The organism is Stagnihabitans lacustris, from assembly GCF_025950525.1.
In the GTDB taxonomy this organism is placed as follows: domain Bacteria; phylum Pseudomonadota; class Alphaproteobacteria; order Rhodobacterales; family Rhodobacteraceae; genus Stagnihabitans.
Map to the genome: position 1 here is coordinate 620,289 of NZ_JAPDGS010000001.1, position 55,749 is coordinate 676,037.

The 55,749-nt window shown below is 65.9% G+C and carries 53 protein-coding genes and 1 tRNA gene (1 of these 54 cut by a window edge); 30 read left to right on the top strand and 24 right to left on the bottom strand.

The annotated features are described in order from the left end of the window. Positions 1-288: 288 nt before the first annotated feature. The 5 genes from NX862_RS02960 to ssb all read right to left on the bottom strand — a co-directional run bounded on the left by NX862_RS02960 (position 289) and on the right by ssb (position 3,504). Entirely contained in the window at positions 289-639 is a 351-nt protein-coding gene (locus tag NX862_RS02960) for a HesB/IscA family protein (protein ID WP_264492378.1), read from the bottom strand. 31 nt (positions 640-670) lie between these two features. Then, positions 671-1,381 carry a DUF3307 domain-containing protein gene (locus NX862_RS02965; protein WP_264492379.1) on the bottom strand — a complete coding sequence of 237 codons (711 nt, stop codon included), beginning with the start codon at positions 1,379-1,381 and terminating at the stop codon, positions 671-673. After that, entirely contained in the window at positions 1,378-2,070 is a 693-nt protein-coding gene (locus NX862_RS02970) for a sigma-70 RNA polymerase sigma factor region 4 domain-containing protein (protein ID WP_264492380.1), read from the bottom strand. The genes NX862_RS02965 and NX862_RS02970 overlap by 4 nt, the downstream gene beginning before the upstream one ends. 202 nt (positions 2,071-2,272) lie before the next feature. After that, positions 2,273-2,635: an SUF system Fe-S cluster assembly protein gene (locus tag NX862_RS02975; protein WP_264492381.1), complete on the bottom strand. Its 363-nt coding sequence runs from the start codon at positions 2,633-2,635 to the stop codon at positions 2,273-2,275. Between the two features lie 275 nt (positions 2,636-2,910). After that, positions 2,911-3,504: a single-stranded DNA-binding protein gene (gene ssb, locus NX862_RS02980; protein WP_264492382.1), complete on the bottom strand. Its 594-nt coding sequence runs from the start codon at positions 3,502-3,504 to the stop codon at positions 2,911-2,913. A 236-nt stretch (positions 3,505-3,740) separates the two neighbouring features. Between ssb and NX862_RS02985 the strand changes: the two genes are divergently transcribed. Then, positions 3,741-4,349 (top strand): lytic transglycosylase domain-containing protein, encoded by a 609-nt coding sequence (locus NX862_RS02985; protein ID WP_264492383.1) that lies wholly within the window; start codon positions 3,741-3,743, stop codon positions 4,347-4,349. 141 nt (positions 4,350-4,490) lie between these two features. On the opposite strand, the gene NX862_RS02990 is transcribed toward NX862_RS02985, so the two are convergent. The 6 genes from NX862_RS02990 to NX862_RS03015 all read right to left on the bottom strand — a co-directional run bounded on the left by NX862_RS02990 (position 4,491) and on the right by NX862_RS03015 (position 12,756). Next, positions 4,491-6,572, bottom strand: coding sequence for a dipeptide ABC transporter ATP-binding protein (locus NX862_RS02990; RefSeq protein ID WP_264492384.1), 2,082 nt, complete (start codon positions 6,570-6,572; stop codon positions 4,491-4,493). Between the two features lie 149 nt (positions 6,573-6,721). Then, on the bottom strand, positions 6,722-7,882 hold the full coding sequence (locus NX862_RS02995; protein WP_264492385.1) for an ABC transporter permease: 1,161 nt from the start codon (positions 7,880-7,882) through the stop codon (positions 6,722-6,724). 1 nt (position 7,883) lies between these two features. Next, a complete protein-coding gene (locus NX862_RS03000; RefSeq protein ID WP_264492386.1) occupies positions 7,884-8,969 on the bottom strand; it encodes an ABC transporter permease in 1,086 nt (361 codons plus the stop codon). A 107-nt stretch (positions 8,970-9,076) separates the two neighbouring features. Next, positions 9,077-10,705: an ABC transporter substrate-binding protein gene (locus NX862_RS03005; protein WP_264492387.1), complete on the bottom strand. Its 1,629-nt coding sequence runs from the start codon at positions 10,703-10,705 to the stop codon at positions 9,077-9,079. Positions 10,706-11,006: 301 nt separating this feature from the next. Continuing rightward, on the bottom strand, positions 11,007-11,786 hold the full coding sequence (locus NX862_RS03010) for an AraC family transcriptional regulator (protein WP_264492388.1): 780 nt from the start codon (positions 11,784-11,786) through the stop codon (positions 11,007-11,009). Positions 11,787-11,901: 115 nt separating this feature from the next. Further along, complete coding sequence (locus NX862_RS03015; protein WP_264492389.1) at positions 11,902-12,756, bottom strand: tRNA (adenosine(37)-N6)-dimethylallyltransferase; 855 nt, start codon at positions 12,754-12,756, stop codon at positions 11,902-11,904. Positions 12,757-12,857: 101 nt separating this feature from the next. On the opposite strand from NX862_RS03015, the gene pyrH reads away from it, so the two are divergent. The 13 genes from pyrH to NX862_RS03080 all read left to right on the top strand — a co-directional run bounded on the left by pyrH (position 12,858) and on the right by NX862_RS03080 (position 25,373). Further along, positions 12,858-13,586, top strand: coding sequence for a UMP kinase (pyrH, locus tag NX862_RS03020; RefSeq protein WP_264492390.1), 729 nt, complete (start codon positions 12,858-12,860; stop codon positions 13,584-13,586). Between the two features lie 104 nt (positions 13,587-13,690). Continuing rightward, positions 13,691-14,257 (top strand): ribosome recycling factor, encoded by a 567-nt coding sequence (gene frr, locus NX862_RS03025; protein ID WP_264492391.1) that lies wholly within the window; start codon positions 13,691-13,693, stop codon positions 14,255-14,257. Between the two features lie 4 nt (positions 14,258-14,261). Then, on the top strand, positions 14,262-14,993 hold the full coding sequence (gene uppS, locus NX862_RS03030; RefSeq protein ID WP_264492392.1) for a polyprenyl diphosphate synthase: 732 nt from the start codon (positions 14,262-14,264) through the stop codon (positions 14,991-14,993). Continuing rightward, positions 14,990-15,760 carry a phosphatidate cytidylyltransferase gene (locus NX862_RS03035; protein WP_264492393.1) on the top strand — a complete coding sequence of 257 codons (771 nt, stop codon included), beginning with the start codon at positions 14,990-14,992 and terminating at the stop codon, positions 15,758-15,760. Before uppS ends, NX862_RS03035 begins: the two co-directional genes overlap by 4 nt. Before the next feature lies 1 nt (position 15,761). Beyond that, positions 15,762-16,931 (top strand): 1-deoxy-D-xylulose-5-phosphate reductoisomerase, encoded by a 1,170-nt coding sequence (gene dxr, locus NX862_RS03040; RefSeq protein WP_264492394.1) that lies wholly within the window; start codon positions 15,762-15,764, stop codon positions 16,929-16,931. Then, the gene (rseP, locus tag NX862_RS03045) at positions 16,928-18,211 is read left to right on the top strand and encodes an RIP metalloprotease RseP (RefSeq protein ID WP_264492395.1); all 1,284 of its coding nucleotides are present in this window, start codon (positions 16,928-16,930) and stop codon (positions 18,209-18,211) included. Before dxr ends, rseP begins: the two co-directional genes overlap by 4 nt. A gap of 101 nt (positions 18,212-18,312) precedes the next feature. Continuing rightward, entirely contained in the window at positions 18,313-20,673 is a 2,361-nt protein-coding gene (bamA, locus tag NX862_RS03050; RefSeq protein ID WP_264492396.1) for an outer membrane protein assembly factor BamA, read from the top strand. Continuing rightward, positions 20,673-21,290, top strand: a complete 618-nt coding sequence (locus NX862_RS03055; RefSeq protein ID WP_264492397.1) for an OmpH family outer membrane protein — start codon at positions 20,673-20,675, stop codon at positions 21,288-21,290. The genes bamA and NX862_RS03055 overlap by 1 nt, the downstream gene beginning before the upstream one ends. 145 nt (positions 21,291-21,435) lie before the next feature. Continuing rightward, positions 21,436-21,891 (top strand): 3-hydroxyacyl-ACP dehydratase FabZ, encoded by a 456-nt coding sequence (gene fabZ, locus NX862_RS03060; protein WP_264492398.1) that lies wholly within the window; start codon positions 21,436-21,438, stop codon positions 21,889-21,891. Continuing rightward, positions 21,891-22,673, top strand: coding sequence for an acyl-ACP--UDP-N-acetylglucosamine O-acyltransferase (lpxA, locus tag NX862_RS03065; protein WP_264492399.1), 783 nt, complete (start codon positions 21,891-21,893; stop codon positions 22,671-22,673). Before fabZ ends, lpxA begins: the two co-directional genes overlap by 1 nt. Further along, entirely contained in the window at positions 22,670-23,452 is a 783-nt protein-coding gene (locus NX862_RS03070; RefSeq protein ID WP_264492400.1) for an LpxI family protein, read from the top strand. Before lpxA ends, NX862_RS03070 begins: the two co-directional genes overlap by 4 nt. Beyond that, a complete protein-coding gene (lpxB, locus tag NX862_RS03075) occupies positions 23,440-24,558 on the top strand; it encodes a lipid-A-disaccharide synthase (protein ID WP_264492401.1) in 1,119 nt (372 codons plus the stop codon). The genes NX862_RS03070 and lpxB overlap by 13 nt, the downstream gene beginning before the upstream one ends. 239 nt (positions 24,559-24,797) lie before the next feature. Beyond that, positions 24,798-25,373 carry a VPLPA-CTERM sorting domain-containing protein gene (locus tag NX862_RS03080; protein WP_264492402.1) on the top strand — a complete coding sequence of 192 codons (576 nt, stop codon included), beginning with the start codon at positions 24,798-24,800 and terminating at the stop codon, positions 25,371-25,373. Between the two features lie 53 nt (positions 25,374-25,426). Here the strand turns inward: NX862_RS03080 and NX862_RS03085 are convergent, their stop codons facing one another. The 4 genes from NX862_RS03085 to NX862_RS03115 all read right to left on the bottom strand — a co-directional run bounded on the left by NX862_RS03085 (position 25,427) and on the right by NX862_RS03115 (position 31,715). Continuing rightward, the gene (locus tag NX862_RS03085; RefSeq protein WP_264492403.1) at positions 25,427-27,070 is read right to left on the bottom strand and encodes a glycoside hydrolase family 3 protein; all 1,644 of its coding nucleotides are present in this window, start codon (positions 27,068-27,070) and stop codon (positions 25,427-25,429) included. Positions 27,071-27,127: 57 nt separating this feature from the next. Next, on the bottom strand, positions 27,128-30,232 hold the full coding sequence (locus NX862_RS19370; RefSeq protein ID WP_319800860.1) for a matrixin family metalloprotease: 3,105 nt from the start codon (positions 30,230-30,232) through the stop codon (positions 27,128-27,130). Between the two features lie 64 nt (positions 30,233-30,296). Beyond that, entirely contained in the window at positions 30,297-31,529 is a 1,233-nt protein-coding gene (locus NX862_RS03110) for a glycosyltransferase family protein (RefSeq protein WP_264492404.1), read from the bottom strand. A gap of 112 nt (positions 31,530-31,641) precedes the next feature. Beyond that, positions 31,642-31,715 (bottom strand) — tRNA-Cys (locus tag NX862_RS03115). Positions 31,716-32,142: 427 nt separating this feature from the next. On the opposite strand from NX862_RS03115, the gene NX862_RS03120 reads away from it, so the two are divergent. The 7 genes from NX862_RS03120 (at position 32,143) to NX862_RS03150 (ending at position 39,304) form a co-directional block, all read left to right on the top strand. Next, positions 32,143-32,523: a winged helix-turn-helix domain-containing protein gene (locus NX862_RS03120; protein ID WP_264492405.1), complete on the top strand. Its 381-nt coding sequence runs from the start codon at positions 32,143-32,145 to the stop codon at positions 32,521-32,523. Between the two features lie 167 nt (positions 32,524-32,690). Beyond that, on the top strand, positions 32,691-33,452 hold the full coding sequence (modA, locus tag NX862_RS03125) for a molybdate ABC transporter substrate-binding protein (RefSeq protein WP_413694526.1): 762 nt from the start codon (positions 32,691-32,693) through the stop codon (positions 33,450-33,452). 53 nt (positions 33,453-33,505) lie between these two features. Continuing rightward, positions 33,506-34,198, top strand: a complete 693-nt coding sequence (gene modB, locus NX862_RS03130) for a molybdate ABC transporter permease subunit (RefSeq protein ID WP_264492406.1) — start codon at positions 33,506-33,508, stop codon at positions 34,196-34,198. Continuing rightward, positions 34,198-35,232: a molybdenum ABC transporter ATP-binding protein gene (modC, locus tag NX862_RS03135; RefSeq protein WP_264492407.1), complete on the top strand. Its 1,035-nt coding sequence runs from the start codon at positions 34,198-34,200 to the stop codon at positions 35,230-35,232. Before modB ends, modC begins: the two co-directional genes overlap by 1 nt. Before the next feature lie 78 nt (positions 35,233-35,310). After that, positions 35,311-35,961, top strand: a complete 651-nt coding sequence (locus NX862_RS03140; RefSeq protein WP_264492408.1) for a TetR family transcriptional regulator — start codon at positions 35,311-35,313, stop codon at positions 35,959-35,961. Between the two features lie 57 nt (positions 35,962-36,018). After that, positions 36,019-36,882 carry a choline/ethanolamine kinase family protein gene (locus NX862_RS03145; RefSeq protein WP_264492409.1) on the top strand — a complete coding sequence of 288 codons (864 nt, stop codon included), beginning with the start codon at positions 36,019-36,021 and terminating at the stop codon, positions 36,880-36,882. Between the two features lie 7 nt (positions 36,883-36,889). Next, positions 36,890-39,304 carry a GcvT family protein gene (locus NX862_RS03150; RefSeq protein ID WP_264492410.1) on the top strand — a complete coding sequence of 805 codons (2,415 nt, stop codon included), beginning with the start codon at positions 36,890-36,892 and terminating at the stop codon, positions 39,302-39,304. A 225-nt stretch (positions 39,305-39,529) separates the two neighbouring features. Here the strand turns inward: NX862_RS03150 and NX862_RS03155 are convergent, their stop codons facing one another. The 4 genes from NX862_RS03155 to NX862_RS03170 are packed head-to-tail and all read right to left on the bottom strand — an operon-like array spanning position 39,530 to position 42,866. Then, entirely contained in the window at positions 39,530-40,201 is a 672-nt protein-coding gene (locus NX862_RS03155; RefSeq protein WP_264492411.1) for a glycosyltransferase family 2 protein, read from the bottom strand. Next, positions 40,192-40,755, bottom strand: a complete 564-nt coding sequence (locus NX862_RS03160) for a DedA family protein (RefSeq protein WP_264492412.1) — start codon at positions 40,753-40,755, stop codon at positions 40,192-40,194. The genes NX862_RS03155 and NX862_RS03160 overlap by 10 nt, the downstream gene beginning before the upstream one ends. Further along, a complete protein-coding gene (locus tag NX862_RS03165) occupies positions 40,752-41,870 on the bottom strand; it encodes a glycosyltransferase (protein ID WP_264492413.1) in 1,119 nt (372 codons plus the stop codon). The genes NX862_RS03160 and NX862_RS03165 overlap by 4 nt, the downstream gene beginning before the upstream one ends. Positions 41,871-41,924: 54 nt before the next feature. Then, positions 41,925-42,866 carry a UDP-2,3-diacylglucosamine diphosphatase gene (locus NX862_RS03170; protein ID WP_264492414.1) on the bottom strand — a complete coding sequence of 314 codons (942 nt, stop codon included), beginning with the start codon at positions 42,864-42,866 and terminating at the stop codon, positions 41,925-41,927. A gap of 200 nt (positions 42,867-43,066) precedes the next feature. Between NX862_RS03170 and ccmA the strand changes: the two genes are divergently transcribed. The 5 genes from ccmA (at position 43,067) to NX862_RS03195 (ending at position 46,162) form a co-directional block, all read left to right on the top strand. After that, positions 43,067-43,684 carry a heme ABC exporter ATP-binding protein CcmA gene (ccmA, locus tag NX862_RS03175; RefSeq protein WP_264492415.1) on the top strand — a complete coding sequence of 206 codons (618 nt, stop codon included), beginning with the start codon at positions 43,067-43,069 and terminating at the stop codon, positions 43,682-43,684. A 115-nt stretch (positions 43,685-43,799) separates the two neighbouring features. After that, on the top strand, positions 43,800-44,456 hold the full coding sequence (ccmB, locus tag NX862_RS03180) for a heme exporter protein CcmB (protein ID WP_264492416.1): 657 nt from the start codon (positions 43,800-43,802) through the stop codon (positions 44,454-44,456). Between the two features lie 292 nt (positions 44,457-44,748). Further along, a complete protein-coding gene (gene ccmC / locus NX862_RS03185; protein WP_264492417.1) occupies positions 44,749-45,477 on the top strand; it encodes a heme ABC transporter permease CcmC in 729 nt (242 codons plus the stop codon). Next, a complete protein-coding gene (gene ccmD, locus NX862_RS03190) occupies positions 45,474-45,623 on the top strand; it encodes a heme exporter protein CcmD (protein ID WP_264492418.1) in 150 nt (49 codons plus the stop codon). Before ccmC ends, ccmD begins: the two co-directional genes overlap by 4 nt. Further along, positions 45,623-46,162, top strand: coding sequence for a DsbE family thiol:disulfide interchange protein (locus tag NX862_RS03195; protein ID WP_264492419.1), 540 nt, complete (start codon positions 45,623-45,625; stop codon positions 46,160-46,162). The genes ccmD and NX862_RS03195 overlap by 1 nt, the downstream gene beginning before the upstream one ends. A gap of 30 nt (positions 46,163-46,192) precedes the next feature. On the opposite strand, the gene NX862_RS03200 is transcribed toward NX862_RS03195, so the two are convergent. Then, positions 46,193-47,746 carry a calcium-binding protein gene (locus tag NX862_RS03200; protein ID WP_264492420.1) on the bottom strand — a complete coding sequence of 518 codons (1,554 nt, stop codon included), beginning with the start codon at positions 47,744-47,746 and terminating at the stop codon, positions 46,193-46,195. Between the two features lie 99 nt (positions 47,747-47,845). On the opposite strand from NX862_RS03200, the gene NX862_RS03205 reads away from it, so the two are divergent. Next, positions 47,846-48,469 carry a hypothetical protein gene (locus NX862_RS03205; protein WP_264492421.1) on the top strand — a complete coding sequence of 208 codons (624 nt, stop codon included), beginning with the start codon at positions 47,846-47,848 and terminating at the stop codon, positions 48,467-48,469. A gap of 55 nt (positions 48,470-48,524) precedes the next feature. Here the strand turns inward: NX862_RS03205 and NX862_RS03210 are convergent, their stop codons facing one another. The 3 genes from NX862_RS03210 to NX862_RS03220 are packed head-to-tail and all read right to left on the bottom strand — an operon-like array spanning position 48,525 to position 50,750. Continuing rightward, positions 48,525-49,517: a methyltetrahydrofolate cobalamin methyltransferase gene (locus NX862_RS03210; RefSeq protein WP_264492422.1), complete on the bottom strand. Its 993-nt coding sequence runs from the start codon at positions 49,515-49,517 to the stop codon at positions 48,525-48,527. A 7-nt stretch (positions 49,518-49,524) separates the two neighbouring features. Continuing rightward, positions 49,525-50,439, bottom strand: coding sequence for a methylenetetrahydrofolate reductase (locus NX862_RS03215; RefSeq protein WP_264492423.1), 915 nt, complete (start codon positions 50,437-50,439; stop codon positions 49,525-49,527). An 8-nt stretch (positions 50,440-50,447) separates the two neighbouring features. After that, a complete protein-coding gene (locus NX862_RS03220) occupies positions 50,448-50,750 on the bottom strand; it encodes a virulence factor (RefSeq protein ID WP_264492424.1) in 303 nt (100 codons plus the stop codon). A 212-nt stretch (positions 50,751-50,962) separates the two neighbouring features. Between NX862_RS03220 and NX862_RS03225 the strand changes: the two genes are divergently transcribed. Beyond that, complete coding sequence (locus tag NX862_RS03225) at positions 50,963-52,093, top strand: Ppx/GppA phosphatase family protein (RefSeq protein WP_264492425.1); 1,131 nt, start codon at positions 50,963-50,965, stop codon at positions 52,091-52,093. Beyond that, positions 52,090-52,893, top strand: a complete 804-nt coding sequence (locus NX862_RS03230) for an RlmE family RNA methyltransferase (protein ID WP_264492426.1) — start codon at positions 52,090-52,092, stop codon at positions 52,891-52,893. Before NX862_RS03225 ends, NX862_RS03230 begins: the two co-directional genes overlap by 4 nt. A 418-nt stretch (positions 52,894-53,311) precedes the next feature. On the opposite strand, the gene mepK is transcribed toward NX862_RS03230, so the two are convergent. Then, positions 53,312-53,881 carry a peptidoglycan L,D-endopeptidase MepK gene (gene mepK, locus NX862_RS03235; protein ID WP_264492427.1) on the bottom strand — a complete coding sequence of 190 codons (570 nt, stop codon included), beginning with the start codon at positions 53,879-53,881 and terminating at the stop codon, positions 53,312-53,314. 440 nt (positions 53,882-54,321) lie between these two features. Here mepK and NX862_RS03240 point away from each other — a divergent pair, with 440 nt between their 5' ends. Then, a protein-coding gene (locus NX862_RS03240) for a L,D-transpeptidase family protein (protein ID WP_264492428.1) crosses the window boundary here: on the top strand, positions 54,322-55,749 show its 5' portion. 174 nt of this gene lie beyond the right edge of the window; 1,428 of the gene's 1,602 nt are visible here — the first part of the coding sequence; it begins with the start codon at positions 54,322-54,324; its stop codon lies beyond the right edge, outside the window.

Here is a 55,749-nt window from a genome sequence, read left to right on the forward strand (position 1 = left end):
CACTTGCGGCAAGCCCCGGGAGGGTTTCACACCCTCCCCGATCCCTTGGGACAAGCCCCGGGAGGGTTTCACACCCTCCCCGATCCCTTGGGACAAGCCCCGGGAGGGTTTCACACCCTCCCGGACCCTCCCGTGGAATATTTGGGTCAATGTGAAAGGGGAAGGGCGCGCGCAGGATCTGCGGCCGCCGCTTTTGGAGAGGATGAAAGGAAGGGGGGGGCCGAGCCGGTGGGGGCGCAAGCCTTAAAGGCGAGAGATCACCTTGTGCCTGAAAGGCGCGCCTTTGGGTCAGGCGTCGCGGAACTTGACCGAGGTGCCGCAGCCGCAGGTCTCGGTCACGTTCGGGTTGCGGAACTTGAAACCTGATTCCAGCAGGCCGATTTCATAGTCGATCTCGGTGCCGATCAGGAACATCTGGGCCAGGGGCGCGATCAACAGGCGCGCGCCCTCGTCCTCGACCACCTCGTCGTGAGGTTGGGCCTCGGCCACGAAATCCATCGTGTATTCCATCCCCGCACAGCCGCCCTTTTTCACGCCCAGCCGCAGGCCGCGGGCGTTCTGTTCCGCCATCAGCCGCGTGATGGCGGATTTGGCGGCGGGGGTCAGGGAGACGGCGGCCTTGCCGGGGATCGAGAACATCGGGATGGTCCTTCGCGCTTGTCCTTGCAATCTAAGGCGTCAGGTCGGGGATTCCAAGCGGTGCGAGGCCATTCAACTGAATTTGCGTCAGGGCGGCGGCAAAAATCGCCCAGGCCACCGAAGCCAGCGTCCCGATGATTACATATTCGCTGATCTTGCGGTCGTCCTTGGTGTCGGAAAACCGCAGAACCGACTTGGCCGCGATCAGAAAGCCGATCCCCGCCGCCTGGCCCGTCAGGATCAGCACCATGATCAAGCCGCGCTCCAGTTGGCCGATCAGCCAGCCGCCGCGTTTCAGTCCCTCGGGCGCCTGATCGGCCCAGGGCTCCATGAGAAGCCCGACCATGTAACCGCCGCCCCGCGTGGCCAGCACCATCCCCGCAGCCAGCGCCATCAGGGGCGGAACCAGAGGATAGGCGGCCCACAGGCCCTGCGCCACCAGATCGGGCCGCCACAGCGCCAGCGTCAGGAGTGTCGCCCCATGCGCCGCCTGGTCGACCAGAAAGGCCTGGACGCCGCGGGGCGCGAAACTCTTGGCCAAGTCGATGCCCAGATGCACCGCCACCAGCGCCAAAAGCCAGGCCGAGGCGCTGCCCGTGGCCGCCATCGCCGTCAGCCCCACGATGACGCCATGCAGCGCCAGGGTCAGGGGCCGCCGCTTGGCCTCGGCCATAGCCTTGGTTTGCAACAGGAAATCGGCAAGCACATGGGCGAGGTAAAGGGCGGCGAAGGTTTCGGTCATGCTTTGTCCTTGCGCATTGCGGCCTCCCACAGGGTCAGGCTGTCGATCACGGCGCCCGCCTCGGCCGCCTTCAGTCGCAGCGACACGGCCTGGGGCGAGACGCCGAGGCGGGCCGCAATCTCGGTCTGGCGCAGGCCTTGCAGCGCCAGGTCCATGGCCTCGGCCTGGGCCGGGCTCCAGCGCCGGGCGATGACCTCCCAAAGCCGGATCAAGGCCTGGTCACGATGCGCGATCGTGGCGGGCAGGTCGGGGGCGGCCAGGGCGAGGAGCCCGGTCATGGCGTCCAGCGCCCGGCCCGAGGCGGTCAGCGCCGACCCCCGCGCCTGGGAGAGGTCCCCGCCCTTGCCCCAGTCCTCCACCGCGCCAAGGCCGATGGCGATGCGGCTTTGCAGGCCCCCGGCTGCGGTCAGGCAGGCCAAGAGGCGCAGCGCCATGCGGGGGGCTTGGTCGGGGGCGAGGGCGCATTGCCAGCCATCGCCGCGAAAGAGCGTAAAGCGCGGGGCAGGTGTGGGTTCGGCCCGGGTCGCCATGGGGTGGGGCGTGGCGGTTTCGGTTGTGTCCGAGGGGGGGGCGATCAGGGCTTGGGCGATCAGGGTTTGGGCGATCAGGCCAAGCGCCGCCTCGGTCGCGCCGGGTGGGGCTTCGGTCGACCCGATCAGGTCTCCGGTCAGGATGGCTGCCTCTTGCATGGATCAAGTCTTAAGGCTTGATTCTGTTCAAATCAAGCCTTTTTGCCTGTTTCCTAAGAAATCAAGCCTTTAAACTTGATTTTTGCAAGATCAAGCCCCTTGGCTTGTTTCCGAAGCCCGAAGCCCGAAGCCCGAAGCCCGAAGCCCGAAGCCCGAAGCCCGAAGCCCGAAGCCCGAAGCCCGAAGCCCGGCCTCGGGGGCGCTACATGAACCCCAGTTCCAGCCGCGCTTCGTCCGACATCATTTCCATCCCCCAGGGCGGATCAAAGACCATGGAGACCTTGACGTCCTTGACCCCCGGCGTTGCCTCGACGGCGTTTTCGACCCAGCCGGGCATTTCGCCCGCCACGGGGCAGCCCGGCGCGGTCAGGGTCATGGCGATGGAGACCGCATTTTCGGTGTCGATCTCGACCGTGTAGACCAGGCCCAGATCATAGATATTCACCGGAATTTCAGGGTCATAGACCGTGCGGCACGCATCGACCACCGCGTCATACAAGGGATGATCGGTCGTCGAAGGGCGGATCAGGGGGGTGCCCTCAAGCGTTTCTGGCTGTTCGGTCATGGCGCGCTTCCAAGAGATGTTGAGAGTTTATATAGGGAATCTTGCGCCCAAGGTCCAGAGGCGCCTTCCACCAAGGCCGCCCGCTCCGTTCGGGCCCCGGCGCGCGGACCTCGCAGTCGGCAGGGCGCCCTTGGCCGCGCGGGCGGAAAGGGCCCAGTCGGCAGCCCCCCCCCTTGAGCCCCCCTCAAGCGTTCCCCCTGAAACGTTCCCCCTCCGGGAATGGCAAAATGCCCCGGATCATCTCCGGGGCATCCATCAGCCCAGTCGGGCCAGCATCAGAAGGGGATCTCGTCGTCGATATCGGACCGACCACCCGAGCCGCCACCCGAACCACCACCCGAGGACCGGCCGCCCTCTGCGCCGCCATAGCCGCCCTGGCCATAACCGCCACCCTGATAGCCGCCGCGGCCACCACCCGAAGACCCGCCACCCGAGCCCGCAGCAGAGCCGCCACCCGACCCGCCCTGATCCTCATAGCCGCCACGGTCGTCATAGCTCGCCCCGCCGCCGCCATCGCCGCGACCGCCCAAAAGCGTCAGCTCGCCGCGGAACCGCGCCACCACGACTTCCGTCGTGTAACGGTCGGCCCCGGATTGGTCCTGCCACTTGCGGGTTTCAAGCGCGCCCTCGATATAAACGGTCGAGCCCTTGCGCAAATATTGCTCCGCGATCTTGGCCAGGTTCTCGTTGAAGATCGCGACCGAATGCCATTCGGTCTTTTCCTTGCGCTCGCCCGATTGCTTGTCGCGCCAGGTTTCCGAGGTCGCAATCCGCAGGTTCACCACCTTGCCGCCATTCGAGAAGGTGCGCACCTCCGGGTCCCGCCCGAGATTGCCCACCAGGATCACCTTGTTGACCGATCCGGCCATGACATACTCCCTGTTTGCCCCCCTGCGGGACGATGGCCCAAGCTATGCCGCAGCCCGCGCCAAAGCGCAACCAAAGCCCTTGGGTGCCTGCGCCTAAACCTGTGCGCCGAGTTGCGCCGTTTTGGCGAAGTCTTGCCCCCCAAGGTGGGGCGCAAGGGCCCGGGGCTTGTCTGGCCGCGCAAAACCCCTATCTTGCAGGGCGCAGATGGACGGGACTGGATGATGAGGGCAGGCGGATGACCGGACCACGGAACGGCGCGCGCGGGGCGGCACTCTTTGTCGTGCTGGGTTTGGCCATGACCGCGCAATCCCATGCCGAGGGCCTGGTTCTGGGCGGCTCACGCGACCGTTCGGCGGTGTTCCGCAGCCAGGTTGCGCTTTTGGATGGCCGCTTGTCGCAGCAATATTCCGCCTCTGACCGGTTGAAGCCGGGGGCCGAAAAGGACAAGGACGCCACCAAGGTCGTCTATTCCGGCCGCTACCGGGGCGAATACCTGGATGTCGCCCGCGCCGCCGCCCGCAAACATGGCGTGCCCGAGGACCTGTTCTTGCGCCTTGTGCAGCGGGAAAGCGGCTGGAACCCGGGGGTTGTGTCCTCCAAGGGCGCCATTGGTCTTGCGCAGTTGATGCCCGGCACCGCCGATCTTCTGGCCGTCGATCCCAACGATCCGGCCGACAACCTGGACGGCGGCGCGCGCTATCTGGCGATGATGTATAGCCGTTTCGGGTCGTGGAAACTGGCACTGGCGGCCTATAACGCCGGGCCAGGCGCGGTCGAGGATGCCGGCAACGCGGTGCCCGACTATGAGGAAACCAAGGCCTATGTCGCGGCGATTCTCGGCTGAGACTGTCGGTTCCAAGGGCGCGGCGGCGGAGAGTCCGAGAGGGGCGCGCCCCTCTCGGCCAGGGGGTGCGGGGGGCGGGAGCCCCCCGCTTCCCGGAGTCCGAAGCCTGACATCAGCCCAAGTCGCACCGGGCTGAAAGCCTTATTCCGCCGCCGATTTGATCACCGGCTCCATCCCCGCCAGCACGTCGGCCGACAGGTGGCACTTGATCTGATGGCCGCCCTCCAGCGTCCGCATCGGCGGCATCTCGCGGTCACAAAGCCCGCCCGGAACTTGGCTTTTCCACCGGCAGCGCGTCTGGAACGGACAGCCGGGCGGCGGGTTGACGGCCGAGGGGATGTCGCCTTCCAGCACGATGCGCTTGCGGATCACCTTGGTGTCGGCGATGGGCACGGCGGACAGCAGGGCCTCGGTATAGGGATGATAGGGCGGCTGAAAGACCTGATCGGTCGTGCCAGTTTCGACCACATGGCCCAGATACATCACCAGCACCCGGTCCGACAGATAGCGCACGATCGACAGGTCATGGCTGATGAACAGCAGCGTCGTCTTGTTCTCGCGCTGGATGTCCATCAGAAGGTCGGTAACAGCCGCCTGAACCGAGACGTCCAAAGCGGACACGGGTTCATCCGCCACCACGACCTTCGCCCCCCCGGCAAAGGCGCGCGCGATGCCGACCCGCTGTTTCTGCCCGCCCGACAGCTGGCGCGGCATCCGGTCGGCAAAGGCGCGGGGCAGCTTCACCAGGTCCAGAAGCTCCAGCATCCGGTCTTCGCGCGCTTGGTCACTTGTGCCATAACGAAAGACCTCCAAAGCGCGGATCACCTGACGGCCCACGGTCATCGACGGGTTCAGCGTGTCAAAGGGGTTTTGAAACACCATCTGCACGGAACTGACCGTGTCGATGTTGCGCTTTTGAATCGGCGTCGACTGGATGTTTTCGTCAAACAGCATGATCGAACCGGAGGTCGCGGTTTCCAGTCCCATCAGCACCTTGGCGAAGGTCGATTTGCCGCAGCCCGATTCGCCGACGATGGCGAGGGTCTCACCCTCACGGGCCTCGAAACTTAGCGTCTCGTTGGCCTTGACGACCTTTTTCGCGCCGCCGCCAAAGGCCCCGGAAGAGAGGGCGTAGTATTTCTTCAGCTCCTCCATCTTCAGCACAACCTTGCCGATGGGGGATTTGGGCTTGGCGATGCGAGCGGCTGGCGGGGCGTTCCAGTCGATTTCCTTCCACTTCAGGCAGCGCGAGGCGTGGCGGTCGTCGCCCGGGATGGCATCCATGAGGATGGCCCCCGCATTGCAGCGCCCCGCTTCGAAATAGTCGCAGCGCGGGCCGAAGTTGCAGCCCTCGGGCCGTTCATGCGGCAGGGGGAAGTTGCCGGGGATCGAGATCAGGGGTCGCGCGTTTTTATCCGCGCCGGGCAGGGGGATCGACCGAAACAGCGCCTGGGTATAGGGATGGCGCATCTTGTCGAAGACCTGCACGACGTCGCCGGTTTCCACCGCCTCGCCGGAATACATCACGCACAGCCGGTCGCAGACATCCATGATCAGGCCAAGGTTGTGGCTGATGAACAGCATGGAGGTGCCGTATTTCTCGCCCAGTGCCTTGACCAGATCGACGATCCCGGCCTCGACCGTGACATCAAGTGCCGTGGTCGGCTCGTCCAGGATCAGAAGCGCAGGTTTGGACATCAGCGCCATGGCGATGACGATGCGCTGTTGCTGGCCGCCCGAAAGCTGATGCGGATAGGCGTTCAGGATGCGGTCGGGGTCGGGAAGGCGCACATCGGTGACGATCTGGCGGGCCAGCGCCCAGGCCTCATCCTTGGCCATGTTCTGATGGATCATCGGCACTTCGGCCAGCTGCGCGCCGATCTTCATGGCGGGGTTCAGGCTTGCCATCGGCTCTTGATAGATCATGGCGATTTCGCTGCCGCGGATCTGGCGGAGGTCCTCATCGTCCATGGTCACAAGGTCGCGGCCCTTGAACTTGATCGAGCCCGCGACGATGCGGCCGTTTTTCCCCAGGTCGCGCATGACGGCCAGCGCCACGGTCGATTTGCCGCAACCCGATTCCCCCACGAGGCCCATCGATTCCCCCGCCATGACCTTGGCCGAAAAATCCATGACCGCCGGGATTTCGCGCAGGCGGGTGAAGAAGGAGATCGAGAGGTTCTCGATTTCGAGGATGGGTTGGCTTGGGTCCCAAGTGGTCATCGGTGGCTCCTGATGGCTGCGGGCGGACCCGGGGGGTTCACACCCCCGGACCCGTTGCTAAAACCGGGGGTTTCACACCCCCGGACCCCCGTGGGATATTTATGAAAAGATGAAAGAGGGGTGGGGCGCCTGGGGTGGAGCGCGCTCTTTCAATCCTTCAGGCTTTCTTCGCGGAGGCCGTCGGCCAGGAGGTTCAGGCCGAGGACGAGGGACATCAGGGCCAACGCGGGGACCACGGCCGGGTGCGGGACCATCGACAGGATCTTGCGGCCGGCGTTGATCGTGGAGCCCCAGTCGGGGGATTCCGGCGAGACGCCCAGGCCGAAGAAGCCGAGCGTGCCGAGGAGGATGGTCGTATAGCCGATGCGCAGGCAGAAATCGACGATCAGCGGGCCGCGGGCGTTGGGCAGGATCTCCCACATCATGATGTAGGAGGGGGTTTCGCCCCTTGTCTGGCCTGCGGCCACGTAGTCACGCGATTTGATGTCCATGACGATGCCGCGCACGATGCGGAAGACCGTCGGTGCGTTGACGAAGACCACCGACACGAAGACGTTCAGAAGGTTCGGCTCCATCCCCCAGACGCCCAGCGGGTCCATGTTGAAGGCCAGGCCCGAATAGGCCCAAAGGCCGAAGACCAGGGTGACGCCGACGTAAAGGTTCCGGCGCGGCGGGTTCGTGCGGTAGCGGCCATTCAACAGCACGGCAAAGAAGATCACCGGGAAGATGAACAGGACGGCCGCCAGATAGACCGGGATGCCGGTGTTGCGGATCTCGGGCGTGACGAGGAGGTAAAACAGCAAGATGACCGGGAAGGCCAGCACGAGGTTGGCCGCAAAGGACAGGCCGGTGTCGAGTTTGCCGCCGAAGTAACCGGCGGGCAGGCCCAGCGTGATGCCCACGAGGAAGGCAAAGGTCGTGGCTGCGGGCGCGATGATCAGCACCTGACGCGCACCGGCCACCATGCGGGAAAACACATCGCGCGCCAGGTGGTCGCCGCCCAACAGGAACCAGCCATAGGGCGAGCCTTCGGGCGTGGGGGCTCCGGGCAGGGGGTTTTTGGCATTGCCGAACTGCGCCAGCGGGTCCAGCGTCTGAATCATCGGCGCAAAGAACGCGGTAAAGACCCAGAACATCACGATGGCAAAGCCCATCATCCCCACAGGGCTGTCAAACAGCTTGCCGTAAAGGCCCAGGCGGCGCTTGAAGCGGATCGAGGCCACGAAGGTCACGGCCAAAGCCGCCCAGACCGGCCAGAATTGCTTGATGATCAGGCCGATGATCATGGGCCAGGAAAGCATGTCGGGCATGTCAGCTCAGCCTTATGCGGGGGTTGAGGAAGACATAGCCGATGTCGGAAATCAGCTGCGTCACGAGAACGACAAAGACGGCGACAACGGAGCAGCCGAGGAGCATCTCGATGTCGTTGTTGCCGGCGGCGGTGACGAGGGTCCAGCCGAAGCCCTTGTAGTTGAACAGGGTTTCGGCAACCACGACCCCGTTCAACAGCCAGGGGAACTGCAGCATGATGACGGTGAACGGGGCGATCAGCGCGTTCCGCAGCGCGTGTTTCATGACCACGTCGCGAAAGCGCACGCCCTTCAGCCGCGCGGTGCGGATGTATTGCTGGGTCATGACCTCGGTCATCGACGCACGGGTCATGCGGGCGATGTAGCCGATGCCATACAAGGCGATGGTCATGACGGGCAGGGTGAAGTTCCAGAAGGTGATGTCGTCCATCGCAGAGGTCGCGGTGCCCTGGAACAGGATCTTGCCCTCGATCACGCCCCATTGGTTCAACAAAGGCGACAGGCCGGTCATCGGCGAGGCCAGCAAAGCCACCAGGATCACGCCCGAGACATATTCCGGCGTCGCGGTCGAGGCGATGGAAAACGTCGACAGCACGCGGTCGGTGCGCGAGCCCTCTCGCATCCCGGCCAGCACGCCGATCACCAGCGAGACCGGCACCATGACCAGCATGACCGCCAGCATCAGCCAGCCGGTTGCGGCCAGTTTGCCGCCAAGCTCGCTTAGCACCGGTTGTTTGAAGACGGTGGATTGGCCCCAATACCCTTGGAAGACGCCGCAATAGGTCGCGGCAAGCGCCGGGTCGTCGCCTTGGGCGATGCAGCGGCCGCGGGTCACGGCCTTTTCATCGGTATAGGTCCAGCCCGGCACCACGCCCAGCCACTGCGCATAGCGGCCAAAGACCGATCCGCCATGGCCGTTCTGTTCGATCCAGGCCGCCACTGACTCGTCGGTCATGCGCACCGATCCTTCGGAGCGCGCCAGCTTTTCCAGGTTGGGCGGCAGGTTGGTCAGGTAAAAGACGACGAAGGTCAGGACCAGCGCCGTCAGCGCCATGACCCCAAGTCGCCGGAGGACGAATATCAGCATCCTGCTCTCCTCATGCCGGGTTCACCAGCCATGACGGTTCCTCCGGCAGTCACCGGATAGAAAAAGGGCGGGGATGCGCAAGGCCCCCCGCCCCGATGACGTCGAACTTATGCCAGCGACCACTTGAAGTGGTGATGCTCGAAGGCCGGGTGCATGTCATAGCCCACGACATTCGACTTCTGGTGGTGATAGAGCGAACGCCAGTAGGGCTGGATGATATAGCCCTCGTCCTGCAGGATCTTTTCCATCACGGCCATGACTTCGCGGCGCGCATCGGCATCGGCCAAGGACTTGGCCTTGACCATGGCGGCGTCGAAATCGGCATTGGCCATGCCCGTCTCGTTCCAGGACCCGGTCGAGGTATAGGCATAGTCCATGTTCTGCACGGCCAGCGGGCGGTGGTTCCAGGTGGTCGAGGAGAAGGGATACTTCTGCCAGTCGTTCCAGAAAGTCGAGCCCGGCATGACGGTCCGCTTGACGTTCACGCCTGCGTCGCGCAGCTGGGCGGCCACCGCGTCGGTCGTGTCCAGCTCGAAGCCGCCATCCAGCGAGATCAGCTCGAATTCGGCATCGGTCAGGTTGAACTTGGCCAGCACATCCTTGACGCCGGCCTTGTCAAAAGTCTGGGCCGGCAGTTGCGCATATTCCGGGTGGATCGGGCCGGCATGGTGGTTTTCCGCCGTGGTGCCCAGGCCCTTGTAACCCAGGTCCAGGACGACTTTCGGATCAACCGCGCGCTGCAGGGCCGAACGGACTTCCCTTTCCTTGTAAAGCTCGGAGCCCGAGTTGAAGCGGCAAACGATGGTCGACATCGTCACGGCCTCGACCTTGGTCCAGCCCAGGCCGTCCATCTGCGCGATGAAGTCGCCGGTGGTTTCATAGTTGGCGTCGATTTCCTCGGACCCGGCCAAAGAGACCATGGCCGAAGGATCGGTGCCGAAGTCGATATAGTGGATCTCGTCCAGCGGCGCGGTGCCACCCCACCAGGTGTGGTTCGGCGCGCGGACCAAGGTGGCCTTTTGGCCGACGGCGATTTCGCCCGGCACATAGGGGCCGGTGCCGATGGGCGCAACCGAGGGATCATCGCCGTCCTTGAACGACTTGTGCACGATGGCCGCCGGATAGTCCGAGACCGCCGCGATGATCGCGATGTCCGAGGCGTTCATCTTCAGCGTGATGGTGTAATCGTCGACCTTGACGATAGAGTCGGCGCGCAGGGTCTTGGTCGCTTCGTCCACCAGGCCCGGGAAGCGCGAGGCCATGGCATTGCCCTCGACATTGCCATCCGCCCAACGGGTGAAGTTGAAAATCACGTCATCGGCGGTGAAGGCATCGCCGTTGTTCCAGGTGACGCCCTGACGCACTTTCAGCGTGTATTCGGTGGCGTCGGCATTGGCTTCCCAGGATTCCAGCAAGCGGCCTTCGAAAGAGCCATCGGGGTTATACTGGACCAGATATTCCAGCCAGCCGCGATAGATGTTGGCGATCTGCGGCCAGTCGGCCAGGCGCGGGTCCTTTTGCGCCTTCACTTCCATGCCGACGCGCATGATGCCGCCGACCTTGGCGTCTTGGGCCACGGCCGGGGCAGACAGGCCCAGCAGACCATAGGCGGCGGTTGCGGTCACGCCCAAGGCGGTGACGCGGGTCATGAACTCGCGGCGGTCCAGCTTGCCGGCGCGGACTTCGTCCAGATGCATGGCGGCTGCGGGATGCAGGCCCATCGTGGTATCTTTCATCAAACTCTCCCTGTCAGGCCCGGGCCTTTGGCGACCCGGTGCTTGGTTCTGGCCTTGGTTTTGGCGAGGACCCTTCCATGGGGTCCCTTGCAACCGTATTCGGCCCCTTTTTCGACGCGGCGTCAACGGTTGGTTTCGCCGCATGGGGGCTCATTTGCGACATCGGTTGGACGCCTTGCCGCTGCATGAGCAAATGCCGCACCGCAGCAGGGGCGGCTTTTGATCAAAGCTTGGCGGTTCAGGGGCTTGTGGGCCGTCCTGGGGCGACCAACGGGCCTCCGTTACAACGGAGGCGAATCGTTCACTGGCTGCGGCGGAAGGCGGTGGGCGAAGCCCCCGTCAGGTGCTGAAACGCGCGGGTGAAATAGGCGGCCGAGTGAAAGCCCAGGCTCTCGCCGATCTGGTTCACCGGCAGTTTCGTTTCCGCCAACATGCGCCGCGCCTCAAAGATGCGGCGGTCTTGCAGCAGGTCGATGGCGCTGCGCCCGCAGGTCTGGCGACAGCAGCGCGTCAGATGGGTGGCCGTCACGCCCAGTTCGGCCGCAAGGTCGCCGACCCCCGCCCCGGTGCGAAAGCGTTCCTCCATCAGCTTGGTGAATCGGCTGACAAGCTTCTTGGCGGCATCGGGTTTCAGCGTCTCGCCCGATTTGGCGGCTTGGCGTTCGATCCAGACGGCCAAAAGCCCCAGATGCGCCCGCGCCGCCTTGTCATGGCCGGGGGTGTCGGTGTCCAACTCGCGCTGGATGGCGTCCAGCGTCACGTTCAGCTCTTGCTGGGCGTGAACCTCGCGGATGCGCAGATGCAGCGGATCGGCGGGAAGGTCCAGGTCCTCTTTCCCGAAAAACACCGCCGTGCCAAAGACTTGGCCGCCGACCTCAAAGCCGTGCATGACGCCTGCGGGGATATAGATGCCATTGTGGGCGGTATAGCCGCGGGTCTGGCCTGCGATGGTGATGCGGCCCTGGCCCTTGGTGAACCACAGGAAACAAGCCTCTGACAGGGACCGCATCGCCTCGACCCGCCAGCGGCCGCCGGCGGCAAGTCTGGGAATGGCGACAAGGCGGAAAGTGGGGGTGGTCATGATGGCTCGCATTCTCGTGAGCCCTACCGATAGCAAGGCATGGCCGCAGTCCCAAGCGAAAAAAGTGGCGAAAGAAGGGCGCGGGTGCAACCAGAGGCGGAATGACGCCCAGACGTCACCCGGGGGTCACAGGTTGCCAGTCGCCCATGCGGGCCCGAAACCAGGTGCGCTGACGCTTGGCATATTGGCGCGAGGCCAGGGTGGCGGCCTCTTGCGCCTGGGGCAAGGTCATCCGGCCCTGCAGATGCGCCACCAGTTCGGGCGCGCCGATCGCCCGCGCCCAGGGAGCCAGGGGCTCCCAATGGGACAGGGCCAAACGCGCCTCTTCCAGCGCGCCTTCCTCCAACATGACGGAAAAGCGCCGGGCAATGCGGGCGTCCAACCAGGGGACCGAGGGGCGAAACACCAGCGCCTCGGCGGCCCCCACCGGCACCAAAGGCGCCGGTGTCTGGGCCTGCCACCAGGCCAGACCGCGCCCCGTGGCGGTCAGAACCTCCCATCCGCGCTGCACCCGCATCGGGTTCTTCAGGTCGGTTTTCGCCGCGGTCTCGGGGTCAAGCCCCGCCACCATCGCCGCGAAATCCCCAAGCCGCAAAGCATCGCCCTGCGCGCGCACCTCGGGCGGCACGGGGGGCACCTCAGCCAGCCCCTCCGTCAGCGCCATGAAATACAGGCCCGTCCCGCCGACGATCACCACCGGCTGATCCAGCAGGCCCGCCACATCCCGCAGCCAATCGCCCACCGAATAGGCCACGCGGCCCACATGGCCATAAAGCGCATGGGGCGCGCGCGCCTCTTCGGCCACCGAGGGCCGCGCCGTCAGCACCCGCCATTGCGCGTAAACCTGCAAGGCATCGGCATTGACCACCACCCGCCCATCGCGCGCCGCCAGCTCCAGCGCCAGGGCTGACTTGCCGCTGGCCGTCGGCCCCGCGATCAGAACCGGCCTTTCGCGCGAAATCTCTTTCATACTGACCCAAATATCTCCGGGGGTGTGGGGGCTGGCCCCCACACGGTTGATCCTGCCGCGGTTTTGGCCCATTTTGCGGCGAAATCCAATGAGGGGCCGCCATGACCGATACCGACCACAAGATCACCTACAACCGCGTCATGCTGAAAATCTCGGGCGAGGCCCTGATGGGCGACCAGGGCTATGGCCTGCACCCCCCCACCGTGCAACGCATCGCCGAAGAGGTGCGTTCGGTCCGCGACCTGGGTGTCGAGATCTGCATGGTGATCGGCGGCGGCAATATCTTTCGCGGGTTGCAGGGCAGCGCCCAGGGGATGGAGCGCACGACGGCCGATTACATGGGGATGCTGGCCACGGTGATGAACGCGCTGGCCATGCAAGCCGCGCTCGAATCGCTTGGCGTGTTCACCCGGGTCATCAGCGCCATCCCGATGGATCAGGTCTGCGAGCCCTATATCCGCCGCCGCGCCGTCCGCCACCTGGAGAAAAAGCGCGTCTGCATCTTTGCCGCGGGCACCGGCAACCCCTATTTCACCACCGATACCGCGGCGACGCTGCGCGCCAACGAGATGGCCTGTCAGGCGGTCTTCAAGGGCACCAAGGTGGATGGCGTCTACAACAAGGACCCCAAGAAACACGCCGATGCCGTGCGTTATGACACGGTCTCTTATGACGAATGTCTGGAAAAGAACCTTGGCGTGATGGATGCCACCGCCATCGCCCTGGCCCGCGACAACAAGTTGCCCATCGTGGTCTTTTCGCTGGACGAGCCCGGCGGGTTCCGCGCGATCCTTTCGGGCCGCGGCACTTATACCAAGGTCGGCGGCTAAGCCCCCTGCACATTTCCTGCAAGCGCCCCCGCTATACCTGCGGGGCGCTTTCCCCTATAGAACGGAAAACGCCCCCGGCAGAGGGGCAAACGCATGAGGACACCATGGCCCAGGACGATCTGGATATCGACACCGTTGCGCTGCAGCGCCGGATGGATGGCGCGCTGAATGCGCTGAAAAACGAATTTGCCTCGCTGCGCACGGGCCGCGCCTCGGCCTCGATGGTCGATCCGATCCAGGTCGATGCTTACGGCCAGATGACGCCGATCAACCAGTTGGGCACCGTCAACGTGCCCGAACCGCGGATGGTCGTGATCAACGTCTGGGACAAAGGCATGATCTCCAAGGTGGAGAAGGCGATCCGCGAGAGCGGGCTTGGCATCAACCCCGTCACCGATGGCCCGCTGATCCGCCTGCCGATCCCGGAGCTGAACGAACAGCGCCGCAAAGAGCTGACCAAGGTCGCCAGCCAATATTCCGAACATGCCAAGGTCGCCGTCCGCAACGTGCGCCGCGATGGCATGGACCAGATCAAGAAGGCCAAAGCCGCCGGCATGGGCGAGGATGACCAGAAGATGTGGCAGGACGAGGTTCAGGAGATGACCGACAAATGCATCCTGGTCATCGACAAGATGCTGGAAACGAAATCCGCCGAGATCATGCAGGTCTGAGCCCGTGACCGCAGCCTCAGCCCTTGGGGGGCGCCCCGCCGAACATGTCGCCATCATCATGGATGGCAATGGCCGCTGGGCCACGAACAAGGGGTGGCCGCGGCTTGTCGGCCACCGCAAGGGCGCCGAGCGCGTCAAAGAGATCGTCCGCTGCGCCCCCGACCTGGGGATCAAGTGGCTGACGATCTATGCCTTTTCCACAGAAAACTGGAAGCGGTCGACCGAAGAGGTCCTTGGCCTGATGTCGCTGTTTGCCCGCTATATCGAGGATCAGGCCGACCGCCTTGCCGCTGAATCTGTGCGGATGCGGTTCATCGGGGATCGGTCGAAACTGGACAACCGGTTGCAAAAACTGATGGCGGGGATCGAGGCGCGGACCTCGGTTTACTCGCGCCTGAACCTGACCATCGCGATCAATTACGGCGGCCGCGATGAACTGCGCCGCGCGGTGGCGGGGATTGCGGCCGATGTGGCGGCGGGGCATCTGGCGCCCAGCGATGTGAGCGAGCAGCTGATCTCGTCGCGCTTGGACACCGCCGCCTTGCCCGACCCCGATCTGGTGATCCGCACCAGTGGCGAGACGCGGACGTCGAATTTCCTGCCCTGGGCTGCGGCCTATGCCGAATATGAATTCACCCCGACGCTGTGGCCCGATTTCTCGCCCGAGGAACTGGCCCGCATCGTCTCGCGCTTTGGCAACCGCGAAAGGCGCTTTGGCGGGGTGGTTTCGGCATGAGGTCAAACCGCTGGGCTGACCTGGGCGTCAGGCTGGCTTCGGGCCTTGTGCTGGCGGGGCTTGGGGTCCTGTCGGTCTGGGCGGGGGGGCTGACCTTTGTCCTGATGACCACGGCGATCTTTGCGCTGATGGCCTGGGAGCTGGCGGCCTTGACCGATGCGGACCATGCGCCCTCGCGGCTGTTGGTGGCGGGACTGGGGGCAGGGGGCATCCTTGCGGCGCAATGGGGGCTTTGGCCGGCGCTTTTGGCGGCGCCCTTGGCCCTGGCCCTGACCCCGCGCCGCGATGGCAGGCTTTTGGGGCTTTATGCCGCGGTGATGCTGTTTGCAGCGCATCATTTCATCGAGCTGGATCAGCGCGGCGCGATCCTGGTGGCTTGGATCGTGCTGGTCGTCGTGGTGTCCGACATCATGGGCTATTTTGCCGGTCGCCTGCTGGGGGGGCCAAAGTTCTGGCCCAAGGCCAGCCCGAAAAAGACCTGGTCGGGCACGGTGGCGGGCTGGGTCGGCGCGGCCTTGGTCGGGCTGGGGCTGGTCATCACCGGCCATGGAACGCCCGCGCTTGTGCTGCTGTCGCCGCTGGTGGCCTTTGCCGGCCAGTTGGGCGACATCGCCGAAAGCCTGTTGAAGCGGCGGGCGGGGGTCAAGGACGCGTCCAACCTGATCCCCGGACATGGCGGCGTGCTGGACCGCTTTGACGCGCTGATCGGCGCGGTTCTGGCGGTTTGGGTCTGGGGGCTGGTCCTGCCCCTGCCGATCGGAGGCTGACATGCGCAAGGTCTCGGTTCTGGGCGCCACGGGGTCGATCGGGGAAAGCACCTTTGATCTGCTGAAGGATGCCGATGTCGCGGTCGTGGCCCTGACCGGCGGCCGCAATGTCGCGCGATTGGCCGCTCAGGCCCGCGCGCTGCGGGCAGAGGTTGCGGTGATCGCCGATGAGGCCTTGTTGCCCGACCTGCGTGCCGCGCTGACCGGCACGGGCACCGAGGCCGCAGCGGGCACCCAAGCGGTGATCGAGGCCGCAAGCCGCCCGGCCGATTGGGTCATGTCGGCCATCGTGGGGGCCGCGGGTCTGGCGCCGGGGATGGCGGCTTTGGCCACGGGGGCGACGCTGGCCTTGGCCAACAAGGAAAGCCTGGTGACGGCGGGCCCCCTGATCCTGTCCCATGCCGCCCAGCATCAGGCGCGCATCCTGCCTGTCGACAGCGAACATTCCGCCATCTTTCAGGCGCTGGCCCATGAGGATCTGTCCACCGTCACCCGCATCCTGCTGACCGCCTCGGGCGGGGGGCTGCGGGATTGGCCTTTGGAACGGCTGGCCCGCGCGACGCTACAGGACGCCTGCACCCATCCCAACTGGGCCATGGGCCAGCGCATCACCATCGACAGCGCCTCCATGTTCAACAAGGCGCTGGAGGTGATCGAGGCGCGGGAATTCTTTGGCGTCACCCCCGATCAGATCGAGGTCGTGATCCATCCCCAGTCCATCATCCATTCCGCGGTGGAGTTTCAGGACGGCGCCATCATGGCCCATATGGGCACGCCCGACATGCGCCATGCCATCGGTTACGCGCTGAACTGGCCCCACCGCGCAGCCCTGCCGGTGAAGCGGCTGGACTTTGCGACGCTGGGCGGGCTGACCTTTGCGGCGCCCGATCTGACCCGCTATCCGGCGCTGCGTCTGGCCCGTGAGGTCATGGCGGCGGGCGGGCTTGCGGGCGCGGTCTTCAACGCGGCCAAGGAAAGCGCGCTGGATCATTTCATCGCGGGGACCCTGGGTTTCCTGCAGATGGCGGACCTGGTGCAGGCGACCTTGACCGCGCTGTCCCGCGAAAGTGATTTTCACCAAAGCCCCAAGGGGCTTGCACAGGTGCTGGCGATGGACCATCTCGCCCGCAAGACCGCGCATCAGATCGCGGCGGAATGGGGGCGGGCATGATCGGCATATTGTGGTTTCTTCTGGCCATCGTCATCATCGTGACGGTGCATGAATATGGCCATTACATCGTGGGCCGCTGGTCGGGCATCAAGGCCGAGGTCTTTTCCATCGGATTCGGGCCCAAGCTGTTTTCGCGGGTCGACCGGCATGGCACGCGCTGGCAGGTGGCCGCGATCCCGCTGGGCGGTTACGTCAAGTTCAAGGGCGACGCCGATGCGGCCTCGGCGCCCGGCGATGTCTCGGGACTCTCAGATGCCGAGCGCCGCCAGACCATGCAGGGTGCCCCTTTGTGGGCGCGGTCCGCCACAGTCCTGGCCGGGCCCTTCGCCAATTTCCTGCTGTTCTTCGTGATCTTTGTCAGCGTCATCTTCGCGCAGGGGCTGGCCACCGACGAGGTCCGCATCGGCAAGACCACGGAATTGGGCGCGATTTTTCAGGCCGGCGACCGCATCGTTTCGGTCGATGGCCAAGAGACCCCGGATTTCGCCGCTTTTTACGAGGTCGCAGGCACGCTGACCGGCAAGGCCCAGGTCGCCTATCAGGTCGAACGCGCGGGCCAGACGCTAAGCCTGACTGGCCCCAACCCCCTGCCGCCTTTGGTCGGTGAAGTCATGCTGAAATCGGCCGCGATGGAGGCCGAGATGCAGCCCGGCGACATCATCTTGCGCGCCGCAGGCCAGGACATCGCCAGTTTCGACCAGCTGCCCGATATCGTGAAGGCCAGCGATGGCAAGCCGGTCGAACTGACCATCCGCCGCGCCGATCAGACCTTTGATCTGACCATGACCCCGCGCCGCATGGACCTGCCCAAGGCCGAGGGTGGGTTCGAGACCCGCTGGCTGATCGGCCTGTCGCCCGGCGCGCTGTTTGAACCCGAGACGCGGACCCCGGGCCTGTGGGAGGCCTCGACCCTGGCCGTCACGCAGGGAATCACCGTGATCCGGGTGAACCTGGAGGGCATGGTGGCCATGGTGGCGGGCAAGATATCGACCTGCAACCTGTCCTCGCCCGTGGGCATGGCGGGGGCCGTGGCGGCCGCGGCCGAGGTGGGGTTCGACCGCTTCATCCAGACCGTCGCGGTCTTTTCGCTGGCCATCGGGCTGCTCAATCTGTTCCCGATCCCGGTGCTGGACGGCGGTCATCTGGTTTTCCATGTTTATGAAGCCCTTACCGGCAAGCCGCCCTCGGACCGTGTCATGCAGGTCCTGATGACGGCGGGGATGGCGCTTTTGCTGGGCGTGATGCTCTTTGCGCTGTCGAACGATCTTTACCGCTGCTAGGCACTTATCCACAGGCAAAGCTGGCCTTCCAGCGCCCTCATTTTGACAAGCCCCGGGGAAGGGGCTAGTCAGACAGGAATTGGTTGGGGCGGAATGCGATGATGACGCGGAATATCGGTGTGACGGGGCGCTTGGGCGCGGCGGTTGCGGTTGTGGCTCTGTTGGGGCTGACGATCCCGGATTATCCGGTCTTTGCGCAGACGGCCGAGGATCTGGGCCTGTCGATGGGCCTGCCCGATCAGCAGGCCGCCCCCCCGGTGGCCGAAGTGCCGCAGGGCTTCACGGTGCAAAGCCTGGCGATCAGCGGCAATCAGCTGGTGGATGGCGCCACGATCACCGCATTTCTGGCGCTTCCCAAGGGCGAGGTCAGTCAGGGCCAGCTGAACGACGCCTGGCAGCGCATCTTTGCCTCGGGCCTGTTCCGGTCGGTGCAGTTGGTGCCGCAGGGGTCCACCCTGCGCGTCGATGTCATCGAAAACCCGATGATCGGCGAGGTCGATTTCCAGGGCAACAAGCTGGTCAAGGACGAAGAGATCCTGACCGTGGTAAAACTGGCCGGCCGTCGCATCCTGTCGGTCGCCCAGGCCGAGGCCGATGCGGCCGCCATCACCGACCTGTATCAGTCCAAGGGCCGCACCGCCGCCCGCGTCACCCCCAAGGTGATCCGCCGCAGCGGCAATGTCGTCGACCTGGTCTTTGAAATCGTCGAAGGCGACGTGAACGAGATCGCCGAGATCTCTTTCGTCGGCAACCAGGCCTTTTCGGATTACCGCCTGCGCCAGATCCTGAACACCAAACAGGCCGGCATCCTGCGCCGCCTGATCCAGCGCGACACCTATAACGAAGACCGGCTGGAGCTGGACAAGCAGCTTCTGGCCGACTTTTACCTGTCGCGCGGCTATATGGATTTCCGCATCCTGGACGCCTCGGCCAGCTATGCCCGCGAACGGGATCGGACCTTCCTGTCCTTTACCATTCAGGAAGGCCAGGCGTTCAAGATCGGCGCTGTCACCGTCACCTCGGAAATCGAGGGGCTTGCGGCCGCCGATTTCGACCGCGCCCGCAAGCCGCGTGGCGGCACGGCCTATTCGCCCAACACGGTGCAAAACACCGTCGAGGCGATGGAGACCATTGCCCTGCAAAACGGGCTGAACTTCGTCACCGTCGATCCCCGCATCACCCGCAACGACGCGGCCGGGACGGTCGATGTCAACTTCGTCCTGATCAAGGGTGAGCGCGCCTTTGTCGAACGCATCGACATCGAGGGCAACACGACCACGCTGGACCAGGTGATCCGCCGCCAGTTCCGCACCGTCGAGGGCGACCCCTTGAACCGCCGCGACATCGCGCAGGCGGCCGAACGCATCCGGGCGCTGGGGTTCTTCTCCGGTGTGGCCGTGACCCAACAGCCGGGCCGCGCGCCCGACACCGCTGTCGTCAAGGTCGAGGTCGCCGAAGAGCCGACCGGGTCGCTGACCCTTGGGGCGGCCTATGGGCGGTCGTCCGGTTTTGGCCTGAACGTGGGCTTTGCCGAGCGCAACTTCCTGGGCCGTGGCCAGGGGCTGACGATCAACATCCAGTCCGGCGCCGACAATGTCGACAGCCGCATCGACTTTACCGAACCGGCGCTTTTGGGGCGTGATCTGTCGCTGGGGCTTTCGGCGTCCTATAACACCACCGAACATGCGACCAACGCGAATTACGACACGGCCATTGCGTCCTTCTCGCCCAGCCTGACCTTCCCGATTGCCTCGACCACAAGGCTGCGGCTGAACTATCGCATCGCGAACGAGACGATCGACAACATCGACGGCGCCTCGTCGATCCTGAAGGCCGAAGAGGGCGGGCGTTGGGCCTCGTCCTTGGGCTACAGCCTGATCTGGGACACCCGCGGCACCGGTCTGAACCCCAAGGGCGGCACCCTGGTGCAGTTCGGCCAGGACTTCACCGGCATCGGCGGCGATGGCCAGTCGATCACGACCAACCTGCGTGCGCTGACGGAAACCAAGGTCTTCAACGACGACGTGACCTTGCGCGCCACGTTTGAGGGCGGGGTGGTCTCTTCGCTGGGCGACACGGGCAGCCGGGTCATCGACCGCTTCTCCGGCAGCGGCAAGATCCGTGGCTTCGAGGTTCGGGGCCTGGGTCCGGTGCAAAGCGGCGAGGCTTTGGGCGGCAACCTCTTTGCCGTGGCGAAACTGGACAGCGAATTCCCCCTGGGCCTGCCCGAGGAATATGGCATCACCGGCGGCGCCTTTGTCGATGTGGGCTCGGTCTGGGGTCTGGATGATACGGGCGGCGGCACGGTGGACGACAGCTTCAAGCTGCGGTCCGTTCTGGGCCTGTCGCTGTTGTGGGACACGCCGATCGGGCCTTTGCGCTTTGACTTCACCAAGGCGCTGAAGAAAGAGGACTCCGACAAGGAGCAGAACTTCGACTTCTCGATCACGACGAAGTTCTGATGCGCCTGGGGCTCCGCAGCCTGGTGGCGATTGTTGCGGGGCTGCTGGCCTGGGGCACGGTGGCCCCGGCCCAGACTGAACCGACCCAGACTGGCCCATCCCAGACTGGCCCATCCCCGGCGGCTCCGCTTCCCGCGCCGCAGATCGCCACCCTGGATCAGGACCGGCTTTACACCGAAAGCCGCTTTGGCCGCGCGCTGGAGGCCAAGGCCCAGGCCGCAAGCCAGGCTCTGGCCACCGAAAACCGCCGGATCGAGGCGGAGTTGTCGACCGAAGAGGCCGAGTTGACCCAGCGCCGCCAGGGCCTGACGCCGCAGGCGTTTGAACCCTTGGCCAAGGCCTTTGACGCCAAGGTCGAGAAGGTCCGCGCCGATCAGGCCGCCAAGGTCGAGGCGCTGAAGACCGAGCGGGACGCCGACCGCAAGGCGTTTTTCCAGGCTGCGGTTCCGATCCTGGCAGAGCTGATGGGCCAGATCGGCGCCTATGCGATCCTGAACAAAGAGGCGGTGATCCTGTCCTTTGACTCGATCGACCTGACCGACCGCGCCATCGCGGCGCTGGACGCGCGCCTGGGCGACGGCACCGGCCCGCGTGAGGCTGTGCCCCCCGCGCCCTGACCTCCTCTCCACGCCCATACCCCCGGCCACGCGGTCGAACCAAAGCGCCGGGCGGCTCTGTCTCCGCTTGCGTAGCCCGGGTCTCCCCCGGCTTGTCCTGTCTCTTTTCGCCTGATAGTCAGGGGAAAAGACGCAGGGGGACCCTATGACCGACGCCGTGACCAGTGCAGACCTTGACCTGATCAAGCGGATCATCCCGCACCGCTATCCGTTTTTGCTGATCGACAAGGTCCGTGACGTGGTGATCAACGAATCCTGCGTCGGCATCAAATGCGTCACCAATTCAGAGCCGCATTTCCAGGGCCATTTCCCGGATATGCCCATCATGCCCGGCGTCATGATCATCGAGGCGATGGCCCAGACCTCGGGCGTGCTGGTCGGTCTGTCCATGGATCTGGTCGACAAGCAGGCCAAGGTCTTCTTCATGGGCGTCGACGGCGTGAAATTCCGCCGCAAGGTTGTGCCCGGCGATGTGCTGGAACTGCATGTCAAAGCTTTGCGCGGCGGTGGCAAGGTCTGGAAATTCGAGGGCAAGGCCATGGTCGATGGCGAGATGGCCACCGAGGCCACCTTTACCGCCATGTTCGAGATCCCGAAGTAATGGCGGTCGTCGTTCACCCCTCTTCGGTGATCGAACCGGGCGCCCAGCTTGGGGAAAACGTCACCATCGGCCCGTTTTGCCTGGTCGGCCCCGAGGTCACTTTGGGCGACGGGGTTGACCTGAAGTCCCATGCCGTTGTGTCGGGTTGGACCGAGGTTGGCGCCGGATCGGTGATCTTTCCCCATGCCACGGTCGGCGGCGTGCCGCAGGATCTGAAATACAAGGGCGAGCGCACGCGGCTGATCGTCGGCGCGCGCAACCGCATCCGCGAGGGCGCCACGCTGAACCTTGGCACCGAGGGCGGCGGCGGGCTGACGCAGGTTGGCGATGACAACCTTTTCATGGCGGGCTCTCATGTCGGGCATGACGCCATCCTGGGCAACCGCATCGTGGTGGCCAATTGCGCCGCCATCGCGGGCCATTGCCAGATCGGCGATGACGTGATCATCGGCGGTCTGTCGGGCATCCACCAATGGGTCCGCATCGGGCGCGGCGCGATCATCGGCGCGGTGACGATGGTGACGAACGACGTGATCCCCTATGGCCTGGTGCAGGCCCAACGCGGAGAGCTGGACGGGCTGAACCTTGTGGGCCTGAAACGCCGCGGCCTGGACCGCGCCGCCATCCATGCCCTGCGTCATGCGTTCGAGGAACTGGCCAAGGGCGAGGGCTCTTTTGCCGACCGCGCCCGCCGGTTGGTGGACTCGCAGACCCCTGAAGTGGCCGAGATCGCGGCCTTTATCCTGCAGTCCTCGGACCGCAGCTTTTTGACGCCGAAATGACCCTGGCCCTGATCGCGGGGCAGGGCGGCTTGCCTGGCGCCCTGCTGGCCGCTTTGCCCGAACGTCCCTATCTGTGCGCGCTGGACGGCTTTGCCCCGGCGATGGTGCCGGATGTGACCTTTCGGCTGGAACGGTTGATCCCCTTTCTGCGCCACCTGACCGACCGCGGCATCACCCGGGTTTGCCTGGCGGGCGCTGTGACGCGGCCCCGTCTTGACCCGTCCCTGTTCGATCCTGCCACCGCCATGCTGGTGCCGCAGCTTCTCGCGGCGTTTCAGGGCGGCGATGACGGGACCTTGCGCTTTATCCTTGGCCTGTTCGAGGATCACGGGCTGCAGGTTCAGGGCATTGCCGATCTGGCCCCCGACCTGCTGCCCGGCCCCGGCCTGTTGGCGGGCACATTGCCCATGGACGCCGCGCGGGACGCCACCCGCGCCGCAGCCATCATTGCCGCGATGGGGGCGGTCGATCTGGGTCAGGCCTGCGTCGTGTCGCAGGGCCTGTGTCTGGGGGTCGAGGCCTTGCCCGGCACCGATGCGCTGTTGGCGCAGGTGGCGGAATGGGCGCCGCAAAGCGCCAAGGGGCTGCTGTATAAGGCCGTCAAGCCCGGTCAGGACCGCCGCGTCGATCTGCCCACAGTGGGCCTGACCACGCTGCAGGGTGTGGCCAAGGCGGGGCTTGCGGGTCTGGTGATCGAGGCCCATGGCGTGATCCTTCTGGACCGGACCAAGGCTCTGGCCTTTGCCGCGGAAAAGGGCCTGTATCTATGGGCGCGCTAAGCTTTTTCCTGATCGCCGGAGAGCCCTCGGGCGACAAACTGGGCGCGGCGCTGATGGCGGGGCTGAAACAGCTGTCGCCCGGTGTGACCTTTCAGGGCATCGGCGGGCCCTTGATGCAGGCAGAGGGCATGACCTCGCTTTTCCCGATGGAAGAGCTGTCGGTGATGGGGCTCGCCGAGGTTCTGCCGAAGTATTTCCACCTGAAACGCCGCATCGCGCAGGCGGCCCAGGCCTGTATCGCCGCCAAACCTGCGGCGCTGATCACCATCGACAGCCCGGATTTCTGCTTGCGGGTTGCGGCGCAGGTGAAACCGGCCGGGCTGCGCACGATCCATTACGTCGCCCCCTCGGTCTGGGCCTGGCGCCCGGGGCGTGCGCGCAAGATGGCGGCCCATGTCGATCATGTCATGGCGCTGTTGCCCTTTGAGCCGCCCTATATGACCGCCGCCGGCATGACCTGCGACTTCGTGGGCCATCCGGTCGTGGCCGAACCCCTCGCCAGCCCCGCCGACCTCGCCACTCTGCCCAAGCAAAGCCCGCTGGTTCTGTGCCTGCCGGGGTCTCGGCGCAGCGAGGTCCTGCGCCTTGCCCCCCGCTTCGGTGAGACGCTGACCGCGCTGTCCAAGTCCCACCCCGGCCTGACCGCCGTCTTGCCGACCCTGACCCATCTGCGCCCCCTGGTCGAAGAGATGACCCAGGATTGGCCGGTCCAGCCGCTGATCACCACCGATCCGGCCCAGAAGCGTGCGGCCTTTGCCCAGGCCGATGTGGCGCTGGCGGCCTCTGGCACCGTCAGTCTGGAGCTTGCGGCCAATCAATGCCCCATGGTCATCGCCTATGACTTGCACCCGCTGACGCTGTGGCTGATGCGGCGCATGGCGTTGACCGATACGTTCACGCTGGTGAACCTGGTGTCCGACACCCGCGCGATCCCGGAATATATCGGCGAGGACTTCCGCCCCGGCCCGGTGGCCAAGGCGCTGTCCCAGGCGCTTGGCGACCCCGCCGCCCAACAGGCCGCCATGCGCCTGACCATGCACCGTCTTGGCCAAGGCGCAGAGCCCCCGGGCCTGCGCGCCGCACGTTCGGTTCTGGCACATCTTTAGCGCGATTGGCGAAGTGATTCGCTGCCCCTTGGGCTGTGCCACACATGCGCCGCAAAGCCGTCACAGGTCCGAACAGATCGTCGGTTCCGAAAACACCCCATGCCCTGCAGTTCCGGCTTCATTGTTTCCGAAAACACGCGATAAACTTTACCGAAGCTCAAAAGGGCTTGATCGGGCTTGCGAATTTTTCCCAACCTCGGGGCATGAAGGCATGAAACGTGCCCCACCCAGGAGATGCCATGTTCAAGATGTTCAAAATTTTCGGCGCCATTGCGCTGTCGTTCAGCACCATGACGGCGGTCAATGCCGCGACGATCAGCTTCGATTCCGTGCCGACAAACACGACCTATATCAATGACGGTCTGTTGCTGTCGTCGAACGATGGCTACAGCAAGGGCGGTTGCGGCAATATAACGCCCGGCTCCAACGGATGCCTTGGCGACAACGGTTATGATGGTCGGTTGGTTTTCACTTTTGTCACCCCGGGAACCGTGACGCAGGCGGTGATCAATGCCTTCCAGGTGATCATGTGCGAAGGCTGCTCCGGCCGGCCCACCACCGGCAAGGTCTATGATCCGACTGGCGCGTTGTTGGTCACGATCAACATGAACACTGCCGCTGGGGTCAGCCGCTCGTTTGGCTATTCGGGCGGCAATATCGGCAGCCTGGTCTTTGACCTGGGCTTTGACGCCGTGCAGTCGATCAGCTTTGACACCCCCGCCGCGCCCGTGCCCACCGTTCCGGTGCCGGCCGCTGGCCTGATGCTGGTGTCGGCCCTGGCGGGCCTGGTCGCCGCGCGTCGCCGCAAGTCCTGATCAGAACAAGAGGGCGACCGAAAGGTCGCCCTCGGGCTATTGCAGACCCGGCGTCAGAACCGCGCATCCCCCAAGCCGCAGAACGGATCGACCGGCGTCCCCCGGCCCCACGTCGCCCGGCCCATCAGACAGTCGACCACCGCGCTTTGCATCGAGGGCATCGTGGCCCAGGCGTTGATATAGCAAGGCACCCGGGGCGCGTCATACAGGTAATAGGGCCAGCCAAACGAGATCATGACGGTCGGAATGTCATGCCAGCGCCGCGCCATGGCCTCGCCGAAATGGCCGGTCAGGCGCAGCCAGTCCAGATGGATGCGCCCGCGGGTCAGAAGCGTTTCCTCGCCAAACAGATACAGCATCAGGTCCCAGTCCTCGGGGATCACCTTCATGCCGGGGGTGAACAGCGTCACATCAAAGCCCTCGGCGCGCAGCATGTCGGGCAGGTCGAAGGGCAGGGGGACGGGGACAAAGGGCACGACCACCCCGCCTGACACCACCAGAACGCGGCGATGGCGCGCCACCGACAGGGGCAGGGTCGCCGCCACATCCTTGACCAGATGCGGCGCGCGGGCGGTGACACTGCGGGCGAACTCGGCCGCCTCGGGCCGTTTCAGCGCGGCGCGGTCCACGCGGAAGGGCGCGGAGTTGTGCAGCCCCGCCCAGGCCTTCAGCCCCAAGACCCGTGTCAGCGCCGCGTCCAGCCGTTCGGGCGAGATCCGGCCATCCGCCACCGCAGCCGAAATCAGCGCCACATCGGCGGCGGCATCGGGGGAAAACAGGATGATGTCGCAGCCGTTCTCGATCACCTGCGGCAGCATTTCGGACCGCGTCCCCCAGGCGCCAAAGCCCGCCATCGGCGTTGCATCCGACACGATGACGCCGTTGAACCCCAGTTCCCCGCGCAACAGGTCGATGTTCAAGGCCCGGCTGACCGAGGCGGGGCGATAAGCCTCGACCCCTGCGCCGCCATAGGCCGGAAGGGCGATATGGGCCGACATGACCGACATCACGCCCGCCTCGATCGCCGCGCCGTAAAGCCTGCCAAAGGTAGCCCGCCACTCTGCCATCGACAGCGGGTTGACCGTCGTCACAAGATGCTGGTCGCGGTCGTCAAAGCCCTCTCCGGGCCAGTGTTTCACGGTCGCCGCCACGCCAAGGGCCTGGAACTCGGCGATCTGGGCCAGGGCCTGCGCCTGCACCGTGTCGATATCCGCGCCAAAGCCGCGTGTCGCGACAATCGCGCTGCGCCAGGCCTTATTCAGGTCAACGACGGGGGTAAAGCTCCAGTTGATGCCGATGGCGCGGGCCTCGGCGCCCATGATCCGCGAAATCCCCCGGCTGGCTGCCAGGTCATCGACCGCGGCCAGTGCAATCGGGTTCGGGACCTCGGTGCCCACGGCCAGGCTCATGCGCGAGCCCTCCAGGTCGGCCGAGACCAGCAGCGGCACATTGGCCTGGGCCTGGGCCGCCTCGATAAAAGTCGCCTCATAGTCCAGGTCGGGCGTATAGCTGCGGGTGATGCCGGCGGGCTTCAGGCTTGCCAGGCGGGCCAATGCCTCGGGGTCTTGGCCCATCGAGTGAAAGACAAACAATTGCCCCACCTTTTCGGCGGGGGTCAGGCGGGCCTTGGTGGCCTCGACCCAGGCAATCGCCTCATCGGACAGGTTGAAGGGCGCGCGGCGCAGGATATCGGTCATGGGGTTCCTCCTGGCCCCAGACAAGGGCCAAGAGCCGCCGATTGCAAGCCCCGAAGGTCAAGAGATCACCGCCAGGATGGTGAAGCGGTCGGGGACAAGGTCGGCCAGGTTCGTGCCATCCAGCTGCAGGACATCGAAGGCGCCGAAGGCCAAGTCGACCCGCGCGCCGACCTGGGTGGCATGCAGCGCCACCAGGTCCTCGAAGGTCTCCAGCCCCAGGCTGTCCCACAAAGCCGCGGTCAGCATGATCAGGTCATCCGCGCCGAAATCGGTGATCCGGTCATGACCATCGCCCAGGTCAAAGACAAAGACATCCGCCCCGGTCCCGCCCGCCAGGCGGTCATCCCCGCCCGCGCCGCGCAAGGTGTCATCCCCCGCAGCCCCGATCAGCCAGTTCGCCCCGGCCGCGCCGGTGATGTCGTCGCCATGGGCCGACCCATGGACATCCTCGATCCGCAACAGAAGGTCGCCCTCGGCCTCGCCGCCAAAGCCCGCCCTTGCGCCCAGATCGACATGCACCGCCTCGGCCGAGCTGGCATAGGTCACGCGGTCGATCCCGTCGCCGCCGTCCAGCCGGTCGGCGCCCAGCCCTCCGGCCAGAACGTCATCGCCCTGCCGGCCCAAAAGCGTGTCATCCCCCGCCCCGCCGCGCAGCGTGTTGGACCCGTCATTGCCCGCCAACCAGTCATTCCCGCGAGAGCCGGTCAGCGCCTCGATCCCGGTCAGCCGGTCGCCCGCCGCCTGACCCAGACGGCCAAGGCCCGTGGCCAGGTCGACATTCACCCGCCAGGCCGAGGCCTGATAGCTGACGGTGTCGATCCCCTCGCCGCCCTCCAGCAGGTCGATCCCGCCGCCGCCCGCCAGCAGATCATTGCCCGCCCCGCCCGAAAGCCAATCGTCGCCCGAACCGCCGATCAGCTTGTTGCGGCCCGCATTCCCGAACAGGATGTCATTGCCCGTCCCGCCCTGGGCCTCTTCGATCTCGACGCCCGCGGCGATGGTGAACCCGCCCCGCGTCATCTCCAGATACGACACCACGCCGCCCCCGGTCAGCGTGTAATCCAGCGTCGCCGCCTCCAGCGAGATCACCGCGTTCACCGCCCCCTGATAGCGGATGCGGTCGATGCCGGCGGTGTCCCAGATCGTGACATGGCTGGTGTCGCCCAGGTCATAGATGTCATTGCCCGCATGGGTCGTGGTGTTGGCGCCGTATTTCTCTTGCAGGACCGCGATGTCCAGCGCCGCAGGGCTGGCCCCATGGCCAGTGCCTGCCGCCGTGGCCTGGCCCAGTGCCCCGCTGGCCCAGCCGCGGTTATAGGACATCATCGTATAGATTGCCTGGTTCAGGTCAAAGGCGCCAACCGAGCCGAAGTCGGCCGTCACCCCCTCCATCACCACCGATCCGCCGCCGGTGTCATGCGGATGGGCCAGGCCCAGGCCATGGCCGATTTCGTGGATCAGGGCATAGAAGGCCTCGGTCCCCGGCACAAAGCTGGCGCTGCCAAAGTCCGACATGTCGAACCGGCCCCAGCCGTCCAAGGCCACCGCCTCGCCGTCGGCCGTCAGCGTCCCGCCTGCCACGGCCCAATCGGCCAAGGCGCCGTCCAGGCTGGGCGCCGCGATCATCGCGAAATCGGCCTCGGCCAGGGTCGAGACAAAGGTGAAGGTCAGGTTGGCCACGGCGCTGAACAGGCCAAAGGCCGCCTGGATCGCCGTCACCTGCGCCGCCGAGAACTCCAGCGAAACAAAGCCCGCATCGGGGTTCTGGAACAGCAGATAGTCTTCCAGGATCGTCATGCCGCCCGGCTGGATAAAGACCTTGATGTCAGAGGGCGCAACAAAGTCCCAACGCAGCGCATCCAGAGGGTTGGGCACGGTGACGCGGATGTCCAGGTCAATGGCGGCGCCCGCGCCAAGGGCGCTGTCCTCCAGCGTCACGGTCAGGTCAAAGTCAAAGGGCGCGCCGGTGTTGATCACGGTGCCCGCGATCAGGAACAGGTTGCCGTCCTGGACATAGAACTTGTCGGCATCCGCCCCGCCCAGCACAAAGGTCAGCACCCCCGCAGTGCCATCCGGGTCATCGGCAAACAGAGTGCCGACCAGCAGATCGGACGACACATCGGTGAAATTGGTGATGGCAAAGGGCTCGTCCAGACCGGGGGCCGACACCAGAACCGGCGCATCGTCGCGGTCCAGGGTCTGGATCTCGATGATCTGCATGGTGTTGTTGCCGGCCGCGTCCTCATAAAAGATCCGCAGGGCATAGGATTGGTAGACTTCGTAATCCAGCACCTCTGTCAGGCTAAGCACGCCGTTTTCGTCGATGGCAAAGGGGCTGAATTCGGGGTCAAGCGTATCGGGAAAGACGCTGAAGTCGTTGAAGGCCAGGACTTCAACAAAAATGTTGCCCGGCACGGCGCCGGGCTGGCCCCGCAACCCCAGTTGGCCGATCACGCCCGGGCCCTGGTCTTCGGCGATCAGCTTGTCCACCTCCAGCACGCGGCCATCCAGCGTCAGCTGGGCCGGGGTGTCGCTGTCCATGATCTCGTCCAGCCGATAATCCCCGTCGGCAAAGCGAAAGCCCACGGCGCCACCGGTCAGGATCAGGTCGGTGTCGTCAGCGCCCCCGTCGCGCAGGTCCTGCACCGTCGTCTCATAGGTCCCGCCATAGCTGCCATCGGTGAAGGGGATGAAGGCCGTGTCGATGGCGTAATCGCTGCGGCTTCCGGTCAGGACGACCACATCCGACCCATTGGCATGGATCGTGTCATTCCCCGCCCCGCCGATGAAAAAGTCGCGCCCCGGGTTGTCGCTGGACATCTCGTCGCCGTCAACCGAACCGCGGAAGGTCTCGTGGGACGGCGCGGCCTCGACGCCGATCAGAACCTCGACCGTGACGGTTTGTCCTTGGGCGTCAAGAGCTTGCAGCGTCACCGTCAGTTGCGGCTGGCCCATGTCGTCCAGAACCGCGGTTTCGCTCAGCCGCAGCTGGTTGCCATCCAGAAAGACCGCACCGCCGGCATCGTCCAGCAGGGTGAAATCCGTTCCGCCCGAAAGCTCGCCGATCAGGGCGCCCGATTGCGTGTCTTCGCTCAGGGTTGCATTGATGCCGGACCCATCCAGCAGGCTTCCATCCAAGCGGATATCAAACAGGACGATCATGATGGAACCTTCAAACCGGAGAAAAATGATTAAAACAAAGTTTACCGGACCGCTTGGGGAAGGGTCAACTTGTTTCGGGTTTGTGGACCATTTCGCAGGTCGTGCCCTTGGCCAACGTCTCGGCCTGTTCGGCCACGGCAAGGGCCGGGTCCGACAGCCTGGTGCGGAAGTCGCTTGCCAGCGCCTCGGCTCGCTGCCCCGCCCGCAGCAGCGCCAAGGGGTCGGCCAGGGTGACAAGGTCGATGGACAGGCCCCAGGCGGCCAGCGCGCGCGCGGTCAGGTCCTGTTCGACGCCGCCCGGCAGAACCGCCAGCGGCAGGCCCATGGCCAGGCTTTGCGACACCGTGCCCATGCCGCCATTGCACAGCACGGCGGCATGGGTGGCGATCTGGCCCCAGCCAAGCGTCTTGTCCGACAGGCGCACCCCCGCCGCAACCAGTGCCGCGCGGCGCGGGGCGTCCAGGTCCGGCATCACCGCCAGGACGCTTGGCCCCAGCGCCAGCAGCGTCGCAAAGCCCGCCTCGGTCAGGCTGCGGCCGGGCAGATAGGCAAAGATCCCCTCACGCGTTGCAGGCCGGGACGGCAGGGGGCCGGCCAGGAAGGGCGACAGATGCGGCATGGACCGCAGGCCACGATAGGGGTCCAGTTCGGCAAAGACGGCGGGCATCAGCGCCTCTGCCTCGGTGATCTGGGGCAGGCGGTCCAAGGTGGGGCGGCCGATCCGCGCCAGGGTCGCGTTGACCTTCGCCAAAAGCAGGGGCTCGGCGATCAGGGGGCCGGCGGTCTGGGGGTCGGGCTCGGCGCCGGGAAAGGGCGGGAATTCGGCCAGATGCGTCGGCGGCACGGTAAAGCCCGTGCCGATGGCGATGCGTGGCAGGCGCCCCCTGGCGGCCAACAGGGCTGAGGGCGCAAAGTCGGCCACCAGGACATCCGGGCGAATGGCGTGAAACAGCGTCTCCCAGGCGCGTAAAAGCGGCTCCAGCGCGGCGGGGTCCTGCAGGCCCAGATTGGCCAAAAGATCGCCAAAGCGCCGCGGCGGGCCCAGGGGCCGGATGGGCGAGAACCGCAAGAGCCCGCCCCAAAGCGGCGCTTGCCACAGCCGGGCGCCGGGTTGGTCGTTCGCCTGGTCCGGATGCGTCTGGGTCAGATGCGACATGTTCAAAAAGGGGCCAAGGTCCTGAACCGCAAGGTGAACCTCATGGCCGCGTCGCTGCAGCGCGCGCGCCACGGCCTCCAGCCGCCGCGCATGGCCCCAGTTGCCGCCCAATTCCCAAGCCAGAAGCACGCGCATCGCCATTCCCCCCCGCCGCACTATGGCCAAAGCGGGTGCAAGCGTCAAAGCCAAGCCGCCGGCCTGTCGTGAGATGTGCAAGATAGGGGAGGGTCGGCCCACAGGGCCCTGATTTCCTTGGAGGCGGGTACCGGAATCGAACCGGTCTACACGGATTTGCAATCCGGTACGTAACCTCTCCGCCAACCCGCCGCCGAAGGTGACGGTGATTTAGCGCCGGCCTCGGGGTTTTGCAAGAGGCTTTGGCAGCGGGTGGCTGGGGTTTTGGCTGGGGTTTTGGCGGGGGGGTGGGCGGGGGGGTGGGCGGGGGCGGAACCCGGTACGGGCAAGGTCTTGGGGCAGGGTCTTGGGGCAGGGTTTCATGAAACGGCTTTGAAGCTGGAATTCCGGGGTTGGAAATATGCGGCAGGGTCTACGGGGCAGGGACCAGCGGCACGAAACATGGGGCAGGAACTCCGGGGCAGGAACTCCGGGGCCCACATGGGGCCAGGGGGCTTTGCTGCGGAGGTTTCGGGCACGTGACCCGGGCAAGGACGCCTCCGCGCCCCAGGCGCGGCGCTTGGCCTCCCCCCCCTCCCCGGGGCTTGCCCCGACCGGCCCGCCGGGGCAGGATCGCGCCATGGAACCCCGGCTGCATCTCAGACTTTACTTCGACGACATCCCCTTTGGTCCGGGCAAGGCGGCGCTGTTGCGGCATATTGCGGAACAGGGCTCGATCTCGGCGGCGGGGCGCGCCATGGGGATGAGCTATAAACGCGCCTGGGACCTGGTCGAAGAAATGAACGCGCTGTTCGCCGCGCCTCTGGTGGCCACGGCGCGGGGCGGGGCGGCCAAGGGGGGCGCCACCGTCACCCCGGCGGGGCAAGAGGTCCTGACCCATTACCGCGCCTTGATGGACTTGGTGGCCGGGCAGGGCGCGGGCCATCTGGCCGCAATCTCGGGACTTCTGGCGCCGCGGCTCCGGGGGGACAGCCCGCAGGACCCGGCCCCGCAAGACTGAGATTTGCGCCCCAGTCTGCTTGGGGCCCAGTCTGCTTGGGGCCCCGGGTCCCCGTGCGCCCGACGTTTCCCCGTATCCGCAATTTCGGGCACGTATTATGGTGGCCGGGTGGCTTGCGGCCTGATCGGACTCCCGTTATATTCCCAAAAACATAACGGGAGTCGTCGATGCGCAATTATCTTCTTGCGGGCCTGCTGGCCCTGCCCACTCTCCTGACGATCCCAACCATGGCGCAGGCCGAAGACATCACCGTTTTTGCCGCGGCCTCGCTGAAAGGGCCGCTGGACCAGGCGGCCGAAGCCTGGGGCAAGGCCACGGGCAACAGTGTCACGATCTCTTATGGCGGGTCCTCTGCCCTGGCCAAGCAGATCCTGGAGGCCGCCCCGGCCGATGTCTTTTTGTCCGCGGCGACCAACTGGATGGACAAGCTGGCCGAGGCCAAGGCGATCCAAGAGGGCACGCGCCATGATTTCCTGGGCAACACGCTGGTTCTGATTGCCGCCGACCTCGCGGCGGCCCCGGTCACGCTGGATGACAAGACCGACCTGAACGGCCTTCTGGCGGGGGGCAAACTGGCCATGGCCCTGGTCGATTCGGTCCCGGCCGGCCAATATGGCAAGGAGGCGCTGACGGCGCTGGGCCTGTGGACCGCGGTCGAGCCCAACGTGGCCCAGGCCGATGACGTCAAGGCCACGCTGAAACTTGTGACCTCGGGCGAGGCGCCTTACGGCATCGTCTATGGCACCGATGCGCGGGGCGCGGGGCTGACCCCGGTGGCCACTTTCCCCGAAACCAGCCACAAGCCGATCACCTATCCCGGTGCCGCCCTGACCGGGGCAAAGCCCGAGGCCGCGGCCTTTCTTGACTTCCTGAAGACCCCCGAGGCGGGCCGGTTCTTTGCCGATGCGGGCTTCACCCTGCTGCCGTAAGGGCTTGCGCTTGCGGGCCGGGATGGTTTGATACGGCCTGAAGCGGGGGGCAGATGGAGCTTACGGCGGATCAATGGGCGGCGGTTTACCTGTCGCTGAAAGTCTCGGCTTGGGCGGTGGCGGTCAGCCTGCCCTTCGGCCTGCTGTGCGCCTGGGCGCTGGCGCGCTGCCGCTTTGCCGGCCATGGGCTGTTGAACGCCGTCGTCCACCTGCCGCTGATCCTGCCGCCGGTCGTCACGGGCTATGGGCTTTTGTTGCTGTTCGGCCGCAAGGGGGTCTTTGGGGCGGCGCTGGAGAGCATCGGCATCGTCCTGGCCTTTCGCTGGACCGGGGCCGTGCTGGCGGCGGCGATCATGGCCTTTCCCCTGATGGTGCGCGCCATGCGACTGGGATTGGAGGCGGTCGATCCCAAAGTCGAAGAGGCCGCCCGGACCCTGGGCGCCCCGCCTTGGGCGGTGTTTGCCACCGTTACCCTGCCGCTGATCCTGCCCGGCGTCGTCACCGGCGCCATCCTGGCCTTTGCCAAGGCCCTGGGCGAGTTTGGCGCGACGATCACCTTCGTGTCGAACATCCCGCGCCAGACGCAGACCCTGCCGGCCGCGATCTACACCATGTTGCAGCAACCCGACGGAGACGCCGCCGCGGGCCGCCTGGTCCTGATCTCTGTCGCGCTGGCCTTTGCGGCGCTGGGGGCGTCGGAACTGCTGTCCGCCCGCATCGCCCGCCGCATCCGGGGGAGGGGCTGATGCTGCGCGTTCAGATCACAAACCGCGCCCCGCGCCTGGAGGTCGATTTCACCGTCCCGCCGGGGGTCACGGCGCTGTTCGGGCCCTCGGGGGCGGGCAAGACCTCGGTTCTGATGGCGGTGGCGGGGCTTTTGCGGGCCGATCACGCGGTGATCACGCTGGACGGCGCGCCCTTGGCCCGCGCCCCCCACCGCCGCCGCGTCGCCGTGGTGTTTCAAGAGGCGCGGTTGTTCCCGCATCTGAGCCTGCGCCAGAACCTGACCTATGGTCAGCGTTGGGCGCAGCCCGGGGGGCCTGATCCGGGCCAGGTCATCGACCTGCTGGGGCTGGACCGGGTGCTGGAACGTCCCATCGGCGCGCTTTCCGGGGGCGAGGCGCAGCGGGTCGCCATCGGCCGCGCGCTTTTGTCCAACCCCGCCGTTTTGCTGATGGACGAGCCGCTGTCGGCCTTGGACGCCCCGCGCAAGGCCGAAATCCTGCCCTGGCTGGAGACCCTGGCCGAAACGACGCGCCTGCCGGTGCTGTATGTCAGCCATGCCATGCCGGAAATCGCAAGGCTGGCCCGGCGGATGGTGGTGATCGACCAGGGCGCGCAACGGGCCGAAGGCACGCTGGAGGACCTGCTCTCTGACCCCGCCCTTGCGCCGCTGATCGGCCTGTCCGAGGCGGGCTCTGTCATCTCTGCCGTGGCGGGCCCCCGCGCCGCCGATGGCCTGACCGAGGTCCGCACCCAAGGCGGCCCGCTGTATCTGCCGCTGACCGTGCCCGAGGGTGCCCGCCTGCGCCTGCGCCTGCCGGCCCAGGACATCATCCTGTCACGCGCCCGTCCCCTTGGCCTGTCCGCCCTGAACATCCTGCAAGCCCGCATCGTTCAGGTGGCCGAGGCCGAGGGTCAGGCCCTGGTCCAGCTTGCGATGGCCGAAGACCGCTTTCTGGCCCGCCTGACCCTGCGGTCGGTCCGCGCCCTGGACCTTGCGCCGGGCCAACAGATTTACGCGATCCTCAAGACGGTTGCCCTGTCCAAGGCATCCTGACACTTCGCCGCAGGGTTGTGCTTGTAAAACGTTTGCCAAACCTCTCCCCCGTGGCATAATCGCGGGCAGGAGATTGCAATGACCGATTTTGAAACCGTGAAGGATCGCGGCCCGCGCAAGCAAAGCCGCGAGGCGCGCCGTGTCCAGTTGATCGAAGCCACGCTGGAAACCATCGCCGCCCGCGGTTACGCCCGCGTGACGCTGCTAGAGGTCGCGCAGGCGGCGGGTCTGTCGCATGGGCTGGTGAATTTCCACTTCGCCTCCAAGGAAAAGCTGCTGGAAGAGACGCTGACCCACCTGGCCGAGGAATACCGCGGCAATTGGCAACGCTATCTGGCGCAGGCGGGCGAGGACCCGGGGGCGCAGTTGGCCGCGCTGATCCTGGCCGAATATGACCCGGTGGCGGCCTCTCCGATGCGGATTGCGGCCTGGTGCGCCTTTCTGGGCGAGGCGCAGGTGCGGCCTTTGTATCAGGCGCGGTTCCAGACCAATGACGAGGCCTATGTTGCGCTGCTGGAATCCGTGGTGGCGGCGCTTCTCGCCCGCCATGGCCTGCCGGGTCACGCGCCGCGGATTGCGCGCGCCATCCGGCTTGTGACGCTGGGCTGTTGGCTGGACAGCGTGACCCTGACCGACCCCTATGCGATCACCGAAGCGCGGGCGACCTCTTTGACCGCGGCGCGGGCCTTCTTTCCCGATGAACCCGCCCTGGCGCTGGAGATCACGTGACCAAATTCGGTTGACTTGGGCCGCCCCCCGGCTTTTCCTGTGGCAAATGGGGGGGACATGCAGCCGATCGACCGGGTTCTGGGGCTGAAGATCTGGCAGGGCGCGCCCCGGGCCGCGCCTTTGGGCGGCGGCATCACTAATGTCAATTTTCGCGTGACGGATGGCCGGGGGACCTGTGTCGTGCGGGTGGGCGACGATATTCCGGTCCACCAGATCATGCGGTTCAACGAACTTGCGGCCTCGCGCGCGGCCTTTGTGGCCGGGGTCTCGCCGCAGGTTTTGCACCATGAACCCGGGATATTGGTCATCGACTTTGTCGAGGGGCGCACCCTAAGCGCCGCCGACCTGCGGGATGGGGCGCTGGACCCGGCCCTGGATCTGGTGATCCGCACCCACCGCGACATCCCCCGGCACCTGCGCGGCCCCTCGCTGACCTTTTGGGTGTTTCAGGTGATCCGGGACTATGCCCTGACCCTGACCGATGGCGACAGCCGCCACCTGGACGCCTTGCCCGCGCTTTTGGCCCAGGCCGCACGGCTGGAACAGGCCGTGGGCCCCATCCAGATGGTCTTTGGCCACAACGACCTGTTGCCCGCGAATTTCATTCAGGGCGACCGGATGTGGCTGGTGGATTGGGACTATGCGGGCTGGGGCTCTCCGCTGTTCGACCTTGGCGGACTTGCGGCCAATGCCGGCCTGTCGCAGGCGCAGGAAACCGTCATGCTTCAGCGCTATTTCGGGACAGTGGACCGCGATCTGATGCGCCGTTACGCGGCGATGAAGGCCGCCGCCGCCCTGCGTGAGGCGATGTGGTCCATGGTCTCGGAAATCCATTCCGAGCTGGATTTCGACTATCCCGCCTATACGGCGGCCAATCTTGACACCTTTCGGGCGGCCTATGACGCCTTTGAACAAACCTGAGGTTCCCATGCTTCCCACCACCGCAAAGGCCGTCATCATCGGCGGCGGCATCATCGGCTGTTCGACGGCCTACCACCTGGGGAAACTCGGCTGGACCGATACCGTGCTGCTGGAGCGTGCCAAGCTGACGTCGGGCACCACGTTCCACGCGGCGGGCCTGGTGGGGCAACTGCGCACCTCCGCCAATATCACGCAGCTTCTGGGCTATTCGGTCGACCTGTATAAGCGTCTGGCCGAAGAGACCGGGCTTGCGACGGGGTGGAAGATGAACGGCGGCCTGCGTCTGGCCTGCAACGCCGACCGCTGGATCGAGGTCAAGCGCCAGGCCACCACGGCGCATAGCTTTGGCCTGGAGATGCACCTTCTGACGCCGAAGGAGGCGCAAGAGCTTTGGCCGCTGATGCGCATCGACGACCTGGTGGGGGCGGCCTATCTTCCGACGGACGGTCAGGCCAACCCCTCGGACATCACGCAAAGCCTGGCGCGCGGCGCCCGGATGACCGGCGTCAAGATATTCGAGGACACGGCCGTCACCCGGATCATCGTCGAAGATGGCCGCGTGAAGGGCGTGCAAACCGCCCAAGGCACGATCCAATGTGAAAAGGTCGTCATCTGCGCGGGCCAATGGACGCGGGCTCTGGCCGCCACTGTCGGCGTCAATGTCCCGCTTGTGTCGGTCGAACACCAATACATGATCACCGAGGCGATCCCCGGCGTCACCCCCGACCTGCCGACTTTGCGTGACCCCGACCGGCTGACCTATTGGAAGGAAGAGGTCGGCGGCCTGGTTTGGGGCGGCTATGAGCCCAACCCGAAACCCTGGGCGCAGAACGGCATCCCCGAGGGCTTTCATTTCCAGACCCTGCAACCCGATTTCGACCATTACGGGCAGTTCATGGAGGATGCGATCTACCGCGTCCCGGCCTTGGAAACCGCCGGGGTGAAACAGCTGTTGAACGGACCCGAAAGCTTTACCCCTGATGGCAATTTCATCCTGGGTGAGGCGCCGGAACAGGCGGGGGTTTTCATCGGGGCGGGCTTCAACGCCTTTGGCATCGCATCGGGGGGCGGCGCAGGCATGGCGCTGGCCGAATGGGTGGCCACCGGTCAAGCGCCCTATGACCTCTGGCCCGTCGACATCCGCCGCTTTGGCCCGCATCACCGGTCGACCGACTGGGTGCGGACCCGCACGACCGAGGCCTATGGCAAGCATTACACGATCGCCTGGCCGTCAGAGGAAATGACCTCGGCCCGGCCCACAAGGCGCTCGCCGCTTTACGGCAGCCTGAAAGCCGCCGGAGCCGTCTTTGGCGAGAAACTGGGCTGGGAGCGTCCGAACTGGTTCGCCACGACCGAGGCGCCGCGTGATGTCTACAGCTATACCCGCCCCGGTTGGTTTGATGCCGTCAAGCGTGAGCATCAGGCGGCCCGCGAAGGCTGCGTGCTGATCGACCAGACCTCCTTTGCCAAATTCCGCTTGGTGGGGCCGGATGCCGAAAAGGCCCTAAGCTGGATCGCCGCAGGCCGCACCCATCGCGCGCCCGGAACGCTGACCTATACCCAGCTTTTGAACGACAAGGGCGGGATCGAGGCCGATGTGACCATCGCCCGCCTTGCGCCCGACGAATATTACATCGTCACCGGCACCGGCTTTGCGACCCGCGATTTTCACTGGATGGGCAGCCTCTTGCAAGGCGATTGCCAGTTGACCGATGTGACCTCGGGCAGTGCCGTCCTGTCGGTGATGGGGCCAAGGTCGCGTGAGGTTTTGCAGGCCCTAAGCCAGGATGACCTGACCAACGCCGGCTTCCCCTTTGGCACCGCGCGGCACATCCACATCGCCCGCTGTCCCGTTCTGGCGCTGCGCGTGACCTATGTCGGCGAATTGGGCTGGGAGCTGCATTTGCCGATGGACTACGCCCAGACCGTCTACGATGCGCTTCTCTCCCAGGGCGTCACGCTGGCGGGCTACCGCGCGATCGAGACGCTGCGGCTGGAGAAAGGTTACCGCGCCTGGGGCGCCGAGATCGGCCCGGATCACACGCCTTTGGAGGCGGGCCTGGGCTGGGCCACGAAACTGGCCACCGATCTCCCGTTCAAGGGCCGCGAGGCGCTTGTGAAACAGCGCGCCGAGGGGGTGCGGAAAACCCTCGCGACCTTCTGGATCGACGACCCCGATGTGACGCTTCTGGGCCGCGAGACGATCTACAGGAACGGCGAGCGCCTGGGCTGGCTCGCCTCGGGCGGGCATGGCCATACGCTGAACCGCCCCATCGGCATGGGCTTCATCCGCACCCCCGATGTCACGCAAGCCTTCCTGGACGCGGGCGAATGGGAACTTGAAGTCGCCTCCGAACGCCTGCCCGCCCGCGTCACCCTGGCGCCCCTCTACGACCCAAAGGGCGACAAGATCAAAGCATAAGAACCGGCGAGGGGGCGCCCCTCCCCGGACCCCACCGGGCCTTGGGGACACTTCGCCATTCATCTTTTCCCAAATATCCACGGGGTTTCCAAAGGGGCGCGTGCGCCCCTTTGGCTGGGGGGCTCGGGGGGACTGGTCCCCCCGATTTCGGGGGGCGGGGGGCGGCAGCCCCCCGCTTGGGTCCGCCGAGCGGCGCGAGCGTCAGCGAGCGCACCCCCGCCGGGTTCAGACCCGCATCCGCCGCAGCGCCAGGATCTGACGCAGCAGCCCCAGGGGTGGCACCGCGCGGAACAGGTCGCGCATCATCAGCACATCGCCCCAAATCCCGGTCCAAAGCCCGTATTTCGCCGATTTCAACGGGCTGACCACCCCCGGAAGCCGGACGACCGCGATCCGCACCCCCGCCGCAATCGCAAGCGAATTCAGGAACACTTCGAAGCCGAACTTGGGCAGCCGTCGCAGGGCCTCATCCTGGCCCGCAAGCAGGTCGCGCCTGATCGCCCGCTCGCCCGAGATGTAATCAAGGCCGATCCACCGCCACAGCCCCGGCGCATTGTCGCGCAGCGAAATCGACATGGCGGCGCGGCCCGACTTCACCGGCTCGATCAGCGCCGTCAGGTGGTCCGGCGACAGGCCCACAAGGTCGGCGTCGATCAAAAGCACGACCTCGGAGGCGGTTTCGGCAAAGCCCCGCGCCAGGGCCGCCGTCTTGCCGCCGTTCCGCGCCAGCGTGATCAGCCGCACCGGATAGGCGGCGGCCACCGCGGATGTGCCATCCGAAGACCCGTCATCGACCACAAGAACCTCGTCAATCAGCGGATGGCCCACCACGGCTTCCAGCACCGGCCCAAGCCGCGCGGCCTCGTTATAGGCCGGGATCACGCAGGTCAGGCGCATTTCCGCCTCCACAGCCAAAAGCCCACGCCGACTGCCAGCAGACCCAGGCCCAGCGTCGCGCGCCAAAGCCAGGCATCCATGGAATCCATCGCCTGCCCCAGAAACCAGCCCACCGCCAAAAGCGCGGCGGTCTTGGGCAGGGTGCCCACCAGGTTCCAGAACAGATAGGCGCCAAAGGGCATCCGCGCCATGCCCGCCGCCAGCATGATCGGCAGGCCCGTCGTATGGGTCAGCTTGCCGAACAAAAGCGTCGGCCCCCCCCGGTCGGCGTAATGCCCCGCCAGCGCATAGCGCCGCGCCCGGGTCATGCCCAGCCGCATCCACCAGCGCGGCGGCAACAGCTTGGGCCCCAGCCGCCCGACCCAATACCAGATGCCATCCCCCACCAGATCGCCCACCACGCAGATCACATAGACCCACAGCGGCGCAAAGACCCCCAACCGCGCCAGCCAGCCCGCGCCGATGGTGACGATGGGCCCCTCGATCACCGCAAGCGGCGCCAGCAGCCACAGCCCATGGGCCTGGACCAGGGCCAGGATATCGGCCTGGGTCATGACTTGACCGAACCGGGCTTGTCTGACCCTGGCTTGTCTGATCCGGGCCCCACCGGGCCCCCCACCTGTGACTTGTCCATGGCATTGCCGCGCCATTCAAACGACGTGCCGCGCCAGCCCAGCACCCACAGCGCGGGGTTCAGCGCGTCGCGCAGGACCCAGGCGCCGATATCCTCGACCTGGCGCGGCCAGCCCGCGCGGGCGGCAAGCAGGGCCTCGGGCAGATACCAGGCCAGCAGGAACCCGGGCAGGGCCCAAAAGGCGCCACTGGCCAGCAGCGCCACAAAAGGCAGGGCGGCGCCTGCCAGAACCTCGGGGACATACAGCGCGCGAAACCCCATGCGGCGCACCTTGGCCCAGCGGATCTGGCGGCCCCAGACCACGGCGAAATCGCGCTGTCCGATCGGCTGTTCAAAGAACTGCCCCACCAGCCGCACCTTCAGCCCCGCCGCGCGCACCACCTTGGTCGAGGCGACATCCTCGGCCATCTCGGTCCCCAGGGCCGCGATCCCGCCGGCGCGCTCCAGCACATCGCGGCGCCAGAACAGCATCTTGCCCTGCGCAAATCCCTGATCCAGCGCGGCCCCCGCCATCTGCCACCGCGCCTGATGGGTGTTCAAAAACGCACATTCCAGCCTTGCGGCAAAGCCCTCTGGCCGGATGCCGATGGGCGGCGAGGACACCAGCCCCACGCCCGGCCCCATCTGCCCCCGCAGCCGCGCCAGATAGTCGGGCGGCAAAAGCACGTTGGAATCGCTCATCAGGATCAAGTCATGGGTGGCGGCCTTCCAGCCCTTGACCAGGTTGTTCAGCTTGGGATTGCCCGAGATCTTGTCGTCGCCGACCAGCACCCGGGCCGGAACCTCTGGGTGGCGGGCGATGATCTCTTGCGCCAGGGCAATCGCCGGATCGGCAGGATCGGCCGCGCAAAAAATCACCTCATAGGCGCCCGGGGCGGAAAAGGTGCTTTCCAGCGTCTCGGCCAGGTTGTTTTCCAGGCCGCAGATAGGGCGTAGCACGGTGACGGGCGCGCCGCTGTCCGCCCCCGGCGCCCGGCCAAGCGCCCAAAGAGCCAGGCCCGTGCCCAGGTATTGCAGGATCAGGCACAGGACCACGAAGGCAAGCAGCAGTGTCAGGGCACACCTCTTGGGCCGGGCAAAGGGGGGCGGTTACGCCGGTGTCAGTCCGATATGGACCGGATGGGGCGAAATTTCCAGCCCCAAGGCCGGATGTGCCAAAGCGGGTGCGACCTCTTGCGCCGCCGCCCAGTCGATCAACTGCAGCCTGCCGCCACAGGTCTCGACCAGGGCGGTGGCGTTTTCCACCCAATCGCCGCAATTGGCATAGACCGCGCCCGCCGCGCCATGCAGGGCGGGCTTGTGGAAATGGCCGCAGATGATGCCATCGGCCTGATGATCGCGCGCAATCCCCGAGAGGCGGGTTTCGAAATCATCGCAGGCCCGCGCCGCGTCATTGACCCATTTCACCACCCGTTCCGCCAGACCCGAGGGCGCAAGCCCCATCCCCGCCCGCAGCCGGTTCCACCCCGCCACCGCGCCGCGAAAGGCGCCGTCGATGCGCGCCACCAGCCGCGTGATGCGCGGGAAACGCGTCTCGAACAGGTCGCCTTCGTCGCCATGCACGACCAGCAGCCTTTGCCCCTCGGCGGTTTCATGGATCAGGCGGTCGACGATTTCGACCCCCAGCAGGGCTTGGCCGATAAAGCGGCGAAAGAAGGCGTCATGGTTGCCCGGCGTATAGATCAGCCGCGCCCCCTCGGTCGCCCGGGCCAGCAAAAGACCCAGGATATCCTGTTGCCGCGGGCTCCAGTGCCGGGTCGGCATCCAGGTGTCAAGGATATCGCCGACCAGATAGATCGTGTCGGCCGAATGGCTTTGCAGAAAAGAGAACAACAGGTCCTCGCGGCAGGCCCGTGACCCCAGATGCAGGTCCGACAGGAACAGCACGGGGAAATGGCGGCGCGGCGGCGCGGCGTCGCTGGCCCGAAGGGGGCGCCGGTCGGGACGCAGGTCGGCTTCCATGGCACGCAGCGCCTCGGCCGCCAGAAGGCCTGCGCTGTCGGTCGGAAAGGCGGGTTGCAGGGCTGACATGGGCTCTCTCCATGTTGGGGCTTGCCGATTGGGTCTTTGGCCATCTAACGGTTGTGGTCAGGATTTCCGTCGCCCCCATCATCGGGTTTTTCTGCGACAGCGAAGTGACACGGATCAGCCCCGGGCCGGATTTTTCGCGGTTTGGGGGGGCGTGACGGCTTGGGGTTCCGGTCGGGAGCGGAAGGCGCTAGGGATGGGCCATGTTGACGGTTGAGAAACTTGCAGTTGCGCGGGGCGGCGTCCCCTTGCTGGAGGGGGTCAGCTTTGCGCTGGCCCCGGGTCAGGCGCTTGTGCTGCGCGGTCCGAATGGCGCGGGCAAGACCACGCTGTTGCGGGTTCTGGCGGGCTTGCAACCGCCGCTGGAGGGCGCGGTGACCGTCGAGGGCGACAGCCTGACCTATGCCGCCCATGCCGACGGGATCAAATCCATGCTGACGGTGGCCGAGAACCTGGAGTTTTGGGCCCGCGTGCATGGGGTGTCGGGGGGCGTTGCGGCGGCGCTGGCGGCGATGAACCTGGGGGCGCTGCGCGACCGGCGGGGGGCCGATCTTTCGGCCGGGCAAAAGCGGCGGCTGGGGCTGGCGCGGCTGGGTGTGACGGGGCGACGGCTGTGGCTTTTGGACGAGCCGACGGTGTCGCTGGACGCGGCCTCGGTCGGGCTTTTCGGGGCGATGCTGCGGGGCCATCTGGGGCAGGGGGGGGCGGCCGTGCTGGCCACGCATATCGACCTCGGCTTGCCCGAAGCGCGCGAGCTGGACATCGGCGCCTATCGCGCCAAGCCCCGGGCGCGCGGCGGATTTGATGAGGCATTTGCATGAGGGGCCGGGCCTTCTGCAGGGGGGGCATGGGTCTTGCCGACGGCCAGGTCAGGGGCCTGACTTGGGCCTTGTCCTGCCGGTTAAGGGGGCAGGGCCGCTGCGGAGGGATTTGCCCATGATCGCCTTGCTGATGCGGGATTTGCGGTTGGCGATGCGGGCGGGCGGGGGCTTTGGCCTGGGGCTGGCGTTTTTCCTGATGGTGGCGGTGTTGGTCCCCCTGGGCGTCGGGCCACAGGGCGCGCTTTTGGGCCGGATCGCGCCGGGCATCCTGTGGGTCGGCGCGCTTTTGGCCTGTCTTTTGTCCTTGGACCGCATGTTCGCGCTGGATTTCGAGGATGGGTCGCTGGACCTGATGGCGGTCTCTCCGCTGCCGTTGGAGGGCGTGGCTTTGGTCAAGGCGCTGGCGCATTGGCTGGTGACGGGGCTGCCTTTGGTCGTGATCTCTCCGGTGTTGGGGCTTTTGATGAGCCTGGAGCCCGGGGGCTATGTCTGGCTGTTGGGGTCCTTGCTGCTGGGGACGCCGGCCCTGTCGGTGGTGGGCTGCTTTGGCGCGGCCTTGACGGTGGGGCTGAAGCGGGGCGGGCTGATCCTGTCGCTGATCGTGCTGCCGATGTATGTGCCGACGCTGATCTTTGGCGCCGAGGCGGTGCGGCGCGGGGCTGCGGGGCTGGAGGCCGGGGTGCCGATGCTTTTGCTGGCGGGGATCTCGGCGGGGGCCCTGGCGCTGTTGCCCTTTGCCACGGCGGCGGCGCTGCGGGCGAATTTGAAGTGAACGGCGCGGCCGACCGTTGGGATTGACCCATGTCATGGTCCGCGGCGCCCCGGGCTGGCAGACCCCGACGCGGGGGCCGGTCGCAAAGGGGGCTTGCCCTTGACCTGACAGGATGGTGAGTTGCCAAAGCCCGGACAAAAGGGCAGGACATCGCGCAACGGAAACCCGCGGCATGCAAGACCGGGGCGGCGCCGTAGGCGGGGGGCCTTGCAGGGCCAGGATACAGTCGGCAGGGCCGCTTCATGGGGCAGGGCCGGCGCGGTGAAGGGGCCCAAGCGGGCAAAGAGGGCTGATGTCGATCTGGGAATATGCCAATCCAAAGAAGTTCATGGCCACCACCGGGGTGCTTTTGCCCTGGGTGGCGGGGCTGGCCTTCGGGCTGATCGCCCTGGGCCTGACCTGGGGGTTTTTCTTCACCGGGGATGATTACAAACAGGGCTCGACCGTCAAGATCATCTACCTGCATGTGCCGGCCGCCATGATGGGGGTCGGCGCCTGGTTCATGATGCTGGCGGGTTCGTTGATCTGGCTGATCCGGCGCCACCATGTCAGCGCGCTGGCCGCCCGTGCGGCGGCGCCGGTGGGGCTGACCTTTACCCTCATCGGCCTTGTCACCGGCGCGATCTGGGGCCAGCCGATGTGGGGGACCTGGTGGGCCTGGGACCCGCGGCTGACGGCCTTTCTGATCCTGTTCCTGTTCTATCTGGGCTATCTGGCGCTTTGGGCCGCGATCGAGGACCCCGACACGGCCGCCGACCTGACCGCGGTCCTGTGCCTGGTCGGATCGGTCTTTGCCTTTTTGTCGCGCTATGCCGTGCTGTTCTGGAACCAGGGCCTGCATCAAGGGGCCTCTTTGTCGGTCGCCGGCGGCTCCGAGGTGTCCAATGTCTATGCCTGGCCCCTGATCACCTGCATCACCGGGTTTTTCTTCATGTTCGTGGCCTTGGTCTTTTTGCGCACAAGGATGCATATCCGCCTGCGCCGCGCCCGGGCCCTGATGGCACGGGAGCGGATGGAATGATGCCCGACCTTGGGAAATATGCCGTCACGGTGCTGGCGGCCTATGGCGCCTCGTTGGCCCTGATCGCCGGGCTGGTCGGCCTGACGCTGTGGCAAGGCGCAGGCGCCAAGCGCAAACTGGATGCCCTGGAAAGGAACCCCGACTGATGGCCTTTCGCCCGCTGTATTTCGCCCCCGTCGTGATCTTTGCCGCGTTGATCGGTGCAGTCATCATCCCCAAGCTGTCGGACCAGGCGACTGAGGGCAACCCCGCGCTGCCCTCGACCCGGGTGGGGCAAGAGGCCCCCGCCCTGACGCTGACCGCCTTTGGCAAGGACAAGGCGCCCACAGCCGAGGATCTGCGCAAACCGGGGCTCAAGCTGGTGAACTTCTGGGCCTCGTGGTGCCAGCCCTGCCGCGTCGAACATCCGATGCTGGAGCGGTTGAAGGCCGAGGGGATCACGATCCACGGCATCAACTACAAGGACAAGCCCGAGGCGGCCCAAGGTTTCCTGGCCGAGATGGGCAATCCCTTTGCCATGATCGGCGCCGACGAGGGGCGCACCGCGCTGGACTGGGGCGTCTATGGCGTCCCCGAGACCTATGTGATCGACGGCACCGGCAAGGTGGTCTTCCGCCTGGCCGGGCCGATCACCGAAGACAACCTGATGCGCCAACTGCGCCCCGCCATGGACGCGGCCAAGTGACCTGTCCCCGGGCCAGGCGCGGCCCGGGTGTCACAAGATCAGCGCATCGACCAGGCCCGCCAGGCTGGAGACGCCCTGAAAGACCACGCCCTGTCCCGGCGCGAAATGCAGCTCGGCGTGACCTGCGACCATGACGCCGAACATGGCCACGACCTGGGCCGAGGTCAGGCCGCTGGGCACCGGCAAGACCAGAGCCAGGCGGTCGCCGCTTTGGAAATCGGTGATCACATCCATCCCCGGCAATTGCCCGCCCGAGACGCCAAAGACGAAGACATCGGCCCCCTCCCCCCCTGTCAGCGTGTCGTCCTGCGCCCCGCCCTCCAACCGGTCATCGCCCGGGCCGCCGATCAGCACGTCCTGACCCATCCCGCCGATCAGCGTGTCCCTGCCGAAGCCGCCGTCCAGCGTGTCATTGCCCTGCAAGCCCATCAGCAGATTGCCCACCCGGTTGCCATGCAGCCAATCCGCGCCTTGGGCGCCGATCACGTTCTCGATCCCCTGCAGGACATCGCTGCCCTGGCCCGTCGCCTGCGCCTCTGTCAGCCGCAGATCGACCCGCAGCGGCGCCGTGCCGGTAAAGACCGCCGTATCCTTTCCGGCCCCGCCGAAGATCAGGTCATCCCCCATCCCGCCGTTCAGCGTGTCGTGTCCCGTCCCGCCGTAAAGCCCGTCATCGCCCGCAAGGCCCAGCAACCGGTCATCGCCGCCATAGCCGGTCAGCAGGCTTGCGACTGCGCCCGCAGCCCCGACCAGCACTTGCGACCCCGCGCCGCGCAGGCCCAGCCATTCGCCGTAATCCCGCCCGCCCAGGGAAAATCCCGCCCCGCCCAAGTCCCAATCCGTGACCCGCAACAGCGTCGTGCCCTCGGCATCGGCCAGGCGCAGCGACTCGGGCGCCAGTCCCGCCAGGCCCGAAAGCTCCAGCCGCCCGGTCAGCTGGAACCCGGTCAGCACCGCCGCCATCCGCCCCGCCACATCGGCGAAACCGGTGAAATGACCGGTCAACACCAGGCGCAGATCCCCCAGCTGCAAGGTCGCGCTGTCCTCGGTCAGACGATAGGCAAAGACCAGTTGGCCATCGTGGCGCAGGCCCAGGCCCGTCATCCCGTGATCGGCCAGCGCCGTCAGCCAGGCCGCGCGTTCCTCCGCCGTCATCGTGTCGATCCGGTCGGCCTGAAGCCCCAGGTTCTGCAAGGCGCGCAGGGCGGCGAAACTGGCGGGCGGCGCGCCGATCAGCGTCAGGCTCTGCGCCCCGCTGTTCAGCGTCATGCCGTTGGGCATCATGACGATGTCCAGGATGCCCACACCGCCCTGCAACGTGGACACGACCGGGATCAACCCCGTGGCCAGCGCCCGGTCCAGCGCCGCTTGCAATTGGCCCGCCTTCGAGATCGGCCCAATGCCATAGGCCGCCACCCGAACCTCGTAGTCGCCCCATTGCAGCCGCACCCCCCCGGCCGAGACCTGAAGCGCCCGCCCCGGCCCCTGAAGGTCCATGGCCGCCAGAGCCGCACCATGGTCCAGCGCGAAGGACAGGCCCGCCAGGCCCTGCGCCTCTAACCGGTCGATAACCAGATTCGTCAAAGTCACTTTGGCCACAACACACCTCGGAGTAGAAACAGAGCCCCGGGTTCGGTCTACGAGTGGAGCGCATTTGTGCAAAGTTTTATCAAAGTTAACCTGATGGCCCTCGTGGCCCTATGGTTTACGCTGCCACTGGGGGCGCTGGCCTTGGGGCTGGCGGCCTGCGGGTCGACGCATCTGCGCTATGGGATCGAGGCGGGGGAATGGGCGGCGCTGAACCGCACCGAGGCAGAGTTCCTGGGCCCCTATGACAGCGGGCTGGGCGGCAGCTTTACCGACCAGGTGCTGAACCAGGGCACCCGGGTGCGGCTTTACCGCGCGCCCGAGGTGGACCTTGGCTTTTGTTCGGACCAGTGGCGCTATGGGGTGCGTGGCTCCCCCTTTGCGGCGGTGCTGCCCGAGGGGATCGGCATCTTCACCGATCCGGCGGCGGTGGTGGGGGTCAGCCTGGGGCTGCGGGCGGAACGTTTCGTCTGGCGCGACCTGGGGCGCCAGTGGCGGGGCGGGATCGGGCTGGGGCTGCAGGCCGACTGGGTCAAGATCCGCGCGCGCTCGCCGCTGATCGACCTGACGCATGAGACGACGGTGATTTCGCTGCCCGTGACCTTGGCCCTGCGTCATCCGCTGTGGGGCGGAGAGGTCGAAATCTGGGTCCGGCAGTCCTGGGCTCAGGGCGGGTCACAGGGTCAGGCTCTGGGCATCGGGTTCCGCCAAGCCTATTAAGTCACGGAAAAGGGCCGAGGTTTCCCCCGGCCCGCAAGCGTTGTTGGGGAATGGCTTAGGCCTCGACCGCCCCGCGCGAACGGCGGCCACCGCGACGGCCCGAGGCGGCTGCGGAATGGGCGGCAGAGGCCTCGGCAAAGGTCGCTCCGGCTTCGACGGCCTCCAGCACCTTGGCGAAACGAATCCATTCGGCGCCATTGGCGTCATGGTTCATCAGGAAGTTGGCGGCGCGGATCGCCTCCATCTCTTGCTGGCGGACCGGGTTCATGATGGCGCTGGTCATGCCGGCGCAGATCGCCATGGGCAGGAAGGCGCCGTTGATCCCGTGCCGATGCGGCAGGCCGAAAGAGATGTTGGACGCGCCACAGGTCGTGTTCACACCCAGTTCGTCGCGCAGACGACGGACCAGGGCGAAGACCTGCTGACCGGCGCTTCCCATGGCGCCCACCGGCATGACCAAGGGGTCAACCACGATGTCATGGGCCGGGATGCCGAAATCGGCGGCGCGCTGGACGATCTTTTTGGCCACCGCGAAACGGACGTCGGGGTCCTGGGAAATCCCGGTGTCGTCGTTGGAAATCGCCACCACGGGGACGTTGTATTTCTTGACCAGCGGCAGGACGAGTTCCAGACGCTCTTCCTCACCCGTGACCGAGTTCAACAAGGGCCGACCCTCGCAGGCCATCAAACCGGCCTCAAGCGCGCCGGGGACCGACGAGTCGATGCACAGCGGCACGTCAACGGTTTGCTGGACGATCTCGATCAGGGCCTTCATCAAGGGCGGCTCGACGAAGTTGTTGTCCGCATAGCGCGGGTCTTTCGCCATCATGTTGGTGAAGACCGCGCCCGAATTCACGTCCAGGACGGTCGCGCCGCAAGCCACCTGCTCCAGCGCGTCGCGGATGACGGTTTCGTAATTCCCGGCCTCAAGTTCCAGCGCCAGCTTTTTGCGGCCGGTGGGGTTGATGCGCTCGCCGATGACGCAGAAGGGCTCGTCAAAGCCGATGATGACGGTCTTGGTTTTCGATTCGATGACGGTGCGGGTCATGTTTTCCTCAGGCGTTCATGGGGACGCCCGAGGCGCCGCCGTTGTCAGTGACCCATTGGGCATTGGTCTTGATGCCGCCCAAGGGGAAGAAATGGACTTGTTCGATGTTGAAATTCGGCGTCTGGGCGGCGTGCTGCGCCAGTTCCGCCACGAAGTCCGTGGGTTCATAGGGCAGCAGCAGCTTGGTCACATCCATGGCGCGCTTTTGCAAGACGCGCAGCGAGGGGCCAACCCCGCAGGCGATGGCGAATTTGATCAGCGTTTGCAGCTTGGCGGGACCTGCCACGCCGATATGAACCGGGATCTTGACGCCCGCGGCCGAGAGTTTGTTGGCCCATTCGATCACCGGACCCGCCTCAAAGCAGAACTGGGTGGCCATGGCGACTTTCGCGTCCGTCCGCTCGGCCCAGGCGTTCTTCCAGGCCAAGGCCTTCATGACAATTTCATCGCCGCCCTTGGGGTCGATGTCCTTGTTGCCCTCGGGATGGCCCGCCACATGCAGACGGTCAAAGCCGTCAAACAGGCCGGTTTCGATCAGCTGCATGGAATCGGCGAAATCGCCGACCGGCTGCGGGATGCCGCCGCCCAAAAGCAGCGCCTGCTTCACTCCGGCCTCGCCCTGATAGCGCGCGATCCAATCGGCCAGCGTGGCCTTGTCCTTGATGATCCGCGCGGGCATGTGGGGCATGACGTCAAAGCCCTCACCGGCGATGCGGCGGGCTGTGGCCACCATGTCCTCAATCGGCGTGCCGTCGATATGGGCGATATAGACGCGCGTGCCCTTGGGCAGGATCGCGCGGAAATCCTCGACCTTTTCGGCGGTGCGCGGCATCACCTCGATCGAATAGCCTTTCAAAAAGGCTTCGACTTCGGGGGTCACGGCGGTGGGGGCGGTGTCGCGGCGGAAGTTGAACAGGGCCATGGGTAACGTCAGGCTTGCGCCCAACCCTCTGCGTTGATGAGCGTTTTCAGGCGTTCGGTGTCATAGGTGGTCTCGATCTCGGCGGCGACCTGGGCTGCGACATCGGCGGGCTCGCCTTCGACCGTGTAGGGGGCCGCCTTGCGCCATTCCGCCAGATAGGCGTCCGAATCGCGGGCGCCGATCTTCATGGCGCAGCGGTCGATGGCCTGTTCAAAGCGTTCCGACAGTTTCGCCTTGGAGCCAGAGCGCCCCTTGCCGACGATGACCTGGGCCGGGATGTCGCGCCAGTAAACGATGGTGACTTCGGGCATTTCGTGATTCCGCCTTTGGCTGTTGCCCCCTGTGTAACGCCAATTTGCGACAGGCGAAGCCGGATTTCGACATTGATCCGTCATTACGCGACAGCGCCACCGCGCCGCCGCTGGGGGGGCGTCATATCGCGACAGGTGGCCAAAGGTGAATGTGCCCTTGAGGATGCGACATATCATCGTTACGTTGGGGGCAACTGAAGATGGAGGGCGACATGGCGCCCAGGCGTCCCCGGAGGGCGGGCGCAAACAGGCCGAAGGTCGAGCTGACCAGCTCCCCGGTGCCGGTGACGGCTGCTCCTCCAACCCCGGACGGCGGGCTTTATGCCGCGGTCGATCTGGGGACGAATTCGTGTCGGATGCTGATTGCCCAACCGCGGGGCAGTCAGTTTTTGGTCGTGGACAGTTTCTCCAAGACGGTGCAACTGGGCGCGGGGCTGGAGGCCTCGGGCAAACTCTCGCGCGCCTCGATGGGGCGGACGATCCAGGCCCTGCGGATTTGTCAGTCCAAGATCGAGAAACACGGCGTCCGGCGGATGCGTCTGGTCGCAACCGAGGCCTGCCGGCGGGCGAAAAATGCGCGCGACTTCATAAGGCAGGTCAAACGCGAGACCGGCCTGACCATCGAGATCATCCCGGCCGTCGAAGAGGCGCGGCTTGCGGTGATCTCTTGCGCGCCATTGGTGCGGCGGGACAGCGAACAGTTGCTGATCGTCGATATCGGCGGCGGGTCGACCGAACTCGTGTGGATCGACCTGTCCGGCGTCGCGCCCGAGGACCGGCCGCGGTCGATCATGCGGCTGAACACCGGCTTTGATCAGCAGGGCTTGGGCGATGCGCGGGTGGTGGATTGGATCTCGGTTCCGCTGGGGGTGGCGACGCTGAAGGACCAGTTCGGTGATGTCGAAGATGACGGCGCAAGGTTCGCGCTGATGTCGTGGTTTTTCGAAGAATCCCTCGCGAATTTCAGCCCGGCCAAGTCGGCCCAGCCCAAGGCGGGGTTCCAGATCATCGGCACATCGGGCACAGTGACGACGGTTGCGGCCTCTTATCTTGGCCTCAGGCGCTATGATCGGGCCAAGGTTGATGGTTTGGTGATGACTTCGGATCAGATTGACCTTGTGATCCGCGACTATCTGACGTTAGGCCCCGAGGGGCGGCGCACGGACCCGCGCATCGGGCGGGATCGGCATACGCTGATCATGTCGGGGGCGGCGATCTTGCAGGCCCTGATGCGGATCTGGCCGACGGATCGCTTGTCGGTGGCCGATCGCGGGCTTCGCGAGGGGCTTTTATATGCACAGATGAGCGCCGATGGCGTGCTTGAGGACGGACCTTTCCTATGACCGACAAGAACACATCCGGGCGCGGCACGCGGGACCTTCGGGTCAAGGTCAAGACGGCCAAGGGGCGGAAACTGTCCTCGACGCTCTGGCTGGAGCGGCAGTTGAACGACCCCTATGTGATCCGGGCCAAGAAAGAAGGCTATCGGGGGCGGGCGGCCTACAAGATCATGGAGCTGGACGACCGCTATGGGTTTTTGAAGCCCGGCTGTCGGGTGGTCGACCTGGGTTGCGCGCCGGGCGGGTGGTGCCAGGTGGCCGTGCCGCGGGTGAACGCTTTGGGCGACCGGGCGGGCAAGCCTGTGGGGACGGTGCTTGGCATCGACCTGCAAGAGGTCGAGCCCATCACCGGGGTCGAATTGCATCAGCTGGATTTCCTCAGCGATGAGGCCGATGGCCTGGTCAAGGGCTGGCTTGGGGGCAAGGCCGATGTGGTCATGTCCGACATGGCGGCCTCGGCCTCGGGGCACAAGGGGACCGATCACCTGCGCATCGTGGCGCTGATCGAAGCGGCGCTTGGCTTTGCCTTTGACGTGCTGGAAGAGGGCGGGACCTTCGTGGCCAAAGTTCTGGCCGGTGGCGCCGAAATCGAGATGCAAACGGTCTTGAAGAAGGCCTTCAAGAAGGTCGCCAATGTGAAACCCCCGGCCAGCCGCAGCGACAGTTCCGAGAAATTCGTGGTGGCCCAAGGGTTTCGCGGCCGTCCCGATGGCTGGGGTCTCTTGCCGGGGCAGGGGCTGGATGCGCATCCGGACGACGCAGAGCCGGATGACAGGCACAGGGACAACAGGGCCGAGGGCTGATCGCCTTCCTGGCCTGAACGTGGCGCTTGGCTTTTCACAAGCCTCGCCGCGTGCCCCGGTTTTTCCGCAAGTGCGTCGCCGGTCCGGGGGGGGGGGCTGCCGCGTCGGATGACCGGGATTGCCGTTTGCCCCTGCTTTTCCGGATGCGCCGAGCGCGTGTCGCTGCCGGGGCCAGACAGCGGGTCGGGCCTTTGATCCTGACGCCCACCGTTGCCCGCGCCCTTGCGCGGGCCGCGCTTCCTCCAAGAGAAAAGCCCGCATCGAAGATGCGGGCTTTTCTCTTGGACCCTGTCGCCCGAAGGGGGCTCTGCCGACTGCACCGCAGCGCGTCCCCCTGAAACCTCGCCCTGCCGACTGACAGCGATGCGGCCCGGTCCTGACAAGGCAGCCTTCGCAGGCACCGCTGGAAAGCCCCGCCTCAGCCGCCCCAGGTGCGGACCGGGCCGCAATCCATGTGGACGAAGTTCGACCGGCTGTAGACGCCCACGCCGCCGGCCGAGCAGGCCTCTGCCGCCTTGGACATCTGACCGACCGAACGCGACTTCAGCCGCAGGTCGGCCGCCTGGCCCTTGATATGCAGCGAATTGCGCGCCACGCCACGGCTGTTTTCGCGCAGCATGGCATTGGTCCCCGGAGTCCGATAGCCCGACAGCAGGTTATAGGGCTCTTTCGTGTCCAGGAGGTGATGCGTGGCCGCGATGATGTCGAAGTTGTGCGGGTCCATCTTGGCCGATTGATCGGCCCGCAGATCGCGCATGAAGTGGTTGATCTCTTTGCAGACCTCGGGGATGTAGTCCCCGTCGATCCAGTAGATCGCGTTGATGCTTTCGCCCGAGCGGCCCGAGATCATGTTGACCTGGCGGATATCGCCCGAACCACGCAACAGGCCGAAAGCCTTGGCATAGGTCGGCGCCGCAACCACCGTTGCCGCAGCGAAAATGCGCAGCAAAGAGCGGCGCGAGAAACCTGCGGTGTCACCAAAGCTCATGAGACTGTCCCGTATCCCCGAGCCACCTTGAGCGGCGGCGTTTTATCAACCCCTTGAGTGGGCTGCGAGACACTAGTGGCATAGTTTTCCCCATGCTCAAACCCGGAATTCTGTCCGATGGGGGAAGCTTGCCAGTGATAGGCAAAAAATCGCTGAACGTCAGGGCGAACTTCTGCCGAAAATTCCCCCTAAATGTGAAGCACTGCGAAAAACCCTTTGGCGGTCCGGGTCACGCCCGCGTGAAAACCCGGGAATCGGCCGTGAAACCCCCTGATTTCCTCGCTTATCCCGGGGTGCGCGGTTTGCAATGCGGGCCAAAAGCGATTACCCTTTCGCATAGACAGGCCATGCCGGTGCCGACAGGCGCGCGTCAGGGGTCAGGAAAGCGGAAAACGGGTCGGGCCTTGGGCCGGATGCGGAACTGGGTTGGGATTGGAACGATGAGCTTTGGATTGAACCGGCGCGGCGCGCTGAGCGTGATGGCCTCTGGCCTGGCCCTTCTGGCCGGCGGGCCGCTGCGGGCCTCCACCTTGCCCACAGCCTATACCCAGGCCCTGGCCGAAGAGCTTGCCGATCTGACCGCCGCGCAGGACTTCTATGCGACGCGCGGCTATGCCAGCCTTTGGACCGGGCCGCAGGACGCCGACCGCCGCGCCCTTGCGCTGGCCGCTTTCGACACCGCCCGCGACCATGGCCTTCCCGTGCCGCGCTATGATGCGGGTGCCCTGCGCACCGCCATGGCCGCGGCCCAGACCGAGGGCGACCTTGGCCGGATCGAGGCGCGGATGACCAAGGCGGTCCTCTCCTTTGTGCGCGACCTGTCCTCGGGCGCCCTGACCCCGTCCAAGATCGACGACGGCATCAAGCGCGAGATCGTCCGCCCCGACGAGGCCCTGACCCTCTCGCGGCTGGAAACCGGGCTTGGCGACCTTCTCTCCAACCTTGCCCCCCAGGCGCCGGAATATGCCCGCCTGATGGCCGAAAAGTTCCGCCTGGAAGACATTCTGGCCCGGGGGGGCTTTGACAGCGCCGCCCCCCTGTCCGAGACCGAGCCCGGCACAACGGGCCCCGCCGCCGTGGCCCTGCGCGACCGGTTGATCGCTTTGGGCTATCTGCAGGCCTCTTTCACCGAAACCTATGACGCCGAGTTGAAGGCCGGGGTCAGCCGGTTCCAGATGGCTCATGGCATCCTGCCCGATGGCGTTGTGGGCAAATCCACCGCCGAGGCGTTGAACACCCCCGCCGACGCAAGGCTGAAATCGGTCATCGTCGCGATGGAGCGTCTGCGCTGGATGGGCAATGCGCCGCTGGGCGCGCGTCACATCCGCGTCAACCAGCCCGAATACAAGGCCCGCGTCATTGACGACGGCGCGGTCACGTTTGAAACCCGCGTCATCATCGGCAAGACCGGCCATGACACCGCCAGCCCGGAATTCTCCGAGCTGATGGAGTTCATGGTGATCAACCCGACCTGGTCGGTGCCACGGTCCATCGTGGTCAAGGAATACCTGCCGCAGTTCCAGAAGAACCCCGGCGCGCAGCGTCAGTTGCAGCTGATCGACCGGTCGGGGCGCGTGGTCGACCGCTCTACTGTCGATTTCGCGGCCTATACGCCCGGCAACTTCCCCTTTGCCCTGCGCCAGCCGCCCGAGGATGGCAACGCGCTTGGCAAGGTCAAGTTCATGTTCCCGAACCAGTGGAACATCTATCTGCATGACACGCCGACCAAGCCCCTGTTCGCCAAAGAGGTGCGCGCGTTCTCGCATGGGTGCATCCGCGTGGGCTCTCCGTTTGATCTCGCCTATGTGCTGCTGGCGCGCCAGACCGATGACCCCAAGGCCCTGTTCAAGGAACACCTGGACACCGGG

Coding starts and splice junctions, on each gene's coding strand:
- NX862_RS03120 (WP_264492405.1), top strand. CDS start 32,143: ATGGAACCCCGGCTGCATCTCAGACTTTACTTCGACGACATCCCCTTT.
- NX862_RS03140 (WP_264492408.1), top strand. CDS start 35,311: ATGACCGATTTTGAAACCGTGAAGGATCGCGGCCCGCGCAAGCAAAGC.
- NX862_RS03080 (WP_264492402.1), top strand. CDS start 24,798: ATGTTCAAGATGTTCAAAATTTTCGGCGCCATTGCGCTGTCGTTCAGC.
- NX862_RS03015 (WP_264492389.1), bottom strand. CDS start 12,756: ATGAAAGAGATTTCGCGCGAAAGGCCGGTTCTGATCGCGGGGCCGACG.
- NX862_RS03215 (WP_264492423.1), bottom strand. CDS start 50,439: ATGGCCCTGTTCAACTTCCGCCGCGACACCGCCCCCACCGCCGTGACC.
- NX862_RS03035 (WP_264492393.1), top strand. CDS start 14,990: ATGAGGTCAAACCGCTGGGCTGACCTGGGCGTCAGGCTGGCTTCGGGC.
- modC (WP_264492407.1), top strand. CDS start 34,198: ATGCTGCGCGTTCAGATCACAAACCGCGCCCCGCGCCTGGAGGTCGAT.
- ssb (WP_264492382.1), bottom strand. CDS start 3,504: ATGGCCGGATCGGTCAACAAGGTGATCCTGGTGGGCAATCTCGGGCGG.
- NX862_RS02995 (WP_264492385.1), bottom strand. CDS start 7,882: ATGCCCGACATGCTTTCCTGGCCCATGATCATCGGCCTGATCATCAAG.
- NX862_RS03110 (WP_264492404.1), bottom strand. CDS start 31,529: ATGGCGATGCGCGTGCTTCTGGCTTGGGAATTGGGCGGCAACTGGGGC.
- NX862_RS02970 (WP_264492380.1), bottom strand. CDS start 2,070: ATGCAAGAGGCAGCCATCCTGACCGGAGACCTGATCGGGTCGACCGAA.
- NX862_RS03155 (WP_264492411.1), bottom strand. CDS start 40,201: ATGCGCCTGACCTGCGTGATCCCGGCCTATAACGAGGCCGCGCGGCTT.
- lpxB (WP_264492401.1), top strand. CDS start 23,440: ATGGGCGCGCTAAGCTTTTTCCTGATCGCCGGAGAGCCCTCGGGCGAC.
- NX862_RS03150 (WP_264492410.1), top strand. CDS start 36,890: ATGCTTCCCACCACCGCAAAGGCCGTCATCATCGGCGGCGGCATCATC.
- NX862_RS03160 (WP_264492412.1), bottom strand. CDS start 40,755: ATGACCCAGGCCGATATCCTGGCCCTGGTCCAGGCCCATGGGCTGTGG.
- rseP (WP_264492395.1), top strand. CDS start 16,928: ATGATCGGCATATTGTGGTTTCTTCTGGCCATCGTCATCATCGTGACG.
- frr (WP_264492391.1), top strand. CDS start 13,691: ATGGCCCAGGACGATCTGGATATCGACACCGTTGCGCTGCAGCGCCGG.
- mepK (WP_264492427.1), bottom strand. CDS start 53,881: ATGAGCTTTGGTGACACCGCAGGTTTCTCGCGCCGCTCTTTGCTGCGC.
- NX862_RS03000 (WP_264492386.1), bottom strand. CDS start 8,969: ATGCTGATATTCGTCCTCCGGCGACTTGGGGTCATGGCGCTGACGGCG.
- NX862_RS03230 (WP_264492426.1), top strand. CDS start 52,090: ATGACCGACAAGAACACATCCGGGCGCGGCACGCGGGACCTTCGGGTC.
- ccmD (WP_264492418.1), top strand. CDS start 45,474: ATGATGCCCGACCTTGGGAAATATGCCGTCACGGTGCTGGCGGCCTAT.
- NX862_RS02960 (WP_264492378.1), bottom strand. CDS start 639: ATGTTCTCGATCCCCGGCAAGGCCGCCGTCTCCCTGACCCCCGCCGCC.
- NX862_RS03005 (WP_264492387.1), bottom strand. CDS start 10,705: ATGAAAGATACCACGATGGGCCTGCATCCCGCAGCCGCCATGCATCTG.
- NX862_RS03010 (WP_264492388.1), bottom strand. CDS start 11,786: ATGACCACCCCCACTTTCCGCCTTGTCGCCATTCCCAGACTTGCCGCC.
- bamA (WP_264492396.1), top strand. CDS start 18,313: ATGACGCGGAATATCGGTGTGACGGGGCGCTTGGGCGCGGCGGTTGCG.
- ccmC (WP_264492417.1), top strand. CDS start 44,749: ATGTCGATCTGGGAATATGCCAATCCAAAGAAGTTCATGGCCACCACC.
- dxr (WP_264492394.1), top strand. CDS start 15,762: ATGCGCAAGGTCTCGGTTCTGGGCGCCACGGGGTCGATCGGGGAAAGC.
- NX862_RS03210 (WP_264492422.1), bottom strand. CDS start 49,517: ATGACCCGCACCGTCATCGAATCGAAAACCAAGACCGTCATCATCGGC.
- lpxA (WP_264492399.1), top strand. CDS start 21,891: ATGGCGGTCGTCGTTCACCCCTCTTCGGTGATCGAACCGGGCGCCCAG.
- modA (WP_413694526.1), top strand. CDS start 32,691: ATGCGCAATTATCTTCTTGCGGGCCTGCTGGCCCTGCCCACTCTCCTG.
- modB (WP_264492406.1), top strand. CDS start 33,506: ATGGAGCTTACGGCGGATCAATGGGCGGCGGTTTACCTGTCGCTGAAA.
- pyrH (WP_264492390.1), top strand. CDS start 12,858: ATGACCGATACCGACCACAAGATCACCTACAACCGCGTCATGCTGAAA.
- ccmA (WP_264492415.1), top strand. CDS start 43,067: ATGTTGACGGTTGAGAAACTTGCAGTTGCGCGGGGCGGCGTCCCCTTG.
- NX862_RS03225 (WP_264492425.1), top strand. CDS start 50,963: ATGGCGCCCAGGCGTCCCCGGAGGGCGGGCGCAAACAGGCCGAAGGTC.
- NX862_RS02985 (WP_264492383.1), top strand. CDS start 3,741: ATGACCGGACCACGGAACGGCGCGCGCGGGGCGGCACTCTTTGTCGTG.
- NX862_RS19370 (WP_319800860.1), bottom strand. CDS start 30,232: ATGATCGTCCTGTTTGATATCCGCTTGGATGGAAGCCTGCTGGATGGG.
- NX862_RS02990 (WP_264492384.1), bottom strand. CDS start 6,572: ATGACCACTTGGGACCCAAGCCAACCCATCCTCGAAATCGAGAACCTC.
- NX862_RS03170 (WP_264492414.1), bottom strand. CDS start 42,866: ATGTCAGCCCTGCAACCCGCCTTTCCGACCGACAGCGCAGGCCTTCTG.
- NX862_RS02965 (WP_264492379.1), bottom strand. CDS start 1,381: ATGACCGAAACCTTCGCCGCCCTTTACCTCGCCCATGTGCTTGCCGAT.
- NX862_RS03055 (WP_264492397.1), top strand. CDS start 20,673: ATGCGCCTGGGGCTCCGCAGCCTGGTGGCGATTGTTGCGGGGCTGCTG.
- NX862_RS03195 (WP_264492419.1), top strand. CDS start 45,623: ATGGCCTTTCGCCCGCTGTATTTCGCCCCCGTCGTGATCTTTGCCGCG.
- NX862_RS03220 (WP_264492424.1), bottom strand. CDS start 50,750: ATGCCCGAAGTCACCATCGTTTACTGGCGCGACATCCCGGCCCAGGTC.
- NX862_RS02975 (WP_264492381.1), bottom strand. CDS start 2,635: ATGACCGAACAGCCAGAAACGCTTGAGGGCACCCCCCTGATCCGCCCT.
- fabZ (WP_264492398.1), top strand. CDS start 21,436: ATGACCGACGCCGTGACCAGTGCAGACCTTGACCTGATCAAGCGGATC.
- NX862_RS03070 (WP_264492400.1), top strand. CDS start 22,670: ATGACCCTGGCCCTGATCGCGGGGCAGGGCGGCTTGCCTGGCGCCCTG.
- ccmB (WP_264492416.1), top strand. CDS start 43,800: ATGATCGCCTTGCTGATGCGGGATTTGCGGTTGGCGATGCGGGCGGGC.
- NX862_RS03205 (WP_264492421.1), top strand. CDS start 47,846: ATGGCCCTCGTGGCCCTATGGTTTACGCTGCCACTGGGGGCGCTGGCC.
- NX862_RS03085 (WP_264492403.1), bottom strand. CDS start 27,070: ATGACCGATATCCTGCGCCGCGCGCCCTTCAACCTGTCCGATGAGGCG.
- NX862_RS03145 (WP_264492409.1), top strand. CDS start 36,019: ATGCAGCCGATCGACCGGGTTCTGGGGCTGAAGATCTGGCAGGGCGCG.